Genomic DNA, 57,671 nt, shown 5'->3' with positions numbered 1-57,671 from the left:
AAATTGTAAGGAATTGCATTTAAAAACAGCTGAAAGCCATTTACATCATATTCCTGGGGCACATAGCTGGATACAGCTGCCGCCCAGCTGGATATAGGCGCAATAATACAGACCGGAGCCGCAGTAGAATCAATCAAATACGCCAGTTTTGCCCGGGATACTTTATGTTTATCCGTAACCGGCCGCATAACATTCCCCACAGTCAGACAATTAAAATAATCATCCACAAAAATCAGAACTCCCAGCACCGACGTGGCGATCATAGAGCCCCGCTTTGATTTAATTCGTCTGCTGGCCCATGCACCGTATGCTTTAGACGCTCCGGACCTGGCTAAAAGTACAATAATCATGCCAAGCAGAACATCAAATATAATAATGTTCATATCAATATTGTTCACCGTTGAATCTACAATTGTCGTAAATGTCTCCCACGGATGAAACTTCGCCAGAAACAGTCCGCCTAAAAGGCAGCCCGTAAACAGCGAAATGTACACTTCCTTGGTAATAAAAGCCAGAATAATGGCTACCAGAGGAGGCACAATAGCCCACAAGGTTCCTACAAAATCCATCTCTCATTCTCCTTCGTTTTCCCGAAAAAAGAGACCTTCGCAAATCATTTTTGCAAAAGTCTCTCACTTTCTTTTTCTTCTGCAAAGCACTCCACACTATGTGACAGTCCGCACCGTATTTCAGTACGCCCCAGCACCCGCCGCCACACAGCCCGGCAGATGCTTCGGCAGATACCCCTTTTGGCCCCTTCCGCTGTATCGAAATTTCCGGAGCTTACTTATGATATCCGCGCCTCATTGCATTTATTGTTTTTATATTTGTACATCATATCATGATGGTATACCGTCGTCAATAGATGATATAAAACCTATTCTTTTACACCCCATGGTTCTATCAAACCCCTCCCTTTACATTTTCAATCTGCCAGTCTACCGGTTCAATTCCATGACTTTTTAAAAATTCATTGGTTCTGCTAAAATGCCGGCATCCAAAAAAGCCCCGGTAAGCGGACAGCGGACTTGGATGGGGTGCTTCTAAAATCAGATGCTTTGGATTATTGAGCATACTTTTCTTCATCTGAGCCGGTCTGCCCCAAAGCAGAAATACAATGGGACGATCCTGCTGGTTTACTGCCTCTATCACTGCATCGGTAAACTTTTCCCATCCGATTCCCCGGTGGGAATTGGCCTGGTGAGCCCGCACAGTCAGGACCGTATTAAGCATCAGCACCCCCTGCTTTGCCCATTTCACCAGATAACCATTGTCAGGTATGTAACATCCAAGGTCACTTTGCAGTTCCTGATATATATTTTCCAGGGACGGCGGAATCTCCACCTTGGGTTTTACAGAAAAACACAGCCCGTGTGCCTGACCGTCATTGTGATATGGGTCCTGGCCAAGAATCACAACTTTTACGTCATTTAAAGGTGTCAGATGAAACGCGTTAAAAATATCATCCGGCGCCGGAAATATTTTTCTAGTTTGATATTCCTCTAGTACTTTCTGATACAGTTCTTTATAATATGGTTTACGAAATTCAGCCGCTAACGGCTGCTGCCAGTCATTGGTAATCGGCGGCATACTCCCATCTCCTTTTCTTGTGCAATTGTAAGGAAACCGGGACAGCTTCCCGTTTCCTGCAGCTATTATTATATTCTTACAGAAACACCTCTGTCAGCCAGATAATGCTTTAAATCCATAATTTCCAGTTCCTTATAATGAAACAGTGACGCCGCCAGAGCCGCATCTGCTTTTCCTTCCGTCAAGGCATCATAAAAATGCTCTTTGATGCCGGCACCGCCGGAAGCTATCACCGGAACAGAAACATTTTCGGCAATGAGCTTAGTAAGTGAAAGATCATACCCTGCTTTTGTGCCGTCACAGTCCATACTTGTCAAAAGAATCTCTCCGGCGCCTAAGCTGTCAGCCTTCATGGCCCACTCCACCGCGTCAATTCCCATATCAACCCGGCCGCCGTTTTTATAAATATTCCAGCCCGAACCGTCCTTTCGGCGTCTTGCATCTATTGCCACTACTACGCACTGGCTGCCAAACTTATCCGCAGCCTGGCTGATGAGCCCCGGATTCATAATGGCAGAGGTATTGATGGATATCTTATCTGCTCCTTCCCGCAAAAGGACTTTAAAATCCTCAACTGTCCGGATGCCTCCGCCCACAGTAAAAGGAATAAAAACCTTTTCCGCTACTTTGCGCACCATATCAACCACAGTGGCCCTGGCTTCCGAGGAAGCTGTAATATCAAGAAAAACAAGTTCATCCGCCCCCGCTTTATCATAAGCTGCCGCGATCTCAACCGGATCCCCTGCGTCCTGAAGATTTACAAAATTGACACCTTTTACTACCCGTCCGTTATTCACATCCAGACACGGAATGATTCGCTTGGTAAACATCAGCAGTCTCCTCCTTTCAGTCCGGCAAAATTTTTTAAGATTCTCAGACCTGCCGCACCGCTTTTTTCCGGATGGAACTGGCAGGCAAATACGTTCCCCTGCTCCACAGAAGCATGTATGCAGGTGCTGTAATCAGTTACCGCCTTTACAATCTGTGAATCCTCAGCCTGAAGATAATAGGAATGAACAAAATACACATAAGGATTGTCTTCCATCCCCTGATACAGGCGTCCGTCATTTTGAAGTTCCAGGGAATTCCAGCCAATATGGGGGATTTTTAGCCCTTCCTTATCAGGTATTCTGACAATCTTTCCTTTTAAAACTGAAAGGCCGGATACCCCGGGACTTTCCTGGCTGCTTTCAAATAAAAGCTGCAGGCCCAGACAGATGCCAAGCAGCGGCGTCTTACGCCTTACAATCTCATAGATCACCTGGTCCAGCCTGCGTTCCCGCAGGCAGCTCATTGCATCCCCAAATGCTCCCACCCCCGGAAGGATCACCTTATCTGCCTGAAGAATCTTTTGTGCATCTCCCGTAATCAGGCTCTCTTCACCCAGATAATAAAGAGCCTTTTCCACGCTTCTTAAATTCCCTGCTCCATAATCAATAATCGCAATCATTGTTCCTCCCCTTACAAGCCAAGTTCCAGCCAGAATTCCACGCCATCTTCATGGTTAATCACACCGCATTTCTGATGGAAGGAATCCATAATAGCTTTTACAATGGACAGTCCGATTCCGCTGCCTCCGTATTCCCTTGTTCTTGCTTTATCTACTTTATAAAATTTCACCCAGATATTATCCAGATCCTCATTTGGAATCTGGCTTCCGGTGTTAAACACACTGATACGCAGCCGGTCCTCTTTTTTCTCATAAAAGATCCGGATTTTCTTTTCTCCATCCGCATGATGAATGGCATTGCTCAAAAAGTTGGTTACAACCTCTTCCACTTTAAACTCGTCCGCCCAGACGTATTCCTCCGGCAGATCCATTTCAACTGTAATTTCACTTTGTTCCAGCAGAATGGAAGATGCATTTACAATCCCGCAGATCAGCTCTGTTATATTGAACCGTTCCATGGAAACCTGATCGTTTCCAAACTCCAGCTGATTTAATGTCAGCAGCTTTTTCACCATCTTATTCATTTTATCTGCTTCATCAATAATAACGTCACAGTAAAACTCTCTGCTCTCCTCATCATCATTGATACATGCCTGCAGACCTTCCGCATATCCCTGAATCAATGCCAGAGGAGTCTTTAACTCATGGGAAACATTGGAAAGAAACTCCTTTCGCATCTCATCAATCTGCTCTTTCTTTTCAATATCCTGCATCAGCTCATTATTGGCAGATTTCAGCTCTGAAATGGTCTGTTCCAAGCGTTCAGAGAGCTGATTCATATGGATTCCCAGCTGATCAATCTCGTTTCCCTTTTCCATTTGCTGCATCTGCTTTTTATACCACTCCGCTCCCCGGTACTTATTCCATCCGCCCCGAATATATTTTGCATTAAAATCCAGATCCACCATCCGCTGGGAAATCTCAGACAGCTGCACCACAGGCTTCGTAATCTTCTGAGAAACTATGATACTGATAATAATGCTTCCGGCAATGGCACAGATCCCCACATACAGAAGAAACTGATTGGCAATGCTGGAACTTTCACGGATACCCTCCATTGCAGTCCGCATTAGAATCAGGTTTCCGTCATTTAAAGTCCCCCAGAGAATCAGATATTCCGCATTGTCCATACTGGCATCTTTGATGTGCTCTAGTTTATAATTGCTGGTCTGTTCAAGGACAGTATCACCGGAGCTTCCAAACAAAATATTCAGAAACTGGCGCTGAATGGTCCGGATATCATTTACGGAAGACCGAAGAGGGGTTCCGTCAGAGCTCATAATAATAACTGACATATTCTGATTGGAACACATCTGCTCAAAAGACGCATCAAACTGGCTGGAATACAAAATCCCGTCACTGCTGGCCGTCTGGATACTTTCAAAATTCTCCATTAACAAATGTTTCTTCTGAAAGGTATAGAACATTCCAAGAAACGAGGTGTTAATTATAAAGCAGGCCAGAATGGCTCCGGCCACCAGGCAGATAATGATTGCCATAATCTGTCTTGTCAAAGAACGTTTCATTCACTTATACCTCAAATTTATATCCCATGCCCCAGATTGTTTTTATATATTCACCTTTCCCGCCCATTTTACTGCGCAGTTTTTTCACATGGGTATCAATAGTTCTTGCATCTCCAAAGTAATCATAGTTCCATACATGGTTTAGAATTTTTTCTCTGGAAAGAGCCAGACCTGCATTTTCCACAAAATAAGAAAGCAGCTCAAACTCTTTAAAACTCAAATCAATGTCATTACCGTCAATAGTTACACGATGTGCCGCTTTATCAATTACAATTCCGCCGGTTTCAATGACTTCATTGGGGTTTCGGCCGCTTGTCCTGCGCAAAATCGCCTCCACTCTGGCCACCAGTATCTTGGGACTGAAAGGCTTTGAAATATATTCGTCAACCCCAAGATCAAATCCCTGAAGTTCGTCACTTTCATCTCCTTTTGCCGTCAGCATAATAATAGGCACCTTCGACGTCTGACGGATTTCCCTGCAGACTTCCCAGCCGTTCATTTTCGGCATCATCACATCCAGAATAATCAAAGATATTTTATTATCTTCATAAAAACAATCCAGAGCTTCTTCTCCGTTCTCTGCTTCTATGACTTCAAAATCATTCTTTACTAAAAAGTCTTTCACAAGCTTTCTCATTCTGCTCTCATCATCTACCACAAGAATTTTTAATTTTTCCACTTTAAGCACCTCACAATCTGATCAGATTATAACACAAAATTGTGCCCACAATGTGATAAAAATAAACAGAATTTTAAAGCCGGAAACTGACGTCTCTTTACAGCGCTTGTCAATTCCCGGCCATTTTATTTCCTGACTGTTATTTATTTATATAATTGGTGTCAATACGGTCCATAGGCACTTCCCGCTCTTTGAATACTTCTTCTGTCTCTCCGATTACAACGGAACCTGTTGGCACAAATCCTTCCGGAAGATTTAACCTTTTCACCAGTTCTTCCTTCTGGCTTAATGCAGCTGTCGCACCATAAATGGCGCAGCTTCCAAGTCCAAGATCTGTAGCTGCCAGACACATGTTATGCACGATCATTGCAACATTGGCACAAGGCACATTGTCCTGAGCCGCCACACCGGTCCTCTTTGTAGATACTACAATCAACACAGGGGCATGATACAATGGAGTTTTTGAGAGATCTCCGAAAAACTCTGCTCCCGCACGGTCAATTTCCTGAATCAGTTCCGGATTCTGAATTACGGTCATATGAACCGTCTCGTACTTTGCCATTCCAACCGGTGATGCATTGGCCGCCTTTAAGATCGTCTGCAGTGCTTCAGAAGAAACTGCTGTGTCTTTATAGCTTCTTACTGATTTTCTGCTTAAAATTGTTTTCATTGTTTCCATACTTTTACCTCCTATTTATGAACATCCGGCAGGGAAGCAAACCCCGGTTTCAAATCTTCATCTGACGGTATATAATCACTCATTTCCCCGTCATTAAATCTCTGATATGCTACCATATCAAAGTAGCCGGTTCCTGTTAATCCGAACATAATGGTTTTCTCTTCCCCTGTTTCTTTACATTTTAATGCCTCATCAATGGCTACCCGGATTGCATGGGCACTTTCCGGAGCAGGCAGGATTCCTTCGATTTTAGCAAACTGCTGAGCCGCTTCAAAAACTGCTGTCTGCTCTACAGAACGAGCTTCCATCAGTCCGTCATCGTAAAGCTGAGACAGAGTAGAACTCATCCCATGATAGCGCAGGCCGCCGGCATGGTTTGCAGATGGAATAAATCCGCTTCCAAGGGTATACATTTTTGCAAGGGGGCAGACTTTTCCTGTATCGCAGAAATCATATGCATATTTTCCTCTTGTAAGACTGGGGCAGGAGGCCGGCTCAACTGCAATGAAACGATAATCCTTTTCTCCTCTTAATTTTTCACCCATAAACGGGGAAATCAGTCCTCCCAGATTAGAACCGCCGCCGGCACAGCCGATAATAATATCCGGCGTAATGTTATATTTGTCCATAGCGGCTTTCGCCTCTAAACCGATAATAGACTGATGAAGCAGTACCTGAGACAGCACACTTCCAAGTACATAACGATATCCTTCTGTATTTACGGCAACTTCTACTGCTTCTGAAATCGCACAGCCAAGACTTCCTGTGGTACCCGGATGCTCGGCAAGGATCTTTTTCCCGATCTCTGTTGTTTCCGACGGAGACGGTGTTACACTGGCACCATAAGTACGCATAACTTCCCGGCGGAAGGGTTTTTGTTCATAAGAGACTTTTACCATGTATACTTTACAGTCAAGGTCAAGATATGCGCAGGCCATAGACAGGGCAGTTCCCCACTGACCGGCTCCGGTCTCAGTAGTCACGCCTTTTAATCCCTGCTTTTTCGCATAATATGCCTGAGCAATGGCAGAATTTAATTTATGACTGCCGCTGGTATTATTTCCTTCAAACTTGTAATAAATCTTTGCCGGTGTCTGAAGCTTTTCTTCCAGACAATACGCTCTTACCAAAGGCGCCGGGCGGTACATTTTATAAAACTTCTGAATCTCTTCCGGAATATCAATATAAGCATTGGTATCATCTAACTCCTGTTTTGCCAGCTCTGTACAAAACACCTGGGATAACTCCTCTAAAGTCATAGGCTCTAATGTTCCCGGATTCAAAAGCGGTGCAGGCTTATTTTTCATATCCGCCCGGACGTTATACCATTGTGTAGGCATTTCACTTTCTTCTAGATAAATTTTGTATGGGATCTTTACTTCGCTCATAGCTGCTCTCCTTTCGCACTTTCACATAACATGGTATCCTTCCCTCTGGCTATTGAGGGGCCCGGACACTTTACACAACGCCGCAATACCGTAAAGCAGTAAGAATATTTTTGCATGGTCACACAAAGTGTGTGTTTCTACCATAGGAGAATTCAGAAAACTTTCCTGTAGTACAAAAAAACACTCCTGTCTCAACATTAACTGCTGGGACAAGAGTGTGTAATATCTGCTCCTGCGGTGCCACCCGGCCTTGACTTAAAAAAGTCCGCTCAACGTATACCAACATATACATTCTTTGTTAACGAAGTCTGTTCTCCGTCTCACCTACTGTATTTCAGCTCGCCCTCAAAGTCCATTCCAAACTGTCTTTGCTGCTGCATTCCCACCCTCTGCAGCTCTCTGGAAACCAGTGTCAGTCTGTACTTACACTTTTTCATCGGTTTATTGACATAAAATTTAACACATTATCTTAGATTTGTCAATCATTTTCACAATTTTAAGCTGACGGATTTCAGATCAGATTTCAGATCATACGGTAAGCAGTTCCCTGCTTAAGGTTCTCCTGCAAACTTCTTAATAAGCTTCTTTTAGAATTTTTAATATATCCTCTCCGGATAATTTCCTATATCCGCCGCCTAACACTGTGGATTCTGCAATCAGCGGAAGCATTTCCTCCGTGGCATTAAGCTCCCTCAATGTTGTGGGAAGCCCAAGGAGTTTTATAAACTCAGAAAGTTTCTTAATTCCCTCTAAAGCTGCTTCCTCCTTTGTCATGGAAGCCGTATCTACCTTCCAGACTTTTTTTGCAAAACGTACAAATTTATCCAGTCCATAAGTATATATATATTTATAGTACGGAACTGACACCGCAGCCAGTCCGGCTCCGTGGGCACAGTCTGTATAAGCCCCCAGCTGATGCTCTATCATATGTACTTCCCAGTCCTGTGCCTTTGAAAGCCCTGTCATTGTGTTTAACCCCACTGCGGCGCACCACATAATATTGCTCCTGGCCTCATAATCACAGGGGTCAGACAAGGCTGCCTTGGCACTGTGAATCAGTGATTCTAATATCCCCTCAATAAGATAATCGGTAGTATTATCATCCTCTCCTGAAAAATATTGTTCCATAAGATGAGACATCGTATCAAAAACGCCGCTGGCCATCTGATATTTTGGAACCGTATAGGTGTACTCCGGATTTAAAATAGAAAACTTGGGAAACACATTGGACGGATAAACCCGGCCGGCTTTGATCTTCTCATCTTCATTGGTAATGACAGACCCGCCGTTCATTTCCGAGCCTGTTCCGGCCATAGTAAGCACACAGCCCACAGGAACAACCGGGTGATCTATTTCTTCAAAGTTTATCCAGTAACGCTCCCAGGGATTTCCCTGGCAATATGCAGAAACGGAAATTCCTTTTGCGCAGTCAATGACAGACCCGCCTCCTGCAGCCAGAATCAGGTCCACCTTATGTTCCCGCACAAGCCGCACCCCTTCCATCATCTGTACATAGGAAGGATTTGATTTTATACCGGACAGCTCTACTACCTTTTTGCCTGCCGCCTGCAGAATATCTGTCAGCTTATTATACAGTCCTGATTTTTTTATAGAGTTTTTTCCGTAAATCAGCAGAACATTTCTCCCGTATTCTGACAACTCCTTTTCCAGATTGTCAAGGGCCGTTTTTCCAAAATATATTTTTGTTGGGTTATGGTAATAAAAATCAATATTCACTGTTTTTTGCTCCTTTCATACTTTCATGATTCAAGGCTTCATATTCAGAATCTGATACAGGTTCACACCATTCATTACCGGTATTCTCTCCCGGGACTTCCACAGCAATATGACTGAACCAGGAATCTGCCTTTGCACCATGCCAATGCTTTACCTCTGCCGGAATCGTAATTACACATCCCGGTGTAAGACTAACAGCTGCTTTCCCCTCTTCCTGATACCAGCCCTCTCCTGCCGTACAGATTAAAAGCTGTCCGCCGCCTTTCTCTGCATGATGGATATGCCAGTTGTTGCGGCATCCCGGTTCAAACGTAACATTTGCCAGAAACACCGGGCACTGCTGGGGATTTGTCAGCGGATTCAGATAAGAATTTCCAATAAAATACTGAGCATAGTCTTTATTAAATGAACCGGTTCCAAATACATTCATCTGTTTAAATTCATCTTTATTTTCTGTTTTCATTTTATCAGCGTTCTCCTCTCTGATATAAAATACAGGCACCCGCCTGGAATGCCTGTATTTTATATCTATATTATTGTAATGTCTAATACTTATAAGGAATCCACAGAAATGCCTGATAAGCATCTCTTTAAACTTTGGAATCTGAAACCTTTGTATGCTGCATTCTCATATCTTGAAAATCCAGCCCCGGGGAGCTTGGCTGTTTATATATCTCTATTTATATATCTCTTTACCACATTTTTCAATTTCATCAATCATAATATCTCTCCACCACTGATTCCCAGGCAGAGGCATAGGCATGTAATTTCCCCCTTTGGCATTGACAGCCACATTTTTTTGGATTCTGCTTCTGATAAAGTCTTCCGTCAGAGTTCCTGACAGATCGCGCCTTCAAAATCCTGATACTGTGGTGTAGTATGGTAGGCAAGCTTATTTCCGGTCACTGCCTTTAACGTTGGAATATCATTAATCTCCTGTCCCTGCCAGGAATCCACACCAATTTCTGCAAACTCCGGCACAATCTGTTCCATAAACCCGCAGCTGTGAAGTTCAAAAATCATTCCAAGTTCATGAGTTTTATCCACTGCTTTTTTCAGCTGAGGCTTGAAAAATTCTCTCCACACCTCCGGCGAGAAAAACATATTGGTCTGCGTTCCATAATCGTCATGAAACATAATAACATCCGGGCGATAATCCGGAGCAAGGGCATTAATGTTGTCCTCTCTTTTCCACGGTACTCCAAACCAGTCAATACCATCCTGAACAAAAGGCGGCCTTTCATGAAACGTATTGCCTCTTACTACCAGCAGCGCCTTATCTGGCGGAAGCTCATCTGTCATTTCATGGTGAAAAAACGCAAGTACTCTTTCTTTGTCAGTCATTTCATTTCCCTCACTTTACAGTTTTATAACAGCTTCTCATGTCTTTTGACTAATCATCTCATGTACTGCCTCAGCAAATTTCAACACTTCCGGTTTCTGATTGTCCTTTCTATATTCCATCATTAATATTCCTGTGGATTGTTCTTATGCATACAAACCACCAGCGGAGACTTGGCCACCGGCTCGTGAACCAAAATATCTCCCTGATACTCTGACATATCATATCGAATCCGAAAAACAACGTCCAGCTTGTGGTGGAGAAGACTTTTAGATATATCGTACCCGTGGGCATTTGCCACAACAGTATCATAACCCGGATATTTCTTATGAAAAAATTCTGTTGCCGGAAGCACCATAAGATTGGGATTGTGAGAATCCAAAACGCCGATATTTACCGTTGTGCCAAGGCCGCCTGCCAGCAGTGAGAAGTATGAAGAAACTCTGACGCCCTTGATATACTTTTAAACTCCGCTGCCGCAATAAAATAGCGAATCTGCTGTAATGAAATATTTGACAACATATTTTTCAAACATCCTTTTTCTATTATAGTTTACTTTCAACACCCGTTAGTGAGAAAAATTTCGATAAGTTTATTCCTTTTCTTCCGACATTCGGCTGCACAGCTCCAAAACAGGACGAAACTTTTCATATTTTTCCCGTCTGCACACAGCTACGACTCTCACCGGTTCTTCCTCAGGAAGTGTAATTGCCTTTAAGAGCTTCGGATACTGTTCTGCCAGATAAGGGTCCAGGAAAGCAAAACCATGTCCCATCTTTACCTGATTGATCACACTGAATATGTTTGGATAACCACGCTCTTCACAGTTTCTGATTCCAAGCTTTTTCATGGCATTTTTCTCATACTGATAAATTCCCCGTCCGATTTTTTCATCCAGATGCACCCACACACTTTCAGAAAGCAGCTCCGCATCAAAGGTACCCTTTTTTCCGAGATCAGTCTGTCTTGCGCAGATCACGCATCTCTTAAATTCATCCAAGACGCCCCAGCAGACATCCCCGTACTGAGAAAGTTCATAGGCAAAGGTTACTACAATATCCAGCCTGTCCTGCTCCAGAAATTCATAAAGCTGTTTCAAATCATAATTTTCCACAACCCATTGGCTCTCCGGAAAACAGCTCCGTACCTGCCGTTCTATTTTTTCCCGCACAAACTCAAAATTAAAGGAGTTAAAAAATCCAATCCGAATCGTATCAGTTCCCGCTCCGGCCCGGCGCACATTCTCAAGGGCAGTTTCAATATCCTGAAAAATCACCTGAAATTCTTTCCACATCAGCTCTCCAGCTGCCGTCAGCCTTACTTCCCGCCGGTTTCGTTCAAACAGCCTGACACCGATTTCCTCTTCCAAAAGACTGATCTGTTTACTTAAAGATGGCTGAGCAATATACAACGCTTTTGCCGCCTCTGTAAAGTTCAGGCGCTTTGCCGTTTCCATAAAATATGCTATCTGATTTAAGTTCATAACATTCCCCCGATTTTTTATCTGATATCAGGCTATCATACTCTATAGAAAAACTCAATCGTATAGAAAACTATATACAGCCATAAAAATACCGCCCCCAATGGCCAGATTTCTCAATCTGACTTTTGGGAAGCGGTTCATTTTTAATATTATGATTTCACTTGGACTCAGATACAAATGCCATTCTATGGTTCCACAGACATTCCGTCATGAGCCAGAATCGTTTCGCCTTTATATCCCTGCTCCTTATATGCTTTGGAAACAGCGTCGATATCAACGGCACCTCCAAGGTGAGACAATACCAGCTTGCCAGGCTGCGCTTGTGCCATTAATTCTCCAATTTCTTCGCTGGTAATATGGGATTTTTTAAGACTTGCTTTCATCCCTTCTCTGGCTTCTTCGGGCAGATCTGAAAAATCACTGGTAAGCATACCATCCATAACTACAATATCAGCACCCTTTGCAAATTCCGCAAATTCTTTTTTATACATCATATCTCCGGAAATAACAATACTCTGTCCATCTGCTTCAAAGCGGTAAGCATAAGCTTCAATGGTATGAGGAACCGTCATTGCTTTAATTTTTACACCGTCCAGTTCAAACTCATCCTTTTCTTTTGTCAGATCACGAATCTCCACATTGGTCAGCACACCATCACTGGAAAATCCAACTCCATTACTGCGGTATTCCAGATCTGTCCGGTAGAAATCAACCGTCATATCATACAGATTCTGTACCCCCGGTCCGATTAAATCCAGCTGCCGGCGTCCTTTGGGATCTCCCCAGCCGCCTACAAAATAGGTCCAAAAATCTGCATTGTGATCATTATGCTGATGTGTAAATAATATATTATCAATACTTGTAATAGGCAATCCGGCATTGGCCAGTGTATAAGCAGACATTGCTCCGCAGTCTACCAGAAAATATTTATCCTTATACTGAACCAGTGTAGAATTTCCTCCGGCATTTGTATCAAATTTGGGATTTCCTGTACCAATTGTTACAATGCGGAATCCATCCGGCTGGGTTTCAAAAATATTTTCCTGCGCCTGCTTTTGTTCCGGCTCAGATGACACTTCTGCCTGAGACACAGAGGTCTGAGCAGAGGGTTTTTGCTCTTTCTGGCATCCGGTAAGAACTCCTGCCGCCAGGGTCAGGCAAAGTCCTAATACTAACAATTTTTTCATGTAAGTTTCCTCCTCTTTCTTCTTGGTCTTATAATTGTTTTCGTACCATAAAACCGGCAGGAACATTCAAGTCTTGCTCTCGCAAGACTGTGTGCGCGATTCGGGTCAGCTTAGCTGACAATATTCTATTCCCAAGCGCTGCACATCTGATATATCCCCGCCGCTTCATCTGTTTTATTATAAGTTACTTAGAGGAAACCGTAAAATATATAAAAGCTATCAACTGATAGCTTTTATATATAAGTATTTCTTATTTTCCATATTCTTTTAACACATCCAGCACAATTTCAATAGAAATAGCTGCCGCCTCGTTGGCAAAGGCCGGAAAATCTTCCGGAGCGCTTCCGTCTGCATCATCTGAAATTGCCCGGATAATAACAAACGGTACATGATTAATATAGCAGGTCTGCCCGATACTTCCGCCTTCCATCTCCGCCGCAATAGCCTGAAAATGTCCTGTGATAAATCTTTTCTGTTCCAGTTTATTAATAAACTGGTCACCGGTTGCAATGGTTCCCACCTGATAATTAACGCCCATAGCTTTCACGCAGTGTTCTACAATAGATACCAGTTTTTTATCACAGGGAATATTTACCAGATTAATTCCCCCTAACTCTCCCTGGGCATAGCCTACCGGCGTCAGATCCATATCATGCTGAACAACACTGCTTGCAACAGCCACACTTTTAATTCCCAGTTTCTCTGACAGATTTCCCGCCACACCTGTGGTAATCAGAGCATCTACCTGAAACTTCAAAATCATTGTCTGGGCACAGACTGCAGCAAACACCTTTCCCATTCCGCAGACTGCCAGTACTACATCTGTTCCGTGAATCGTTCCGGTTACAAAATCAATTCCGCTGACGGTCACCGTCTGTGAATTCTCAACCTTTTCCTTTAAACCGTCAATCTCTATCTGCATTGCGCCGATAACACCTATCATAATATGTATCCTCCAAAATTTTATACAAATCCTTATTACCTCTTTACAACGGAACCATGATAGCACAGAGACGCCAAAAAAGTCAATTTCAGAACCAATATCCCCTCCAACTATGCTATAATGTAACTGCTCAGCAAAAAATCAAGCGGCTGTGAAGCAGACATTTGATTTTTCCTGAGCAGTTAACGACAGAATCAAAGAGTGCTGAAAGCACGGCAGATGCAACGCAGATGGATTCTGGCGTCTTTTCTCAATCAGCAAAAAATCAAGCGGCTGTGAAACAGACATTTGATTTTTCCTGAGTAGTTAACGACAGAATCAATTAGTGCTGAAAGCACGGCAGATGCAAAGCAGATGGATTCTGGCGTCTTTTCTCAATCAGCAAAAAATCAAGCGGCTGCAAAGCAGGCATTTGATTTTTCCTGAGCAGTTAACGACAGAATCAATTAGTGCTGAAAGCACGGCAGATGCGCAGCAGATGGATTCTGGAGTTTTCTCAATCAGCAGAACATCAAGCGGCTGCAGTTAACGACAGAATTACAAAATTGGAGAATTATTATGGCATATGATACTTATTTTTTAATGAAAGCAGAAGATGTTCCTGCCTATGTGCAGGAAAAGATCCACTATTTTAATGGAGATACACTGTTGGAAAGTAAAGAAATCGGGGACGGAAATTTAAACTATGTGTTTCGGGTTACAGAGCCGTCCACCGGCAGAAGCATTATTGTAAAACAAGCCGGACCTGAACTTCGGATTGCGAAAAGTCTTCACGCCTCTATTGACAGAGGCCGTATTGAAAGTGAAATACTCCGCATCCAGGATCAGTGCTCTCCCGGAAGCGTTCCCAAAGTCTATTTATATGACAGCATTATGAAAACCATTATTGAAGAAGATATGGTAGGCCATACTATGATGCGTACTGCCCTTTTAAACCATGAAATCTTTCCGCTTTTTGCAGACCAGATCACAACCTTTATGGTTTACAGTCTTCTAAAAACAACCGATGTCTGTATGGAACATAAAGAAAAGAAAGAATCCGTCCGTTCTTTTATTAATCCGGAACTGTGCGAAATTTCTGAAGATCTGGTTTTCTCAGAACCTTTTATGGATTATAACCACAGAAATAATGTATTTGCCCCCAACAAAGACTTTGTGGAAAAGGAGCTTTACCAGGATACTGCCCTGCAGCTAGAAGCCGCAAAACTCAAATTTGAATTTATGAATAATGCCCAAAGTCTGATTCACGGTGATCTTCACACCGGCTCTATTTTTATTAATCAGGAGCATACCTTTGTATTCGATCCGGAATTCGCATGTTACGGACCTATGGGATATGATGTTGGAAATATCATTGCCAACCTATTTTTTGCCTGGTGCAACGGCGATGCCGTCATAGAGTCTCCAGAAGAAAAAGATATCTTCTGCGGATGGTGTCTTTCCTGCATCAGCGATGTTATAGATCTGTTTATTTCTAAATTCTCTGTCTGCTGGGATGAAAATACAACAGATACTATGGCAAAAGTTCCGGGATTTAAAGATTATTACCTGAAAACGGTATTGTCTGATACTGCTGCCATGGCAGGTTTAGAGTCCATCCGCCGGATGGTGGGTCTTGCCAATGTAAAGGATATCACCAGTATTACAGATGAAAGCAAGCGGGCCCGGGCAGAACGCATTGTCATACGGCTGGCAAAAAATTATATTATGAACAGAACACATTTCTTATGCGGAAATGATTATATACAGGCAATCAAAAAAGCCATCGCAGCAGAATCATAACCTGTTATTACAAAATCCTCTCCCTGCCTGAGGCAGTACGTCCAATCTTTAGGTCCCTGCCGTGGCAGGATTCTTTTTTACTCTATAGGAAATACTGTGTTCCGATAAATAAAAGCACCTATTTTCCAATATCAATTTCTATTATTTATCAATCTAATAATTACAAGTGATTGGACGCTTCCCCTCTTCCATTCTAAGATAAAGATAACAAAAACAATTATTCATCCAAACTATAAAGGAGGTATCACAACATGCCATTTGGAAAATATGATGTCGATTATGAACAGCGTCTGGATATGGATCGTCTGCGTGCTTATCGTGTCATGCGTACACATCAGGCAATGGAATCTTTTGAAATGGACGGTTTTTTAACCTTTAATGCAGACAGTATCCGTTATGTCACATCTGCCTATGTCACTACTCCCATGAGGCCAATCGAACTTCAGGGAGCTTTTATCAGCCGCACCGGCGACCCGTATTTCTTTGGAGGCGGCACGCCTGCAGAAGAACGGAAACGTATGCCGTGGATGAAAGGAAATGTATTTCCGTCCCGGGGTACAGCTATGCCGGGTACCGGTTCCCACGACCCTGTCGTAGAGGCATGGGTTGATACAGTACTTAAAATTCTTGCCGAAGAGGGGCTCCCTGCAAAAACCATCGGTATTGAATCCAGCTGCATGTCATACTTTACGGACGCTTTTGCACGCAAAGGGGTAAAATGCGTATTTGCACGGCCAATGATTATGCAGGCGCGTTCTATTAAAAATATAGATGAAATCAACATTATGAAACTCACCTGCGCCAATGCGGAAAAAGCCTTTGCCCGTATTCAGGAGTTTATTAAACCCGGCGTAAGGGAATGCGATATTGTCGGCGTCGGAATTAATGCGCTTTACGAAGAGGGATGCGACCATACCGAAGATTTAGTATGTATGTCCGGACCGCATACTTACCCTTACAACTGGACTTTTACAGACCGCATGGTACGCCCCGGAGACCTTATCTATATTGATGTGGACGGAGCTTCTTATCTCGGTTACAAATCCTGTTATTACCGTACATTCAGCTGCGGAAAAACAACTCCGGAGCAGGATGAATGTTTTAACCAGTGTATCGAAATGATGGATAACGCCTTAAAGGTTGTAAAGCCAGGAAATACCATTTACCAGATGTTAGACCAGTTCCCGGAACCGTCTTTCTGGGGTCGGGAATCCTGGAATGAAGTGGACGCCCTGGCAATGGCGCACGGTCTTGGCCTTGGGCTTCATGAACTGCCCCATGCAACCAGAACTGTCCAAAAAATCTCTCAGGCGCCGGATATTGAATTCCAGCCCGGACATGTTATGGCGATTGAAACTTATGCCGGCTCAGAAAAAGGCAATTTCGGGGTGCGTCATGAGGATATGTTTGTCGTAACAGAAGACGGATATGAATTAATTTCAAAATGGCCCCGCAATCATATTACAGAATGTTTTGTGTAAGATCCGCACAGCGGCTAAATATACGATCTCTTCTCGTTTACAAAAATTTATCGTTCAGAAAGGAATGAAACAACATGAAAAATGCATTTGATTTAACAGGGAAAAAAGCGGTTGTCGTGGGCGGCGGAGGCGGAATCGGAAGCGCCATTGCAAAGGGACTCGCATTTTATGGCGCCGAAGTAGTCATTACCGGTCGAAATCTGGAAACACTGGAAAATGCTGCCGCGGCTATTAAAATAGAAACAGGGAAAAACGTTATGTGTATCAGCGCAGACGTTACTTCTGAAGAAGCAGTAAAGGAACTGTATGCAACAGCAGCTTCTATGCTGGGACAGGTAGATATTCTTGTTAATTCTCAGGGATATAACCAAAAATTTCCCATTAACGAAATGCCGCTGAATGTATGGAACGGCATGCTGAATACAAATATAACCAGCGTTATGCTTACCTGCAGAACATTTGCCCAGGGCATGATAGAACGTGGCTGGGGACGTATTATCAATGTTTCTTCTATCCGCGCCGTACGCGCCGTTAATCAGGGTATGGGAAATACCTGCTACAGCGTAACCAAGGCTGCCGTCTCTATGCTGACTGCATCTTTGGCAGCGGAATGGTCCAAAAAAGGCGTTACCGTAAATGCTGTCGGACCCGCTATTACAATGACAAAAACGATGGAAAATGTATTCGCTCAGAATCCTGGCGTTAAGGACAGTCTTCTTGCCAACATTCCGATGGGACGTCTCGGTGAAGCAGACGATAACATCACGCCTGTCATTTTCCTTGCATCGGAGGAATCCGATTTTGTAACCGGACAGTGTATATACACCGACGGCGGTTCCAGCGTAATCGTTTAACTAAAATTATCAGAAAGGAACTTCATTATGGCAAATATTAAAATCACGAAAAAAAACGAAGGATATACTTACGAGGCTCCCGGACATTTTGACTGTGTTCTGACCCGCCTCCATGATGCAGCTGATATTTCAGAAGGCAATATTACGGTGGGGCTTTCACGTTTTATGCCGGGAGGCGGCACAAACTATGGTCCGGTTCCTCTGGAGTCTGTCTATTATATAGCAGAGGGACAGATACTTTTTAAAGATGATACCGGCACGGAAACCCTCCTTACCAAAGGCGACAGCGTGCATGTGGGCGCAAATGTTCAAAAGAGCGTTGTAAATAACGGAACAGAAGATACCCTTATGCTGGTAATTCTTAAAATGAAATAAATACTTATTTTTCTTTATTTTTTACTACTTTCTACCTGTATATAACAGGCTATGCAATCAGAAAACAGCTGTCCGTTTTTTCGCGGCGGCTGTTTTTTGGGTTCTGGGAAAATTCTGCGAAATATGCTAATATCAATAGTAAGAAGCCCCGTATTTTTATACCATGATAAAGGATGTGAACGAAATGCAATTACGCCAGCTTCAATATTTTGTGGCAGTAGCTGAACAACTGAATTTCCGCAAGGCTGCCGAAATTTTATATGTAACCCAGCCTTTATTAAGCAAACAAATTGCAGATTTAGAAGCCGAGGTTGGATACCCTCTATTCACCCGCAATACCCGTTCGGTTTCTTTAACGCCGGCAGGTGAAATCATGCTGAAAGAAGCGAACAAGTTAATCCGCCAGTCGGATTCCCTGCTCTATTCGGTAAAGCGTGCCGCCAAATATGGAAACGCATACGGCTCCCTGCGCATTGGCTATGAAGAAGCCTTTGCCCAGGAAACATTGAGTCTTATTCTGAATCAGCTTCGGGAGCAATATCCGGCTATTGATGTAAATATCCAGCGTTTTTCCTCTAACGAGATAAAAAACGCGCTGCAAAACAATATTATTGATATTGGCTTTATTCTGCTTCCGGATAAATATCTTGGCACCCATATGGACTGCAGGATCCTTTCCTGCGACACCCTTAGTCTGGCAGCCTCCAGCAGACTTTTCAAGGACGACTGTACGCTGGAAAACTTTTTGCTGCTGGCGGAGCAGGCGCCTATCTGTCTCCTGGAAAAAAACGCAAAAGGACTGAATCTTATCAGCAATCTCTGCCGGCAAATGAATGTATATACAAATTTCATATTTGCGGAAACTATCCAGGACATGCTTGTATACGCAGAGTCCGGATATGGCATTTCTGTTATGCCGCACTCCTTTTTAAAATATCACAGCCATTCTCTGCTCTCGTACTGTGAAATCAAAAATCCAGACGCAGAACTCTGTATGGCCGCTATTTGGAATAAGGACAGTTCCTGTCCGCCGCGCAGCAGTCTGCTGGAAGTTTCCGAGTCTATGCATGTAGACTGTAATCTCTGTTCTAAAACCTGGTGCTGCATGAACAGACAAAAAACCCCCTAAATATTCTTTCTCTCTGCATTGATTATTAAGAATAATAATTGTGAGTAGAAAGAGTGATTTCTCCCGGAAAACAGCCTGCGCTATACTTATAATGAAAGCATTACCTTATAAAAAATATTTAACAGAATGGAGAAATCACTATGAATCAAAACGAGGCTGTCATTGTTGCCATTGGAAGAAGTCCTGTTACCCGGGGAAAAAAGGGTGGTCTTGCCCAAACTCATCCTATTGATTTTGGAGCACAGACATTAAAGGGCGTACTGCAAAAAATTCCGGAACTGAATGTGTCTGAAATCGACGACGTTATTGTTGGATGCGCTATGCCTTTTGAAACACAGGGATATAATATTGCACGTCTGATTGTTGAACGCGCCGGTCTGCCGGATTCCATTCCGGGAATGACAATTAATCGTTTCTGTTCCTCCGGACTTCAGGCAATCGCACTGTGTGCCCAGGCCATTATGTCCGGTCAGGAAACGATTATGATTGCCGGCGGTATTGAAAGCATGAGCACCGTATCTATGGCATTGGATTCCAATACGTTTGAACCATGGCTTGCAGAACACAAAAAAGGCGCTTACATGTCCATGGGATTAACCGCGGAAAATGTTGCATCAAAAAAGGGCGTCACCAGAGAGATGATGGAAATGGCTGCCGCTGCAAGCCACGAAAAAGCCTATGCGGCGCAAAAAGCCGGACTTTTAAATGAATATATCATACCGATTGATACGGTTTTTGACGGCGAAAGAAAAACGATTACGCAAGATGACGGAATTCGTCCGGACACTTCCCTGGAAAAACTTGCGGCATTAACTCCCTGTTTTCTGGAAAACGGATTGGTTACCGCGGCAACATCTTCCCAGGTCAGCGACGGTGCCGGCTTTGCTGTCATAATGTCGGCACAAAAAGCTGCCCGGCTTCATCTGAAACCGTTATTAAAATTTGTTGCATTTTCGACTGCAGGCGTTGACCCTGCCTATATGGGACTTGGTCCAATCGAAGCGGTTCCAAAAGTATTAAAAAAAGCAGGACTGACAATAAATGATATGGATACGGTAGAACTAAATGAAGCATTTGCCGCTCAAATGCTTCCCTGTATGAAAGAGCTGGAAATTCCATTTGAAAAAGCAAATCCATACGGCGGTGCAATGGCGCTGGGACATCCCATGGGAGCAACCGGAATTTTCCTGACGACCAAAGCGCTGACTTATTTGAATCACAATCATGGTAAATATGCACTGATAACCATGTGCATAGGCGGAGGCATGGGCGCCGCCTGCATTATGGAACGTCCATAAAAATAAGGTTATCCCTTATCTTTTCAAGATTCGGGATAACCTGTTTTTTGTATATTTATATTTTACCTTACAACATAATCTCCTACCTGATATTTAGGCGGAATAAATGGTATCTGCAAATATGCGTTATGCTTTCCTCCGGTATGAATTACCGCAGTTCCGTTTCCATTATCCGTATCATAATGCTGACGCGCATCTTCATACCACTCTGACTGAACAAAATGACCGGAAATTTCTATACGAATTCTTTCTCCCTTGTGCCAGATACGGGAATGGGGCCAGATTTCGATGTCTACAGGGTAAACCTCTCCCTCTTCCATAGGTTCTTCCCTGCGGTGTGCCTGTACCGGCTGGAAATCACTGCTCCATTTCGGATCCAACTCACGGTGCGTGCCTCTGAAATATCCCCAGGCTCCGCGATAATTTTCACCTGTACACCATTCCGGTACATATTCTCCATCCATGCTGTATTTCTTAACCCAGATAAACATATCCGTATTGTCATATCCTCTTACTTCCAGACCAAGGTGCAGCTTCATGTAACCAATAATAACCGTATCTTCCGGCACCTGGAAATCAAAAGATATAATATCTTTTTCCGGATCGTACGCGATTTCTGCTTCCTGTTCAAACGGCTCGTAACTGCCGGTTCCTGTTTTTGCATCCAGATAAATTTTCCGGTAATCCGTGCGGGCAATGGGGAACTCTCTTTCTTCATGATTTCTTTCAAAATCAAAATCATATGCGTCCATAATATCTGTACGAATCTTCGGCGTAAACTCCCAGCCATTGTGAATACCTTTGAGATAGCGGTCATAAAACCGGCGCAAATCTTCCAGATTTTCATAGTGATATGTATCCGGCCACTCCATTTCCCGGTGAATCCGCAGCCATTTTTTTGTAGAGCGAATACGGCGGAATCCCTCGACGGAGCCATGAAGATGGAAATGACATAATCCTGCGGTTACATATGCCGGAACGCGGATATTTTCCCATCTTGGGATTTTGCTTTCCCAGTAGTCGTCCATAAACGGATGCAGTACAGACATATTGCCCATGTCTTCTGCCCAGTTATTGCAGGCAATTCCCTCTACAATACCCTCATTAAATTTTGCGGCGGGAATGCCTCCCACGCATACGGATTCACGATACATATCTCCGGTTCCCTCCCACGGCGCAATACAAGCCAGATGAGGCGGCTGTTCCGCGGCAATTCTCCAGATAACCATAGCCACGCCGGAATTTCCTGTAAAGGATACTTTACCGCTGCACCATTCCTGCGCTGCTACCCATTCTGTAAAATCATATCCGTCCTGTCCGTCCTGTAATCCGAATGTGCTTACATCACCCTCGGAGTTTCCTACGCCCCGCGGGTCTACATTTGCCACCGCATATCCATGATGGCACCAGTAGCCGGGATCTGCAGATTCAAACTTTGCCCACTGGGATACCGTATGCGGCGGAACTCCCATTAATTTCCATGTACCCATGCCCTCTGACTGGCGTTTTCCAAACGGGCTCCAGGATACAATGACCGGCACTTTTTCTGTGGTATTGCCTGGACGGAAAATATCTGCATATATTTTGGTTCCGTCACGAAGTACAATACATACGTCCCTTTCACATAATATTCCCGGCTCCGCTTCAAAAGTATGCGGTTCAAGCTTCGGGCAAAAATTAGAAAATGTCATTTCACCCCGTTCACGCGCCGCGATTAATTTTTCCATTGTATAACCCGGATTTCCTTTTCGATACAAAACGTCAACTTCTTCTCCATTTACAAGCGTTTCTTTTTTAAATTTAAAACGTTCATTATTTGATTCCGGATTATATACCGGAATCCCTTCATATTTCTGCTCTTTCAGTCCCATTACATTTCCTCCTGTTTTTGATGGTAATATTTAGGAACGATTTCAACCGTCCTTTGTACATTTATGGTAGCATTCTATTCGCTGCCCAACAATGTTGCCAGCTCTCAAAATCTCCCTTTGTACCGCTCTATTTTTGTGTCTGATAACAAACAGATAAAATAATTATTTTTTAACATCAATGTTATAATCAACGCTAATTGGAATATTATAAACACGAATAGTATACTCACTATATGATAGTTCTGTTTTGCAGACACAACGTGAAAGGGGGATTTACATATGAATGTAAAGAAAAATATAACACAGGAAGAAGCCGGAAAAGCCCTTGCTTCAATGGGACCGCTTCCACTAAGTCAGAAAGTAGGTTACACATTTGACGGACTGGCTAACGTCTGGATGATGACAATTCCAATGTTTTTAATGACGTTTGCCACGGAAAATTTGAAAATTGCCGTGGGGCTGGTGGGCATGATTATGATGCTGGTTAAAATTTTGGATGGTTTTTCTGACATCCTTGCTGGTATTATCATTGATAATACAAAATCAAAAAAAGGCAAAGCAAGACCCTGGATTCTCTGGGTATCCGTTCCATATGCAGTTACTCTGGCGGCTGTGTTCTACATCCCCGAAACTGCAGGAATGGCAGTAAAAGTTGTTCTTTTAGCTGTTCTCTATGCATTAAGTATTTCTGTATTTGGAACAATCATTTCCGTTGCACGGACCGTTTTAATGACCCGTATGACTAACAATCCAAAAGAACGCGGACAGCTGGGCGTATTAAATGACGGCATATCCGCTATTCTCTGCGGCCTTTTAATGTCACTGACAAATATCTGGGCTATGAAAATAGGCTATGCAAAAATTTTTACCATATATGCCTGCGTAGCATTTCTGGCATGTCTGATTACCTATGCCCTCTGCCGGGAAAATGTTGGTGACCTGAATGATATTATGCTGGGAGAAAGGCGCTCTGTTAAAGTAAAAGATTTGTTTATTACACTTGGCAAAAATAAATATGCATTTATTTTATTAATCTATATCCTGATTCTCAATATAGCGAATACCATCATTCAGACCGGCGGCATTTATTACGCCGCAAATGTGCTTGGCAATCAGATACTTTATTCTAAATTTATGATATTTATGGTTATTGGAAATATCACAGGTTTTCTTATTGCCGCTCCTCTGGTACGCAGAATCGGTTCCAGAAAAATTTTTATCATCGGCTCTGTACTGGGCGCTATCGCTGCCGGAACCATGTTCTTTTCCGGCGGGAAAAGCTTTACAGTAATTTGTGCTTGTGTTTTAATCATTGCCGTTGCAGGTATTACATTTACTACAACACAGATCATGGCAATGACCGGCGAATGCGTGGATTATGGCGAATATAAAAATAATGTACGGGCAGAGGGAGTAACAAGCGCCATTGTTTCTATCGGAGTAAAAATCGGCGGTGCTCTCGGTTCCGCGTTATTAAGCGGAGCCATGTATGCCGGCGGCTATCAATCCGGCGCTGCCGTCCAGAGCACAGACGTTGCCGGCGCCATAAACTTTGCTTTTGCAGGTATTCCTATGATTTTCTATGCGGCACTCGCAATTATCTATATATTTACCTGGAAACTGGAAGGAAAACATGCCGAAATGATGGAACATATTATGAAAAACCGTCTGGCAGACATTTAAAAAAATTACTCTCCCAACCATATTTAAAATATCTGTGGTTCTGAAGCGGCCACAGATATTTTTGTGCGCAAAACCAAGGTTTTCCCCTTTCTTGCAGTGTTTTTTTGAATCTGTTCCAATGACACTTTTTCCTTCCGATAGTATGATTAAACCAACAAATAGAGATATGGCATATTTCATTTGAAAGGAGACTTTTTATTATGGGAACAAAAATTTCTGCCGACATCGGCATTATCGCTGCAGGACCAGCCGGTTTGTGTGCTGCTGCAGCAGCCGCTGAATCCGGCTGCAGCGTAGTTGTATTTGAAAAGGCCGCCGGTCCGGGCGGCGCCGCCAACATGGGAATGGGGCCATTTGCCGTAGAAAGCCGCATTCAGCAAAAATCCATGGTAAATCTTACAAAGGAAAAAGCGTTCCGACAGTTTATGGACTATGTACACTGGCAGGCAGACGCCCAGCTTGTACATGATTATATCTGGAAATCCGGCGATACCATTAACTGGCTCGAAGATATGGGCGTCCGTTTTGCCGCAGTCATGAAAAATTTTCCGGAGTCTGAGCAGACCTGGCATGTAGTTATGCCGGAGGGCGGCGGAATACCGGGACCACGCTCCGCTTCTGCTATGAATAAAGTAATTCACGAATACTGTGTGGATAACGGCGTTAAATTTTACTTTAATACACCGGCAAAAAAATTAATAAAAAGCGGCGATTCTGTTACCGGCTTTTATGCTTCCGGGACAGACGGGGAAGAATATGAAGTAACAGCCAAGTCAGTCATTATTGCCACCGGTGGTTTTGGAACAAATCCGGATATGATTCAGGAACATTGCGGATATACGCTGAACAAAGATTTATTTGATTTTATGATTCCCGGTATTATGGGAGACGGCATCCGCATGGCATGGGAGGCGGGAGCTGGTCACGGCCGCATGGAAATGGAACGTATCGGCGTTCCAAATCTCCCCGGAGCATCTCTCGGCGAATGGCCGCAGACTACTTTATTTATGCAGGCAGGTCCTTTGGCAGTCAATAAATCCGGTTATCGGTGCTGTGATGAAAGCGTTCTGCAAAACGGCTCCATTTGCGAAAACATTATTGATTACCAGCAGGATAAGGTAATGTACAAAATCCTGAGCGATGATATGGTAAAATATTACCGCAGAAACGGCATGGATTTCCCAAGCGAAGTATTCCACGGTAATCCTGCCGAAAATTTCGACGACAACATGCAAAGAGCCCAGGAGCAGTATCCGAATCTTGCCTTTGTAGCAGATTCCCTGGAGGATTTAGCGGAAAAAATGGGCATTAATGCCGACAATCTCCTTAATACGGTTGAACGCTATAATGATATGTGCGACGAAAACTATGACGACGATTTCGGGAAAAACCGAAACTATCTTCATCCTGTTACCGGTAAAAAATTCTATGCCCTGGAATTTCGTTGTAACGCCTATGGCTCCTTGGGCGGCATTAAAATAAATCATAATTATGAAGTTATTACCGATGATTACCAGGTAATTCCGGGATTGTATGCGGCAGGTACTGATGTCTGCGAAATCTACAACGGAACTTACTATTATTACTTCCCCGGCAATACAATGGGATTTGCATTAAATTCCGGTCGTATGGCAGGTGAAAATGCCGCAGACTTCGTTCAGGACTGATTTTTCAGATCATCATTAAAACTGTTTCCGGTGCAGCAAAAGAGCTTCTGTATCGGAAACAGTTCACTTATTTAGGAAAGGAAAAAGGATGTTAAAAGGAAACGAATATAAAGAAACCGTTAATCTGGACAATAAATTCCAACTGGATATGCTTCTTCATTATAATGAAACGGAATGGGAAATTAATTATTTTTTTGAACCCATGAAACAGGATGTGGTTGTTGCCGGCACCATTACAGACGGAAAGCTGGCAATCACGACAGACAGCTGCGGTTATTGTGAATCTATGCTGCCTGTTTTTCAAACACTCTATGAAAATGCACGAAAAGCATAGCTGAAAACGCTCCTTCCATATGATGCAAACCTGTAAGTATCAGGACAGAGTGACTTTTATAGGAGGATATGATAATCAGTTCGTTTTTGACCATCCCAGGGTAACAAAGGAGGAAATTCAGGCGGAAGTATACCGTACTATGGAACTGCTGGCACCTGGAGGTAGCTTTATTGTTTTTCCTCTGTCAATGAATTTTGAAATTGTTCCCGCTTTTATCGAAGAACATATGAAACACGCGATTTGTCTTTGGAGGAACAGGCAACTAAACCGTAGATATCAGAATTGTAATTCGGATAAAAAATGAATAAGGAGAATGGATATGAAAAAAAAATATATATTGTTCTGTGGAATTCTTACCCTAACCTTCTGTATGGGAATTCTGGCAGGATGCGGAAACACGGAAAACAACGGAAACGCACAGACAAGTAGTTCATTGTCGGAGTCGATATCAAAAACAAGAAACACGACAGAAGAGAATGAGATCGAAACCAAACAGAAGACGGTTGATTTTTCCGTTATTCCAGACGGCTTCCGAGTGGTAACCATCGGCTCCGGATCACCGGGAACAGATTTGGAACGTGGGAATGCATCCACGCTGGTACAGTATCAAGACAAGTATTTTCTGGTGGATTGCGGATACGGAACTTGTCAGACACTAACAGAACTGGGACTTGGGGTGGAACAGATTCATAATGTGCTATTTACACATCAACATGAAGATCACAACGCTGATTTTAATCATTTTCTTTTATCGGGATGGTATCACACGCCGGAAGGCAGAACTTCTATTACAGTTGTCGGTCCTCAGACACAGCTTCTGTATGACAGCGTGTATATGATAAATAAAGATGATATTGACGGAAGGATTGCTGTAGGGTCAATGCAAGAGGCAGGAATATCCGAGGCAGGAATCAGTGAAAATGTTCAGATTTATGATGTTACTGATACAGATTATAGTATGGAGCTGGACGGTGTCCAGATTGATATGCACAAAGTAACCCATGGAAATATGCAGGCTTATTCCATCCGATTCAGCGCCGGAAACCAGTCAGTTGTGGTAACCGGGGATTTGGGATATACGGATGATTTGTCCTCTTTCTATAAAGATACGGATATTCTGGTGGTGGATTCCATGACTCTGACCGGCTATTTCTCTCAAATGCCAGAGAAACAGGTGGAAAACATAATGACAGGAAACCATATGACAAAGGGACAAATGGCAAAAATTTTTGCGGATTCGGCAGCAAAAAATGTAATTCTCAGCCATGCAAACGGCGAGTATGATGATCTGCAAGCTACTATGCAGTATTTCAAGGAAAATGGATGCCAGGGAGAAATCTATGCAGCTTATGACGGGTTCACCCTGGAGCCATAAAACTGAAACAGAAATCATGAGAAAATCTCATCACAATAAATGAAAACTGGATGCTGGCTATATTCTAAATAGTGGTATACTAAAGGTGTAGAAAAAGATCGGAAGGGAATTATTGCTTCCCGGCCCGTGCGACGGGCTGATTTTCAGTTCCTTAAGTGTACCACTATTTGTTTCCATTAAGTTTTGATGAAGACGCAGTACAGCCGATAATTAAACAAACAGCTCAAGACTCTGCTGGTCGTCTGATACCTAAAAATGCTGCAAATCCAACAACTACAACACTTATCATCATTATTATCGTACTAAAATAGGAACCGCTGGTATCATAAAGCTTTCCCGCAATCGCGGACGCAAAAGAAGCAAATAACAGATTTGTATTAATCATCGGCAAATTCACAGCATAATGTGTTCTCCCAAAAAAATCACTGATAATAGCAGAATTTACAGGAGTCACCGCCCCATAGGCCAGTCCGCCTACAACAAATCCCATGATGATAAGTTTAAAATTATCATTTGCCAATGCCGCCAGCAAAATCAATGCTGCTAAAACAAATATTATCATATCCAGAAGCATTGTCATTCTATAACCCACTTTGTCAAAAAGAGTTCCGAAAATCACACGTCCTATACCATTGAAAACAGAAATTAATCCTACAGTTGTTGCAATAACCGCGGCGCTTACCTTTGGTCCAGCCTGCTGTGCAATTCCGCTTGCCTGTGCTATTAAAGCCAGACCCGCCGCACTTACCATAATTGCCCAGATATAATACATCCAAAACGCCTTTTTTTTAATCATTACGCCTGTCGCTACATCTGATGCCGGTTCCCGCACCTTTTCCCCATTTTCTCTGAGTGTCGGAGGAACAAAATCTTTTCCTGGCTTCACAAGAAAAATTCCTCCTATCATTACAATCACAAATATCAGTATTGCAAGAATACGAAAAGAATTCCTCCATGCACCTGTCTCTGTCGAAGTAAAGGCAGTATAAATTTTTCCAATAATAAAACTGCTCAGGCCAAAACCCATTAACAAAATACCAGAAATCATTCCCTGTTTATCAGGAAACCATACAGATACTGTACTCATAACGGTATTGTATGCTACTCCGCCCGCAAGTCCGCTTAAAATCCCAAACCCCAAATATAGCATGGATAACGTCTGCATATTGGAAGTAATAAGAAATCCGCACAACAACAATATTGCTGAAATCCAAAGTAAATATCTGCCTTTTATTTTTCTATTTAAAAAACCGGCGATTAATCCCCCTGCGCAAAACATCATCATTGTAATTGTAAAGGTCATAGACAACTGTGCTTTTGTCCATTCTGTAAATTCCTGCGCAATGGGAACAGACAATACACTCCAGGCATAATTAACGCCTACAAGCAATAATACTATCACACCTATTACTGCATAAAACCACCTGTTTCTATTTTTCATCTTCCCGTTCCTCCGTTTACAGCAGTCCGTGTAATTTCAATAGTTCCGCAAACATATAGTCCCGAAACCCGCAGACACTTTCCACCGTATTTCCCTGTTCCGGCAGACGATTTAAAATTTCCTGTTCTACGCCGGCTGCATAGAGTTTATCCTCCGCACTGGGCTCTTTTCCGTATTTCTCTGCCAAAGCCAAAAATCCTCCCTCGCAGCCAAGACTGATGGTTAGAAGCTGCCCTGTAACAGCCATACGCATACCGGGGCCAAACATAATTGCCTTGTCTATATCTTCCACGCTGCAAAGTCCGTTTTTTACCGCTTCCTGCGCTGCAGACATACATGCCCAGGACAACTTGTTTACCAGAAATCCCTCTACTTCTTTTTGGCAGATAATCGGCACTTTTCCAATCTCACAGAAAATCTCTTTTGCCTTTTCGATATTTTTCCGCGAAGTTTTCTTTCCGCCGCAAAGTTCAATTAAAGGCAGCAAATAAGACGGATTATACGGATGCGCCGCCATAATTGCCTCCGGATACAAAGCCCCCTCCTGCAATTTTGACGGAAGCAGTCCGGATGTGGAGCTGGCAATTAAAGTTCCTGCTCCTGTGATTTCCTGGATTCTGCCATAAACCGACTGTTTTAATTCCAGCCGTTCCGGCAGGCACTCTTCCACAAGCAGGGCTCCCTCCACAGCTTCTTTCATATCGCCCGTATAAGAGACAAGCTCCATTGCCTGTGCCGCCTGCTCTTTTGCGGCCGCTCCACATTTTACCATGATATCCATAATGTCTTCCATTCTCTTTTTTACAATTTCAAGATCACACACATCGTATAGTATGGTTCTGTATCCGTGCAGCGCGCTGTTGACGGCTAAACCCGCTCCTATCATACCGGCTCCAATAATTGTAATTTTTTTCTCTGCATTCATACTTATCCTCCTATGGAGCAGGAAAAGGACAGTATTTTGACTGCCCTTTCCTGTTTTGGGTCTCTTAGATTATTCTATAGCTTCATTTAAAGGAATGATTGGCAAAAGTAAGTGAGATGAGTATTTCGCATTCCTGTATATTTTGTGAACTGTGGTCTTGCTGCTGCATATATGATATGGTATATATTCTGCGTTAAACAATCCGCCTGTTCCTGTTGCCATATCCATGCTGGTAATTTCCAGGCATATCCTGTGTCCTTTTTTAAAACAGTTTGCCGTTGCCAGTATCTCTACATTATATTCATTGATTTCTCCCGGCACGATTTTCTGCTGTGCCTCTCTTGTATACAGATGCCATGGCTCCCATGCTTTTGAACGCTGGGCGTCAATCGCTCTGTGGGACGCCTTTAACCATCCTCTTGTCACTTCCCGTTCCGGCAAATCTTTTGGAATCTCTTTTTCACCCTCCCGTCCGGTTCGTACGGATTCATCCGGGCCGACATCTTTCAAAATTACAATCCAGTTTGTGTCTTCCTGGTCAATAGACGCATAGAAATTCAGGGAAATCGGGCCTGCCACAAGGGTATCTTCCGCCAGTGGTTCTGTCATATAACGCAGCTTGCTGATTTCATTTGTCTGTGTCGGAGGCATCTGCAAAAAGGCGTCCGGCTGCTCATACGCATCGCTGCCATAAGGATTAAATTCTTTTGTCCGCAGACGTTCCCAGCTGTCCAGATAATATTTTGTCCACTGTGTTTCAGGCAGCGGCCAGTCTTCTCCAGTACGCCACTGGTTACTTCCCATAACCCAGTATTTTACAGCCGCCTCTTCCATAATGCCGGTTTTAATCCCTTTCAGCCAGTAATCGTACCAGCGCAGCATTTCTTCTCTCAGGGAGTGGAACGGTCTTTCCATATGGGCCGGTCCTGTAAATACCAGTTTTTTCGGAACATCAATTCCATGATACCAGTGCTGCGCACCCTGAATGTGCGCCTTATAGGTATAGGCATACCAGCCGGAACCGGTGTATGCCGGGATCTGAATCCGTTTAAAATTTTCTTCCCCTGCTTTTGTAGATTCCGGATTGTCATAGGGATTTATCAGGCTCTGGAAAAGATGCGGATTTTTCTGCCCTTTCATTGTTAAAATATTATATACATGTCCATACATCCGATAATCCGGGTTTTCCATTGCCTCTTCCCACCACTGCTTCATTGGTTCTGACAGTTCGCCCGGATTTTTCTGCTGACTGTGGCCTACGTCCAGCAAATCCATCACATAATCCATCATCGGCAAAACGCCGCCCGGCTTTACATCGCGAAAAGACATTGGCCCGCCATATGCGCCCGCCGGGTCAAACGGAAAAATTGCTTTCAGGTGAGGCGGCTGCGTCGCGGCAGCCATAAACTGATTGGCGGCAAAATTTGAAATGCCTATCATTCCCACATTTCCATCACACCATGGCTGCTTCGCAATCCATTCAATGGTGTCATACTGGTCTGTCATTGCAAAGGGCCCGTCTTCTGATTTCCCGACATTGCGGGGATTCACTACAACGTGCGCATATCCCCGCGTTACAAAATACGTTGTGTCTCCTCCCTCAATGTTTCCAATCCACAATGTTGACCATGCCGGCTGTGTGGGCACGTTATGAAACATATCCGGTCCCAGCAGTTCTTTGTTATGAATACCGAACGACAGCAATGCGGGTACCGGTTCATTCATATCCGGGCGATAAATATCCCCGCACACGGAAATCCCGTCTCTCATGGGAATCATAACATCTTTTTCCCGGAGAATATTTTCACAAACCGGAATCCTGTCATAGGATGCAGACGGGGAATCCGATGGATCATATTTGTTAAAATAGTTGTTCATAAGCTCCTCCATTCTCATTACATTATCATCCTCTTATTGTTCCGCCGGTTTGATACTCCTGTTTGATTTTTTAATGCGAGTCGGTTTTACTTTCGCTTTCTCACCATTTTTACGCCGCACATTATATGGAGTATCCCATCCAACTTCTTCAACCGGAACCAGTCTTCTGAATTTTCCCTCAGCCTCTTCCTGATTCAGCGTCGCTTCAAAGAAATCATGATGTTCTTTCAAAAAGTTCAGGCCGTATTCAATATCGTCATCCGTAATATAGATGGCTCCGGTTGGACAGATAAGTTCGCAGTAGCAGCATTCATTTGTTTTGCAAATATCACAATGGCTTCCAAACTGCCTTGGTTCTTTGGAAAAATCAATAAAGCCCTCCGGACAGTTGTCCATGCATAAATGACATTTTGGATAAAGGCATTTGGACGGGTCATAACGCCGATCGCCGTGGATTCCTCTTGCCTGGGTATCATCCTTTCCCGTATGGGGCAGACTATATGGCTTTGGCGGTTCAAGAGGCGGCACCTCAGGAATTAAATCCGTCTCTCCGTTTGCAATTCTCTCTGCCCGCGCTGCCATATCTTTTCCAAACTGTCTGGCGTCTGCAATATCCTGTTCATCCGGATGTCCATCTGTATAATAAGGGCTTGGGAAACACTGAATATGTACAGACGCATAAAAGCCCTGCCAGCCGATTACATTAAATTCACGGTCTTTCATTCTGCGTATTGCTTCCGGAAAATAACGCCGCGGCAAAGAGCCGTGCGTGTTAAACAGGAAACACATCTGCCCTCCGGTCAGCGGGATGCTGTAGACAAAGCGTTTTACAATATCCGCTTCCGCTCCAATGGCAGGTCCCCCTACTCCAATCAAATCATAGGTTCGAATCATCCGCACATCCACATCCCGGATATCCATCAAATCGCATTCTGCCACTTCTGAAATTCCGGCTGCAATATGCTCTGCAATTAATTTCGTATTTCCTGACTGTGAAAAATAAGCTACCAATATTTTCATCATTTTACCTCCAATATTTTTCGTTTTTATATGCTGCCTGCTTACGAATATTTATAAAAGTTATAATGTGTTTTCTGTTCTTGCAATCAGCTCGTCCTGAATACTTTCATTTAATTCACACCACAGCGCGCTGTATCCTGCAATACGGACGATTAAATCTCTGTGGTTTTCCGGATGCGCCTTGGCGTCAATCAGGACGTCTCTGTCCACAACATTAAACTGAATATGTTTTCCGCCGTAGGTTCCGAAATATGTCTTTATCAAAGCCAGCAGTTTTTTTCTGTCTTCTGTCGTCGCCAGGGCTGCCGGCATAAATTTCATATTAAACAGGGTTCCGAAAATTCTGGTATGATCAATACGCCCCGCAGAATTTACCACTGCGCTGGGACCATTAACATCGCTTCCCTGATTCGGTGATACCGCCCCGTCTGCAAGGGATAACGCAGCTTTTCTGCCGCTGGGGAGCGCTCCTACTTTCAGTCCCATGTTTGCATGGAACGCAATACTGTGAGGCGCCACTTCATACTGTACGCCGTACCCGCCTTTAAACTTGGGAATCTCGTCGCACATCCATTCATACAGTTCCGCTGCAATTTCATCCACTTCCGGAACATCATTGCCAAAATCCGGGCATTCATCTACTTTCATCCACAAATCGTCATATCCCTCGAAGTTTGCTGCCAGCGCATCCATCAATTCCTGTTTACCAATGGATTTGTCGCCGCCAAATACTTTGTTTTTCAGAACAATCAGCGAATTCGCCACATCTACCACACCCACGGGGATTACGTAATAGCAGTTAATGAGATATTTTGCGCCGCCCTGGTTAATACTTTTTTTCTTTTTAATACAATCATCGAAAAACAGGGAAACAAATGTTTCCGGAAACATCTCGCCGCGATAAATGCTGACTTTATTTAAGTATTCTGTGGTCTTTTCCATAAAAAACAGAATCTGTTTCTTATACGCCTCTACCACATCTTCATAGGTTTCAAAGTCTGTAAATTTCCCGGTATGCAGCCCGAACTGTTTGCCCGTCCGCGGATCCATACCGTCATTCAAAGCCAGTTCAAACAGCTTTGCAAAGTTCATAACATCTGGCCAGGTAGTGGGGGTTTTCCCAACCACATTGTGAAGTACGCATCCGCCAATCGCATAGTCGCGGGCTTCTTTCAGCGTTACGCCTCGTTCCAGCAAATATTCTATGGTAGGCGTATCATTAAAGAATGCCGGGAATCCCATTCCAAGTTTTACAATTTCCAGACACCGCAGGGCAAACTTCTGATTTATTTTTTCATGCCACCTTACAGAGATTGTAGGATGAGGCGTTCGAACCCGCTCTGCCGCATCCAGCCATAAGAATGAAAGTTCATTTACGGCGTCCTGCCCATCTGTCGTCTGTCCGCCTATTGTACAGTTATGGAAATGAGAATCATTTGACAGGGCGGCGCGAATCGTCACATTAAATACATTTCTTTTAGAAGAAAGTTTGACTCTTAAGCATTCCAGAATCTGAGTTGCATATTCCCTGTCAATTCTGCCCTCTTCTATATCTTTTTTATAATACGGATATAAATACTGATCCACACGGCCAAAACCAAGTCCTATTGTGCGGCTGTCCCAATAAATCATGATATGGCAAAACCACATGCTCTGTACGGCTTCCTGAAAAGTTCTTGCAGGATTTTCCGGTACCCAGTCGCAGATTTCCGCCATCTGCAGCAATTCCTGCTTTCTCTCTCCTTTTGCTTCTTTTGCCAGTTCCCGGCACAAATCCGCATACCGGTGCGCATAATGCACGGCAGATTTTAACATGCTCTTTAACGCTTCCAGAAATGTCCGTTCTTTCAGGGATTCATCCGATACAATCGGCGTCTCTGCCAGGGTGTTTTCCACTTCTTCCAGCAATCCTTTCAGGCCTTTTTTCAACACTCTGGAGTAATCCGGAATATTCCAGCCTTTTTCCGTCTGCGCTTCAGTGGAGGCTGCGTATATCCATGCACCCGCCTCGTTTTCTTCATAGAGGCGCTGCACTTCTTCCTCTCCCAAATACCGGTAAAAACTTTCCCTTGCCGCATTTTTAGTCCAATAATCACAGATTTCATTAATCTGTTCTTTTCGGTTATGTTCAAAGGTATACCATCCCTCATCCGGCTGATTGTCATAATCTCCATTTTCCATATACTCTTTGATCCACGCCACTGTCATCTCCGGAAAAATCTCCGCGCACATTGGGCGCGACGCGAAATCACCAGCCAGCAGCTGCCCCTCGTCCAGGTAAATCGGAATATTTTTCATGACATTCTCATATGCGGCGGCGCGGCGTAAAAAGACAGGCATTCCCTCGGTTTCCTTATAGGATTGTGTTACCAGCCATGCGCGCTCAAAGGATACCGGTTCCGTATCCCGCAGCGGTCTGAGTCTTTCCCAAAGTATCTGTCCCCTTGTTTTTGTATTCTGTTGTTTTTCAGTATTTTTCGTTCCCATATAAATTCCTCCCATTTTAGTCGTATAATAAAGATTTCAAATATTCAAACTTCTCGTCGGACTGCGTTTCCATAGATTTTTGCTCATCCAACCTGTCCAGCTGACCGAATTTATCTTCTGCCAGTTTATTGTATTTCAACAGCTCCACATGTTGTTTTACCGGCAGTTCCAGTACATCCTCCACATATTGCTTCAATGCGGTTATACTTTTTTCATCATCATTAAATCCCGGAATCAGCGGCATGCGGAAATGAATATCTTTTCCCATCTTTACAATCCGTGCGGCATTTTCAAGAATCAGCTCGTTGGGGACTCCGGTTCCTGCCTTATGCTTTTGAGAATCCATACACTTCATATCAAAAAAAATATAATCGGATTCTTCTGCCAGTCCCCGCAGCACATCCCATCTGACATATCCTGCCGTTTCAATGGCGGTATGAAGCAGTTCCTCATGGCTTCTTTTTAAAACGGCAAGGGCAAATTCATGCTGAAAAACCGGATCTCCGCCGGAAAGCGTAACCCCGCCGCCGGAATTTTCGTATGTATATACGTCTTTTAATACTTCTTTCATTAACGCGTCTACCGTAATACTTCTGCCGGCCAATGTTCTTGCTTTCTGCGGACAGCTTCTGACACAATTCCCACATCTGCTGCAAAGCTCCCGATTCATTTCAATGTATACTCTATCCCGTGAAAGCGCTTTTTGCGGACATGCATCAATACATTTTCCACAGCCGATACAAAGCTTTTTGCTGTAGAGCAGTTCCGGACGGATAGATTGAGATTCAGGATTCTGGCACCAGAAACATTTTAAAGGGCATCCTTTCAGAAAAACCGTTGTCCGGATGCCTGGTCCGTCATGTGTGGAATATCGTTGAATATTAAATATTTCTCCATAAAGTTCTTTTATCTGTTTCATAATTTAACTCTTTTCTGCCAATAACTTTTTCTAATCAGTCCAATAGTAATTACTAATTTCCCCTAAACCATTCCAGATTCTATAATGTTCTCAAAAAATGAAAGAAGGAATTGGAATATGGAATTACATAATTTTACTGAACTTACGAACCTTGCATCCAATGCCAGCCGGCAGCGTACGGTTGCGATTGTTTCTGCCGCTGACAGGCATATTCTGGAAACGGCGCTGAAAGCAGCAAAAAAACAGATTGCCCGCCCTCTGCTTATCGGAAGTAAAAGCAAAATCTCCGCTCTGTTAAATGAGCTCCAGGCAGACCCGAAAGATTTCCAAATAGAAGAACCCTCCGCTCATATGACCGACGCCGAATTGGCTGTACAGCTCATTCATAGTAAAGACGCCGATTTGCTTATGAAAGGAATGCTGGAAACTTCTGATTTTCTCCGTCCTGTTGTAAATCGCCAGACAGGGCTTGGAACGGGACGCATCATGTCTCACATAGCGCTGCAGTCCATTCCCGGTTATCACAAATTAGTTATTAATACCGATGCCGCTATGTGCGCGCATCCGGATTTAAACCAGAAAAAGGAGATTCTCCTGAATGCCGTTCACGCGCTTCATAAGCTGGGTTATACATCTCCAAATGTTGCATGTCTCTGCTGTAAGGAATCCGTGGATGCTAAAATTATCGAAACCGTCCATGCGCGTACACTTCAGGAGATGTGTGAAAAAAATGAGCTGGGCAGCTGCCATGTAGCAGGTCCCATTTCCTACGACATTGCCATCAGTAAGGAAATCGCCCGGTTGAAACATTTTGATTCCCCTTACTGCGGAGACTTCGATGTATTGCTTCAGCCTAATATTCATGCCGGCAACATCCTGGGCAAATGCCTGGAAGTAACCTGCAGGGCATCTATGGCCGGAATTGTAGTCGGCGCCAAAGCTCCTGTTATTCTGACCTCCAGAGGCGCTAAAGCAGATGAAAAACTGAATTCTATCGCATTCGCTTCCGCCGTTGCTTAAAGATACGCCTGCGCCCGCACAACAGAGATTGCTACATTTCCTACAATCTCTGATACCGGGGCGTTTCTGGAGCAGTCGCATACAATTTTTTTAAATCCCTGAAGACAGGGGCCGTATGCGTCCGCCTTGCCAAACTGCTGCATCAGCTTTACGCCAATATTGCCGACATTTAAGTCCGGCCAGATAACAATATTGGCTTTGCCTGCCACTTCACTTGCACGCTTTACTTTTTTTGCAGCAGTTTCCGGTACAACCGCGGCGTCAAACTGAAACTCTCCGTCAATTTTCAAATCCGGCCTCTGCTCATTGGCGATTCTTTTTGCTTCCAATACTTTATCCACCAGTTCTCCCTGTGCACTTCCGTCTGTTGAAAAAGAAAGAAGCGCACATCTCGGTTCCCATCCAAGCAGATTTTTTGCCGTCTCACAGGTTGAGATAGCAATGCTTGCCAGATCTTCTGACGATGGATTCTGGCACACGGCGCTGTCTCCAAAAATTAGCAGATTTCCCTCCGACGTGGTATAATCCGGAAAGTCTCCGATACCGATACTGGACGGCGTTGTGATTCCCTCCTGCATACCGATAAAGGTCTGGGCGCCCAGAACCACATCGCCGGTTGTGTGCGCCATTCCTGCAAAGGTTACGTCTACCATTCCAAGCGCCTGCAGCATCAACGCCACATTCATAGCGTCTTTTGATTTTCGTTTCATAGATTTTGCACTGAAAATACTGTTTATTTTGACATATTCTGCGATTACGCCATCCAGCCATGCCTCATCCGAACTGTCTGCAATTTCCATATCGCTTATATTTATTCCGAAACCTGCGGCATGTTCCAGCACTTCTTCTTTTTTTCCTACCAGCACCGGAATACAATAACCTTTCTGCTCGCATTCTGCTGCCGCCAGCAGAATTTTTTCTTCTTCCGTTTCGGGAAACGCTACCCGCAGAGGTTTTTCCTTTGCTTTTTTATATATTTTGTCCATGAGATTCATTCGTCTTTCCTCCCGTCTGTTCTGACTGATAATTTTTCATAATACAATTCTAGCCCCGGATTTTTAAAAAAGCACTGGACGGCTCTCCAAATTACTTTTACAATAAATACATGTTTTTGGTTCTGCTCACAAAGATGGGAGGTATTTATGATACACGGTACAGGTACAGATATTTTGCACATCAAACGAATACAAACGCTTTACGAAAATAACCCCGACGATCCATTTTTCCAGAAAGTTTTTACGCAAAAGGAGCGTCAGTTTATCTTAAGACAGCCGGCTCCATATTGGGCGTATGCCACCCGCTTTGCAGGAAAAGAAGCGGTTTTTAAAGCTCTGCAGATTCATCCGGACTCCATCCAGATGAATGATATTGAAATTCTGACAGATGAAAAGGGCATTCCCTCTGTCACTTTACACGGGAACGCCCTCCAGTTGGCAAATCAGTTTCAGATTCACCGTATCCATATTTCTTTGTCTTACGACACAGATTATGCCATCGCCTATGCCCTCTGCGAGACTGTCTAATGCCTTTTTAACCTGCCGCATTTTGTAAGCCGGGCGGGCAGTTTTGGCAGTCTCCCCTCAACGGTTTTAACAGCCTGTTCCTCGCATGCTTCCATGCAGTTTCCGCATTTTGTACATTCAAACTCATCAATCATATGAATATATCCCGCCTTTCCCTCAATGGCGTCTGCCTCGCACACATCCATACACTCCATACATCCGGTACATTTATATGGGTCAATATAAATCTGCAAAAAGGCGCTGCACTTCTGTGCACGGCACTTTTTCTTCACAATATGCGATTCATAGTCGTCTGCAAATTTTTCCATTGTTCCAACCACAAATTCTGCTCCGCACTGACCCACGGAACACTGATTGGAAAAACTCATTGCCTGTGCAATTTCCCGTATAATATCCAGTTTTTCCAACTCGCCTTTTCCCTGTAAAATTCCTTTGACAATACTGTGTATCTGAATCAGACCCTCTCTGCAAAACGTACATTTCCCGCAGCTTTCCGTCCGCAGCTTCAACAGCACTTTTTCCGCCTCCTGAATCACACAGCAGTTTTTGGACCAGCAGGTAATGACACCGTTTTCAACAGGTACTTCTTCTGTAAGCTCCATATCTGCTTCCTCCGGTTTATAAATACGCTGTCCTATACTGAAAAACTCTATATTTTCCGTATCTTTCAGGATTTGACGCACGGTGGTGCCATAGGGTACTTTTTCTGAAATTTCGCATATACCGTCTCTGCAAAGACTCAGATACGTTCCTACTTTATAATTTCCCGCAAAAACCTGTGCTATATCCAGGGCTGCCGCTATATGCACCACCATCTGCCCGCGGCACTGCCGCATATCCGTCATTCCATACTGTACACAAATCCCCCGGCTTTCTGCCCATGCTTTTACTTCTGCCGTCGTCTGCCGCCATCTTTGAGGTAATTGCAAAATCATTGCTTCCGCCTGGATTCCCCATGCCAAAATCGCCATCCCGTCCAAAATTTCCTGTGTGTTCTGCAAAAGCAGCCGTAAATATGCATCTGTAAAATCATTATTATGAACAGCAGTAATGACTGTCAGTGGACTGCTGCATCTTTTTTTCCTTTTTTCAGCAGCCAGTATTTTATCTTTCAACCGCTTCGGATATACGCCAAAATCGCACAGATTCGCTGCTTCAATCGTTTTTATAATTTCCTTTGGCGGGATATTCTGAATGTCTTTCGGTAATTTCATCGCCTACTCTCCCTGCCTTTCTGCAAACTGATTCCATAACTGCGCATCCTCTATCTGCAGCCGCAAATCACACTGAAGACACCGCTGCGTTTCTCTGCAGATATCTCCGTCGCAAATACCATAATCTATCTGTCCAAAATTATCTGCACGCTGTTTTGGGGCTATTATTTTGGATGTTACCCTGGGGATCTGAGGGAAGTCCTCTATTTTCCCAATCCATGGGTTTGGAGATTGTTCCGGTGCAAAGCGCTCCGAAATGTCACCGTCTCCTCCAAGATATTTATCAATTTCCACTGCTGCATTTCTGCCGGCGGCAATCGCCTGTACCACAGATTTTGTCCCGTATACTGCATCTCCCGCCGCAAAAACGCCCTCTGTATCTTCTGGAACTTCCATTGCATTTCGCTGTCCCACGGCAAAGATAACCGTGTCCGCCTCGATATGATGTTCCGAATGCTCTTCTTTTTCAATTACGGCTTTGTGATCTTTATCAAAGGTAAAAGTTTTCACTTTCATAAAATCCACGCCGGTTACATTTTCTGTTCCCGTAATTTTTTCAAAAGTCCGCGCCGGATATATGTTTATTCCCTCTTCTTTTGCCTGCTGGATTTCTTCTTTATCGGCCGGCATATTGTCCAGGGATTCCAGACAGGCAAGAGATATTTCTGTTGCTCCCAGACATCTGGCTGTTCTGGCACAGTCAAAAGCCACATTCCCGCCGCCAAGAACAATTACTTTTTCGCCGATATCCGCCTTTTCACCCATAGAAACTTTTCTTAAAAAGTCAATATTCAGCAGAACGCCCGGCAGTTTACTTCCCTCTATCGGAAGTCTTATTCCCTGATGTGTTCCTACTGCCAGCAGTACCGCATCATACTCTTTTTTCAAAGTTAAAGGCTGCTCAATTCGTCTGTTTGTTTCAAGGATTACTCCCTGGTTCAAAATAACCTGTATTTCTTCCGCTATTATATTTCGTGGAAGCCGATACTCCGGGATTCCATAACGCATCATTCCTCCCGCTTCCGGAAGTGCTTCTGCTACTTTTACCGTATGTCCCTGCTTGCGCAGATAATAAGCTGCCGTAAGACCTGCAGGTCCGGCGCCTGCCACGCAAATACTTTTCCCGGTATCCGGCAGCTGTTTCCCCTTTCCTTTCCAGTATTTTCCGGTATCTTTTTCCGCCGCATAGCGTTTTATATTGCGGATGGAAACCGGCTCGTTTACCTCGCCCCGTCTGCATTCACTTTCGCAGACATGACTGCATATATATCCCAATACTTTTGGGAAAGGCGCTTTTTCACGGATTACGGCTGCTGCCGCATCATAATTTTTTTCTTTTACAAAACGAATATATTTAGGAATTTCTGTATGTATCGGACATGTGTAACGGCATGGTACATACGCGTCTTCTTTTTTAAGGCCCGTGTTCATCAGCTGTACCTTGTCCCGTATCGTCCCTGTAGGACAGACCTGCGCGCAGGCTGTACAAAAACGGCAGTTTTCTTCTTTCAATAATTTGCCGTGAAGTGTATCCACACACAGTTCCAGCTCCTTTTTTGTATATTGCAATACTCCCACGCCCCGCAAATCATTACACGCTCTCACACACCGTCCGCATAAAACGCAGCGATTCATGTCATGAATCAGCAGCGGATTTTCTTCGTTTATTTTCATACCTCTGGAACGTGACTGCAGCCGGCTGTTACTTGCGCCAATATATAAAATTAATGTCTGCAATTCACAGTTTCCATATTTGGGACAGCTGGAACAATCTTCCGGATGTCCGGAAAGAAGCAGTTCCATCGCCAGCGTCCGCAAATGTGTCAGTCTTTCACTTCTGGTGATAATCTCCATCCCATCTTCTGCCTCAAGCAGACAGGCTGCCACAGGCTGCGCTTCCCCTTTTACTTCCACTACGCACATCCTGCAGGAGCCGTTTTCCGGCAGCGCCGGATGGTGACACAAATGCGGTATATATATCCCATTTTCCAGAGCGCAGGTCAAAATATGTTTTCCCTCTTCTACTTCCAGCCTGCGCCCGTCAATCGTAATTGATACCATTTTCTCCTCTCCTTGTAATCCTGCGCATACAGCATGTTATACTATTTTTAATGCCGCTATATGCCCTGCGCTTACTGCGTCCCCGACTTTTCCTACATGCTCGCAGTCCCCGATTTTCATATACGGAATCTGCCCGCACATTTTTTCAATATCTTCGGTTGCATTTGCGCTCATTCCGCATGCATTTATTACCGTATCCGCCGGATAAAATAATTCCTGATTGTCTCTGCCAACTGCTTTTACACCTGCGTCGGTTATTTCCGTACATCGAACTTCGGTTGCATACTTTACTCCCCGCTTATCCATTTCATCAATCATTGCCGCCCGGTAACATCCCATACAGGATGGAGACAGTCGATTCGCCATCTCCAATACAGTCACATCTTTCTTCATTTCAGCCAGCAAAATTCCTGTTTCGCAACCGGAATTACCGCCGCCTATAATGACTACTTTTTCACCAATCACAGGATTTTCTGTAAATACGTCCAGTACATCCATCATTTTTTCACTTCCTGCGATCTGCAGCGGAAAGCAATGGGAACCGATTGCAATCATTACATAATCGGGACTTATATTGTCAATAGCTTCCTTTGTGACCGCCTGATTCAGGTACAGCTCATCTGCCGCTTCTTCTGCCTCTTTGATTAACAGCTCCTTAAAATTATGCAGGTCTGCTTTGCAGCTGTCATAATCCGTAAAATTCAAAATACCCCCAAGCCTGTCGCTGCGCTCAAATATTATTACCTTATGCCCTCTTGCCTTTGCGGTTATCGCCGCCTGCATACCGCCTGCCCCGCCGCCGATAATCAATACTTTTCTGGAGCGCTCCGGCGCTGGATATTCATCTTCGTATAACGCCAGATTGCTGTGCGGATTAATCGCACACTTTCCCATTGACGCCGGAGAGGATGCTTTCGCCGCTTCTTCCGGTGATAAATCATGGAAAATATCTACATCCGTTTCATGTTCCGGGGCTCCCGGATAACACTGGAAACATCTGACACATCTGCGGATCGTATCCGCTTTTCCGGCAGCCGCCTTATTTGCAAATTCAGGATCCGCAAACGCCTGTCGCCCCAGAACCACTAAATCTGCCGCGCCGGCGGCAATGATTTCTTCACACTGCTGCGGGTCGTTTAATCCGCCAATAACGGAAACCTTTGTCTTTTTCATGACAGCCTTAATTTGTCTGGCATACTCTACATTCACGCCATGAATGTCATACATATCAGAAAATGTATTGGTTCGATTGCCCATCAGCTTGATTCCGCAAGATACCTGGAATACGTCTACTTTTCCGTCAATCAGTTTTGCAAATTCTACAACGTCTTTTATTGTCATTCCTCCCGGAAGCTTATCTTCCGCACTAAGCCGGAGTTCCAAAATCATATCTTCTCCAAGCCCTTTGCGCATAGCTTCAAAAATACGGATTGGAAATTTGGCGCGGTTTTCTATACTGCCGCCATATTCATCTTCACGCTTATTAAAAAGGGGGGATATAAACTGCTGAATCAAAAATCCATGTCCCCCGTGCAAAAGAACTCCGTCAAACCCGGCTGCTTTCATAAAAGAACAGCAATGTTCCATGTCCCGGCACAAAGCCTCCATGCTTTCTTCATCAAATGCTTTTACCACGCCGCCGTCCGGTCTCACCAAATCTACCGGTCCGTATGCCACATGACCGGAAGAATTGTCTGTTCCTCCCCAGATAGCATTAAACGCCAACTGATTCGCATCCTGTCCCTCATGACTGAATTCTGCAAACGCCAAAGCGCCATGCTTTTTTATTCGCCGCGCATACTGTGCCGCAGCATCAAAAAATTTTCCGCTATGTTCTTTATAATCTACCGGCACCAGATTAAAACAGGAACCCTCTTTGCTGTTAACCCCTACTTCTCCAACACAGACCGCCGCGGCTCCGCCAGCCGCGCGGCATTCTATCATGCGCATAACATTTTCTGCTATATCCGGCATAAAACATGCCTGGGCAAACATCGTAGGCGCTGTCTGGATACGATTTCTGTATGTATGATTTCTTATTGTCAATGAGCGAAATAAATTTGGATAATTCTGATTCATAATATTCCTCCTATTAAAAACGGGACCGCCAAATGCGGTCCCTGATAAATTATGTTTATGCTTTCTGTCTGGACGGCGCCGTTGTTATACACGCATTATAATCTTTATATGGCTGCCACTTTTCCGGAATTTTTTCTTTATTCGGCTCATAAATTTCCCTTTTTATCCGGAAAATCTCCTGTCCATGTGTCAGTTTTCCCGCCGGAGCCAGTCTGTCATTGATATCGGTGTCTTCAAAAACAAAAGACAGCTTATTATCAGTCATGGAAACCGTGCCAAATTTCCCGCATACCGCACACTCACATTGATTAGTGCCCGGATGCATAATTAACAGATTCTGATGGCAGTTCGGACATGCTGTGGGCGTGTCGTCTCCCATCCATTTTGCAGGTTCTTCGTCCATATGGAGCACTGCATATGCCAGATGCTCTCCCAGATTTTTGGCACGCTCTATTAAATCATCACGAAGTACCGCAGCTCCCATATCTGCAACTTCCGTTACATTCATATGGTCTACCACATTTGTCTGAGGCGTAAATGTTGTTGTATATAATGTTGGAAGTCCCAGACTCGTCCAGTTTTCAGTTCCCGCGCCACCTACAGAAATCAGCGCGCCGGGACGTTCTTTTACTCTTCCTTTTACCCATTCCGGAACTCTTCCAAACATTTTAAATCCCTGCGGGTCCAATTTCGGACCAATGACACGATCCCGAAACACAGATACAATTCCCGCCGGTGATAGGCACCATACCGGCGCTGCCATCAGGTATCCGTCACAGTCCAGAAGTTTTTCCACCAGCCAGGCTCCGTCGTCATGATGGGGACAGCAATCAGGTCCTTTTACCAGACAAGGTGCTGTGGGGCATCCCAAACATGGTTTCAAATCACATTCATTCAAACGGATTAATTCTACCTCCACTCCCGCCTGCTCTGCGGCCATCAACGCCGCCTTGGTAAAGGTTTCACTGTTTCCGTTTCTGCGTCCAGCGCAAAATGCCGTAATTTTTTTCATTTTTATCTTCCTTTTTCCTTTCCATTCTGCCGCCGATTATTTACATTCTGCTTTTAGTTTTGCGTCCAGATCCCTCACAATCTGCGGATTATATTTAGCGCCAAAAATAATAATTGTCACAATCAAAAGAACAATATATATCGCATATACCGGCATATAATTATGTACTTTTCCGCCTATCAGCAGATACATTTCATTCACTCCCATTGTAATCAAATGCATAACCGGCTGAATAATGGAAAATGCCCTGCCTGACGAATCTCTTGGAAATGCATCGGAAGCCAGACTTACCACCACATTGGAAGCGCCTCCCATTACAATACCAAAGAAAATCATACCTATCATAATCGAAGTATAGGTTCCTGGAAGCTGCAAAACAGTACATACCAACGCTAAAATACAGATAAAGACAGCCGATACCTTAGTGCCGAATTTAGAATCAATCACTCCGCACAACGGAGAACCGAAAATTGCCACCACGCTGGCGATTGTCATCAGTACCATTGCTTCCGGCATTTCAAGCGGTCCATATACAACCAGTCGGTTCATGGACTGCATCATAAAGATTCCGTTGGAATTAAAAGTAACAAAGCCCAGCAGAACAATCAGCCATACCTGCGGCGTACTTAAAATTCTTTTCAAATTCCACGGATTCCTCTTCTGCATTTCCTGCATTTTGGCAAACTCTTTTTTCATTGCCTCCCTGTCCAGTGTCTTATCATTATCCGGATACGCGCCTACCTGTTCCGGATAAGAACGGATAAAGAATATGCCAAGCGCACAAATGACCAATCCTGCCAGTGCATAAATAAAGTATACATTTTGCGGACCTGCTATTTTGGCAAATGCCATGTAGAAACCATTTCCAAAGGCGCTTCCCACAGGTACCCCCACCGTCGTAAGGCCGATTACCATTCCACGGCGTCTTGGCCACCAGTTTCCTACCAGAACACCGTTTACCATCATACTTTGTCCGTTTGTCGTAATATAACAAATAACGAACATCAGGTTAAAAATCACGACATCTGTAATTGCCAGCCGCATAATCAGACAGGCAATTACATAAATGGCAAACATAATAATACCAACTCTGGCAATATTCACCTTTGCTTTTATAAGCATTCGGCTAAGCCACATCTCAAATAAGCACATGATAATACCGGCCACATTTGTCAGAGAAAATAATGCTGTTGTATTCCAACCCAATGTCTGCGCATTTTCTGTGATGGTGATCTGCCAAACTCCAAGAAACGCTCCCCCGATTACAAAAGATAAAAAACAGTATATAATAACCAGCCAACCACGGATTCCAAAATTTAGACTAACAGAACCTTTTGATGTATTCATTTTTATCCCCCAATTCTTTTATATTAATAATACCTTACACTACTTTTATCTCCATGAAACACAGGTGCACAAGAAAATCCTGACCATACAGGAATACCTGTATAGACCTTTATCTCCTCAACTCCTTCCATAGCACGTATGGCTCCTGACGCAAGACCTTCCATTTCTAATTCTCCCGGGGAATCCTCAACCGGAGCAATCCAGCTGATATATTCTTTTAAATGACCTGTCAGATATGTGTCATAAGCAATACCCCCCGTCAAAATAATTGCGTCAACTTCTCCTTTCATTGCAGCCGCACAGCCGCCAACTGCTTTGGCAATCTGCCAGATAAATGCATTATAAATTAACTCCGCATACTTGTCTCCCTCTTTTATTCTGGAGACAATTTCTCTAGCATCCGCCGTTCCTAAATGGTCTATTAATCCTCCTTTCTTTGTAATGCGGTCCATAATTTCCTTCTCTGCATAATCTCCCGAAAAACACATTTTAACCAATGATGTCGCCGGAAGCCATCCTGCTCTGGTAGGCGCCATCGGACCGTCGCCGTTAATGCCATCGTTTACGCAGAACATCTTCCCCTTTTGGTGTGCCCCTACAGTAACCCCACCGCCAAGATGGCACACAATCAAATTCATTTCCTCATAGGTTTTTCCCTGTGTCTGTGCATACCGAATACAGTTTTCTTTATGATTCAACGGGTGCCCTCTGCTGACACGGGCAAATTCATGAAAACCGCAGACCCTTTCGTAATCACATAATTCATCTACATCCGGAGGATTTACGCAGAATATTTCTCCTCCGTATTCTTCCTGCAGTTTTTTCGCAATCGTAGGTCCCAGTGAATTCGGATGTTTTACATATTTATTTGTAAAACTGTCCTCCAACAGCTTCTCATTAACAGAATATACGCCGCCCTCCAGGCCCGCAAGACTGCCGGAACGCGTTGCAATGGCGTCAATTCCATCCAGGCTTACGCCGGCATCCGTCAACGCGTTTTTTATCGTCCCCAGCCGAAGGGGCAGCTGATCAGGTATTTCCTGGCATTTATCCAATTCACTGACAGGATGGTCTACATTCGTCTGAAAAATTTTCTTCTCATTCTCAAACATCGCAACTTTTGTTGATGTGGAACCCGGATTGATTACGAATACCTTATAGTCTTTCTTCATTGCTGTTTTCTCCTCTTCGGTATCCTAATCAAATAAACTGTTAATATATTCTCCTGCTTCTGCAAAAGTTTTCTTTCTGTGAAATTCCATATATGGAACTTCCAGGTCGTACATGTCTTCCAGCATCGCGCTCAGCTGCACGTAGTTTGTTGATTTTGCTCCCAAGTCCTCCACAAATCTGGTTTCCGGCCCCAAATCCGCTTCATTCACATTAAAAATTTCCGCGCATTTTTTTGCCAGCGCCTGGCATACTTCTTCCTGGATTGTCATATCACTTACCCTTTCCTTTCATTTTTTCAATGTATAAATTTACATTTTTGTTTTTGTTATTCAAAATATAACATTGAACATTAGTTACAACAATGTAACTACATCTTAAAAACTCAAGGCATTACCGCTTATTTTTGTGCAGAAAAACAATGTCTGCCGTTCATTTCATACAAATACAATTCAAGTCTCGCAAAACAAAAAAAGCCCCGACAGCATTTCTTACAGTATTCACTGTTTCCTGCTGCCGGGGCATTTTTTATTTTTTCTGATTATTCATCAGGCTGAAACAATTTTAAATATTTTAAAATCTCAAATGATAACATTAATTTCATTACAGAAATTCCATTATTCAAATCAAAATTCATTCTTTGATGAAGTTTATCTACACGATAGAGTACCGTATTGCGGTGCATATGAGTTTTAGCTGCAACTTCATTTGTGTTTCCTCCATACTTCAAATACCAATACAGAGTATTAAAAGATTCATGCACATTTTCCTTCCCTTCATTCAACAGCTGCATCAGCCCTGGATCAACATACACCATGGGATCCATGTTTTTTTGAATCAGCTGAAACATTGAAAAATGAGATACTTCTTCAAACTTAGTCAATCGCTTTCCTAAAAGTTCATGTCCAAACTCTGCGGCCTGCTTTGCCTGCCAGTATAATTGTCCTGCTCCTGCCAGGGAATAAAACTCGTAACTCATACCTGCTGAAATATTATTATCCTTTGTCAATTTATATAAAAAATTATAATCTGCATCGGAAATATCTGCATTCTTTTCAATATTAAATAACAGTACCAGTTCATTATTATGTATAATCCATAATACATGAGGCATTCTGGCAGCAACCTGTGAACTTATAATATCCAGCATATCATTGATATAAATTAATTCATCATTGTCATTAACAATATGAAGCACACAGATTCTGCATTTTCCTTTAAAGGAAATTCCCAGCTCATCCATAGAACTTTGAATAGCCTGCATATTTGGATATTTTCCCTCCAAAATCATCCACATAAAATTTATATATCTCTGCCGCCTTCCGATATGATAATTGTTATGTCTTTGCAATTCATCCCCAATCACCAAAGACAGTCTATACAAAAGTTCACATTCTAAACCTGGAAATTCTCCAGGTTCAAAAAAACCAAAAAGCTTTCCAACCTCAATTTTACTGATCCGAATTGGAAGTACAATCACCATTATATTTCCATCAAATAATTGAAAAACACGAGCTCCCGGAATTCTTTTCGAAGATAAATATTCGGTATCTTCTTCACAATTATCTGCCAGAGATATTAATCCATCTGCCGTATTCTCTGTCCAAAAGCGCTTAAATTGCCCGCATATATTCTCTGGTACGATCCCAATATTTTTTTCAATAATTTCACCAGAGCTTTTTACCAGCATCAAAGGACATTTAATCTGCTCAGCTCCAACCTCTATCATTTTTTTCAGCCCGGATGCAAACAAAGCTTCTGTAATACGTCTCATAGCAGACTCTATTCTGCGCTCATCAAATAATATATGTTCTACTTTAGACAAAGCTTCATCCTTTTTCTGCAGTGTAAATAATATATTGCACCTGGATTTGATCATATTAGAAAGATCAAGGTTTTTACTTAGATCATTTACACATATTAAAAAGTTATAATATCCTGTTCCCTGCAGCTTTTTAGGAAGTTTCTCAGTATCTGTAACATAAATTACATTTTCCATTAATTCCCCAATGTTCTCCGCTTCATACTTCAATGTCCCAAAGATGTTTACTTCCTGGTTTGCCAGGGAATACTTTTGGCAAAACTGATCTATTTTACTGCTTCTATCTAAAATTTCTTTTATTGTCACTTTCTGCACCTCATAATTTTACCAATTCCCGATAAACTGCTTAAATACCACAAACCAACTGGTACTATATACTTTTCTTTTTACTTTAATTATTTTATCAGAAACAAATCTTTTCTTTAAATCCCTATTGCTTATCACACTAATAACAGAAAATCATAACAGCTTTTATCCGGCAGCACTTTTTATCGTTTTGCTTTTCGATATCCGGCGTCTTTCGCCTCCTGTTCCGAGGAAAACACCACCAGATTTTTAGAGTCTTCCATCTCTTCATAAGCTGCCTGGCCTTTACAGTGATAAATTTTGGAATTTTTATTTCCTCTGATTTCCACCTTTTCCTGGGACTGACCGGAAGTATCCTTTTTTTCTTCTATTTGCTTTTTATCCTGACCGGACTGCTGATTTTCATTTTTTTCACTGCTTACACTGCTGTCCCCATCAGAATAGTCTATGGTAATTCCCGGCTGTACATTATACACATATACATTGAAACTGATATCTTCTCCCTGATCTTCCACAGACATCGCTTCCATATGTACGCCGCTGGCAACCAGATCATCCCCCTGATATATGGGTGTCACACGGTACATCACGTGATTCCCGGTTTCCTTTACATAGTCTGCCACCATATTTTCAAAAGGAAGCATTCCATCTACATTCATATATCTGGTACCGGTTATCAGATTTTCTTCATTGGCATTTTCCGCTGTCAGCTGATAGCCGATAAGGTGGCACCGATTATAAAGATATTTGCCATCTACAATATCATATTTCACCGTATGCCATCCAGAAGGCTTTACCTGGCCGATACTTCCCCGTTTTTCAGTTGGCATCAGATCTTTCCCGATACTTGCATTTGCTTCACCGCATCTTCCAAGTTCATCCAGATCGCTGTAGTCTTCAAAAGATTGCGTTGTTAGTTCATCCTCTGTAAAATCCGGCTCATTGCTGTTAATCTCAATATAAGGTTCTCCGTCATATTCCGGGATCTCAGATAAAGAAACTGCTTCTTTCTCTATGTCTTGGGATGCTTCCCACTGGTTCTTATTTCCGCCTGTATTAGCGGCATTTTTTGTATGTTCCAAAGAACCACAGCCGGCCAAAAGCCCGAAACTGACAATTACAGCTGCAAGTCCCATCCATTTCATCCTGCGTATTTTCATATCCTACCTCTTTTTTATATATCTTTTTTGTGTAATCTTTTCATGGGAAAAACCCGGAAAGTCTTCCTGCTCTGCCAGCTTCCATTCAGACAAATTCAGATTCAGTCTCAGGTCTGCAGGATAAGTCCGGTTCCACTCAAACAATATCAGTTCCTCTATTTTTTCCACTGCTTCATTGGGAGAAATTCTCTCCGTAAAACAAACTTCTCCGTCACCTGCTTGCTTTAGAAACCCTTCACTGCTCTGCCACACCTCTGGCAGCTCCTCTGCAAACAGTTTTTCACTGTACGGCTCCATCCACAGCTTTTTCTTTCCACAGATCTGAAGAATTCGCTTTGTCACTTCACGATCGCGGCTCTGGCGGCGGTTATGAAATGCCATACCAAGATTTTCATCCACACATGCGATAATAATTATATGGAATCACCTCTTTCACTCATCAATCTGTCAATATCTTCATATGCATTCTCAATCCGTTCAATATGTTCCAGTAAAAAAATCCATCTCTTTTGGCATTTCAGTCTCTCCTAATATATAAAAAACACCGCCAAATTCAGCGATGCCATATATGCAGGATTTCCTCCTGATATTATTTTCAGCGGGCATATGTCCGGTACCCTATATGATACCCCAATGATACCAAAATTTCAGAAACCCCCGAAAAATCAGGGGTTTTCAATGGAGGTGAGGGGAATCGAACCCCTGTCCGAAATTCTATCTACTGTCCTTCTACGAGCGTAGTTTCTGTTTTAACATTCCCTTGGCCAAACACCCAGAAACAGGTTTTTGGTTTCAGTAGCTTCATAATACGCCCTTATGCGCAAAGCTTTGCATAAGTCGTTTCCCACATGGTCGATACCTGATTCTTAAAGTGCGGGTGCTCTAAGGCAGGCAAGCTGCAATTAAGCTGCAGCTAATGCTAATTTTTCGTTTTTAGCGTTTATATTTAGGTTTGAGATTTGACGCATCTCCTGCGGCTCGCTTCTAAAGCTTCTAAAACCCCGTCGAAACCAGTACACCCCCGGAAAGATAAACAAAATTTAATATAAATTCTGTACTTTAAAACTGCGTTCTGCCTCCCGGCGCTGATCTTTTTTGGCAATATCCTGTCTCTTGTCATACAGCTTCTTGCCTTTCGCCAGCCCGATCTCAACTTTGATAAGACTCCCTTTAAAATATACTTTTAAAGGAACCAGAGTATAACCCTTTTCGGAAATTTTCCCGGATATCTTGTTAATCTCTGATTTGTGCAGCAGCAGTTTTTTGGGCCGAAGAGGATCCCGGTTAAAAATATTTCCCTTTTCATAGGGACTGATATGAAGCCCATATGCGACTACTTCACCGTTTTCAATTCGGATAAAAGACTCTTTCACACTGCACTTTCCCATCCTGACAGATTTGACTTCTGTTCCGTGAAGGCTGATGCCGGCTTCATAAGTCTCTTCAATGAAATAATCATGATATGCTTTTTTATTATTTGCTATTAATTTTACGCTGTCTTTTCCCATATCAATTCCCTTACATTCCTCTGTTTGGCTATTCAAAACTAACACGATTTACAAAATTTTGCAATGGTTTTTATTATATTTTCATATTTTGATGATTCTTTTAAAACCAGGCTGCTGCGCTGTCCACAAAATGTTCATACAATACAGCTGTCTTGCTTCTTTTGTATTTATTCTATTCATCCGCCAGCTCAAAATCTATAGTACGCAGCAGATCATCAGTGCCCGTTACGCGGATTTTTACCCGCTGGCCCAATTTATAACAGATTCCGGTATTCTCTCCTATCATTTCACTGGTCTCCTCCCGAAATTCAAAATAGTCATCCTCCAGCGCAGTAATATGAATCATTCCCTCTACCGTATTAGGAAGCTCTACATACAGCCCGTATGCCGTTACCCCGGAGATTACTCCTTCAAATTCCTCACCGATGCGTTCTGACATATACTGAACCTTTTTCAGTTTTATAGTCTCCCGCTCCGCCTCGTCGGCTCTCCGTTCCAGACTGCTGCACTGCTTTGCTACTTCCGGCAGCACTGCCTGATAATGCTCCATCCGATTTTCTTTCATTCTTCCCCGGAGTGTCTCCTTAATAATCCGATGAATCTGAAGATCCGGATACCTGCGGATGGGAGATGTAAAGTGACAGTAATACTGGGCTGCCAGGCCAAAATGTCCCACACAATCTACTGAATACTGCGCACGTTTCATGGAGCGCAGTGTCAGTCTGGAAATCAGGTCCTCCTCCGGTGTATCTTCAATCTTTGTAAGAAGTTTCTGCAGCTCTTTTGGATGAACATCATCCCCCCCGGTATGAATATGATATCCAAAATTATTAATAAATGTGCTAAGCCGGTGGATTTTCTCGGGATCGGGATTTTCATGGGTCCGGTACACAAAAGGAATCTCTCTCCAGAAAAAGTCCTGAGCTACCGTTTCATTGGCGATTAACATAAAATCCTCAATAATCTTAGTGGCCGCATTTCTCTCATATGGCTTAATTTCTACAGGTCTGCCCTGTTCATCCAATATCACTTTGGACTCAGGAAAATCAAAGTCAATGGAGCCCCGCCCTTTACGCTTTGCCCGAAGGACATCCGCCAGCTCCTTCATCAGCTCAAACATAGGAACAAAATCTTCATATTCTCTGCAAAGCTCTGGGTCATGCTCTGAAACAATCTTATTTACAACTGTATAGCTCATTCTGCGGTCTACATTGATAACACTTTCCGCAAGTTTATAATCTACCACCGTACCCTTTGCATCAATTTTCATTATGCAGCTTAAAGTCAGCCGGTCCTCTCCCTGATTTAAGGAACAAATCCCGTTGGAGAGCTGATGAGGCAGCATGGGAATCACACGGTCCACCAGATAAACACTGGTTCCCCGCTTTAATGCCTCCACGTCCAGAGCGCTGTGCTCCTGAACATAATTGGCCACATCTGCGATATGAACTCCCAGCTGATAGAAGCCATCTTCTTTGGAAACGGTTACCGCATCATCCAGATCTTTGGCATCCTCACCGTCTATGGTTACCGTAAGCAGATCTCTGAAATCAGCCCTTCCGCTTCGGTCCGCCGCAGACACATCTTTGGCCACGTTTTCCACCTGATGGTAGATTTTATCTGAAAACGCCATGGGCAGATCAAATTCTTTTACAATAGATAAAATGTCAACCCCAGGATCATTTCTATGACCAAGGATCTCCACAATCTTTCCCTCGGGTTTCTTACCCGGTTTTCCATAAGAAGTAAACTCAACCATTACTTTGTGCCCATCTACCGCTCCCTTAGACCTTTCTAACGGTACAAAAATATCCATGGCAATCTTTTGATTATCCGGGCGCACAAAACCAAAATTCCCACATTTCTCAAAGGTTCCTACCACACTGGTCAGTCCATGGGAAATGATATGAACAATCTCACCTTCCCGGCGTCTGCCCCTGGAGGGGCGCAGAGCCACCTGCACGGTATCATGATAAAGCGCTCCGTGGACTTTGCTCTCCGGAATAAAGATATCCTCATCTTCCCCCTCCACTGTCACAAAACCAAAGCCTCTGGAGTGGGACTCAAACACTCCGGTAAGCAGTGCATTCTGAGCCTTCTTGTATTTCCCCTTAACCGAAACTTCAATCTTACCTTCCGCTTCCAGCGCATCTAGTACCTCCTGCAGCTCATACCGCTGTTTCTTTGGAATGTTCAGCAGTACCGCCATCTCTTTTATTTTCATAGGTACATACAATTCATCGCAGATAAAATCGTAAATAACCTTTTTTCTCTCTTTTAATAACTCCTGATTCATTTATTTCCCCCTGTCAAAAAAAGACTGCCGCATCCACGACAGTCTCATCTATTCTCTATGCAAATCTTGCGATACATAAAAATGCAGCGATCAAAAGAAATAATACTACAAACACTCTGGTAAGCTTCACAAGAACACCTTCCATGGAACGTCCTTTGTTTTTCCCCCAGTAGGAATCTGCTGCTCCGGCAATGGCGCCAAGTCCCCCGGACTTTCCTTCCTGCATCAGAATGATAACTGTTATTGCGATACTCAAAATAATAAATATAATCATAATAATCGTTCTTGCGATTTCCATTATTTTTACCTCCGGTAGATATCTTCTACATATAACTGTTATAGTCTAACACAAAAGGGAAAAATATACAAGTCCTATTGCTCTAAAAGTCTTTGCAATTATAACTGTAACAATCTTTCACAAAAATTCTGCCGAATTAAAAGTCTTTCATAATACTTCCAACTTCTTCTTCAATTCTCAGCAGCTGATTATATTTGGCGGTGCGCTCACCCCGGCAGGGCGCTCCGGTTTTAATCTGCCCACAGTTTAACGCCACTGCCAGATCTGCTATCAGCGTATCCTCTGTTTCTCCGGAGCGATGAGAAACTACTGCATGATATCCCGCCTGCTTTGCTCTGACAATGGTTTCCATAGCCTCCGAAAGCGTACCGATCTGGTTTACCTTAATAAGAACTGCATTGGCCGCTTTCCTCTCGATTCCATACAACACTCTTTTTACGTCCGTTACAAACAGATCATCTCCCACAAGCTGCACTCTGTCTCCCAGCCGGGCCGTCAGCTCATGCCAGCCGTCCCAGTCATTTTCATCCAGACCATCTTCAATAGAAATCAACGGATACTTATCCACCAGTTTTTCATAATATTCGATAAGTTCCACTGTACTTCTCATAACAGAGCCTGATACAGTATCCGGAAGCTCTTCCTTTCCTTTTTGCAGCTCTTTTACTTTACACTGGCTCTCCCCCGGAAAATGATACATCCCGGATTCTGAATGATACAGCTCACTGGCCGCGGCATCCATGGCAAATGCAATCTCCCTTCCCGGTTCATATCCGGCGGCTCTGACCGCTCTCATAAGATAGGAAAACACCTCATCAGCATCTTTAATATCCGGGGCAAAACCGCCTTCATCACCCACCGCAGTGGAAAGCCCCTCCTGTTCCAGAATTTTTTTCAGTTCCTGATAAACTTCCACACACCAGCGCAGCCCCTCCCGGAAAACAAAAGTTCCGTGCTCATCTACAGCGCCAACAGGCATAATCATAAATTCCTGGAAATCCACTGTATTGGCGGCATGTCTGCCTCCGTTTAAAATATTCATCATAGGTACCGGCATACGAACCCCGAATACTCCCCCAAGATAACGAAACAAGGGCAGGTTCAGCGCTTTCGCAGATACGTCTGCACAGGCCATAGAAACCGCCAGAATTGCATTGGCTCCCAGACGGTTTTTGTTATCGGTTCCATCCGTAGTTCTTAAAATATAGTCAATCTTTAACTGATTACAGGCATTCTCCCCTAAAAGTACTTTTTTGATTTCTGTATTGACATGGGTCACCGCCCTGCGCACACCCTTTCCATGATACCGGTCTGCCTCGCCGTCTCTGAGTTCTGCGGCCTCATGAGAACCGGTGCTGGCCCCGGAGGGAACAGCTGCTCTGCCGGTAACAATATGCTCTCCGTCCCTGACCTTCACCTCTGCTTCTACTGTAGGATTTCCTCTGGAATCCAAAATTTCTCTGGCATATACATCCATAATCTGCAAATTTACTGACATAAAAAATCTCCTTCATCTGATATACAAAAATAAGTTCTGAGCCTATGTAAGCTCCGTTATTTTTAGTATAAACAGACAAAGGAGGTTTTATGTGTCAGGTTTTATGTGCCCGATTTTACATACCGGATTTTATACATTAATTTCAGCTTTCATTCCAAGCTGCTCCCGATTTGCTTCCAGAACAGGATTCACTACATTTTTTATAAACGCATCCACCTGAACTTCTGCACGGCCCGTATATCTTGAGGGTTCCATAGCGGCTTTCAGTTCTTCCAGGGACAGATTGAAATCCGAATCATTGGCAATCAGTTCCAGCAGATTGTTGTCAAGGCCATTCTGTTTTACATTGGCTCCTGCCTCCATAGACAGCTGACGGATTTTCTCATGGAGTTCCTGGCGGTCTCCGCCTTTTTTCACTGCATCCATCATAATATTCTCTGTTGCCATAAACGGAAGTTCGCTCATAAGACGCTTTGTAATTACTTTATCATAAACAACCAGGCCATCCACTACATTCAGACACAGATCTAAAATTCCATCAATAGCAAGGAAACCTTCTGCAATGCTGAGCCGTTTATTGGCAGAATCATCCAGCGTTCTCTCAAACCACTGTGTCGCAGATGTGATTGCCGGATTTAACGCATCAATCATCACATATCTGGACAGGGAAGCAATTCTCTCACTGCGCATAGGATTCCGTTTATAGGCCATAGCGGATGAACCGATCTGATTCTTTTCAAATGGCTCCTCCACTTCTTTTAAATGCTGCAGCAGACGGATATCGTTTGACATTTTATGAGCGCTGGCTGCAATCCCGGCCACTACATTCATCAC

At 43.5% G+C, this 57,671-nt stretch carries 50 protein-coding genes, 1 other RNA gene and 1 riboswitch (2 of these 52 running past the window's edge); of the genes, 12 read left to right on the top strand and 39 right to left on the bottom strand.

All coding sequences use genetic code 11. From position 1 onward, the window contains the following. The 15 genes from OCV88_RS00860 to OCV88_RS00790 form a co-directional block, all read right to left on the bottom strand. Positions 1 to 569, bottom strand: partial view of a Na+/H+ antiporter NhaC family protein gene (locus tag OCV88_RS00860; protein ID WP_158423762.1) — the 5' end (the start) only. The gene continues 952 nt to the left of window position 1, outside the view; only the first 569 of its 1,521 coding nucleotides appear in the window; its start codon is at positions 567 to 569; its stop codon lies off the left edge, out of view. Positions 570 to 645: 76 nt separating this feature from the next. Beyond that, a riboswitch (Lysine riboswitch) is annotated at positions 646 to 815 on the bottom strand. Between the two features lie 88 nt (positions 816 to 903). Then, on the bottom strand, positions 904 to 1,590 hold the full coding sequence (ung, locus tag OCV88_RS00855; RefSeq protein WP_158423761.1) for a uracil-DNA glycosylase: 687 nt from the start codon (positions 1,588 to 1,590) through the stop codon (positions 904 to 906). 68 nt (positions 1,591 to 1,658) lie between these two features. Continuing rightward, a complete protein-coding gene (gene hisF, locus OCV88_RS00850; RefSeq protein WP_158423760.1) occupies positions 1,659 to 2,420 on the bottom strand; it encodes an imidazole glycerol phosphate synthase subunit HisF in 762 nt (253 codons plus the stop codon). Continuing rightward, positions 2,420 to 3,040, bottom strand: coding sequence for an imidazole glycerol phosphate synthase subunit HisH (gene hisH / locus OCV88_RS00845; RefSeq protein WP_158423759.1), 621 nt, complete (start codon positions 3,038 to 3,040; stop codon positions 2,420 to 2,422). The genes hisF and hisH overlap by 1 nt, the downstream gene beginning before the upstream one ends. 11 nt (positions 3,041 to 3,051) lie before the next feature. After that, positions 3,052 to 4,566, bottom strand: a complete 1,515-nt coding sequence (locus OCV88_RS00840) for a sensor histidine kinase (RefSeq protein ID WP_158423758.1) — start codon at positions 4,564 to 4,566, stop codon at positions 3,052 to 3,054. A 4-nt stretch (positions 4,567 to 4,570) separates the two neighbouring features. Beyond that, entirely contained in the window at positions 4,571 to 5,245 is a 675-nt protein-coding gene (locus OCV88_RS00835; RefSeq protein ID WP_158423757.1) for a response regulator transcription factor, read from the bottom strand. 139 nt (positions 5,246 to 5,384) lie between these two features. Next, a complete protein-coding gene (locus OCV88_RS00830; RefSeq protein WP_158423756.1) occupies positions 5,385 to 5,924 on the bottom strand; it encodes a nitroreductase family protein in 540 nt (179 codons plus the stop codon). A gap of 11 nt (positions 5,925 to 5,935) precedes the next feature. Further along, positions 5,936 to 7,312: a TrpB-like pyridoxal phosphate-dependent enzyme gene (locus OCV88_RS00825; protein ID WP_158423755.1), complete on the bottom strand. Its 1,377-nt coding sequence runs from the start codon at positions 7,310 to 7,312 to the stop codon at positions 5,936 to 5,938. Between the two features lie 573 nt (positions 7,313 to 7,885). Next, complete coding sequence (locus tag OCV88_RS00820) at positions 7,886 to 9,049, bottom strand: iron-containing alcohol dehydrogenase (protein ID WP_158423754.1); 1,164 nt, start codon at positions 9,047 to 9,049, stop codon at positions 7,886 to 7,888. Beyond that, positions 9,039 to 9,512, bottom strand: a complete 474-nt coding sequence (locus tag OCV88_RS00815; protein ID WP_158423753.1) for a cupin domain-containing protein — start codon at positions 9,510 to 9,512, stop codon at positions 9,039 to 9,041. The genes OCV88_RS00820 and OCV88_RS00815 overlap by 11 nt, the downstream gene beginning before the upstream one ends. Before the next feature lie 365 nt (positions 9,513 to 9,877). After that, positions 9,878 to 10,393, bottom strand: a complete 516-nt coding sequence (locus OCV88_RS00810) for a uroporphyrinogen decarboxylase family protein (RefSeq protein WP_158423752.1) — start codon at positions 10,391 to 10,393, stop codon at positions 9,878 to 9,880. A gap of 122 nt (positions 10,394 to 10,515) precedes the next feature. After that, positions 10,516 to 10,773, bottom strand: a complete 258-nt coding sequence (locus OCV88_RS00805) for a type 2 periplasmic-binding domain-containing protein (RefSeq protein ID WP_158423751.1) — start codon at positions 10,771 to 10,773, stop codon at positions 10,516 to 10,518. Positions 10,774 to 10,983: 210 nt separating this feature from the next. Continuing rightward, positions 10,984 to 11,874 carry a LysR family transcriptional regulator gene (locus OCV88_RS00800; RefSeq protein WP_158423750.1) on the bottom strand — a complete coding sequence of 297 codons (891 nt, stop codon included), beginning with the start codon at positions 11,872 to 11,874 and terminating at the stop codon, positions 10,984 to 10,986. Between the two features lie 185 nt (positions 11,875 to 12,059). After that, positions 12,060 to 13,061: an MBL fold metallo-hydrolase gene (locus tag OCV88_RS00795; RefSeq protein WP_262590563.1), complete on the bottom strand. Its 1,002-nt coding sequence runs from the start codon at positions 13,059 to 13,061 to the stop codon at positions 12,060 to 12,062. A gap of 250 nt (positions 13,062 to 13,311) precedes the next feature. Beyond that, a complete protein-coding gene (locus tag OCV88_RS00790; protein WP_262590562.1) occupies positions 13,312 to 14,004 on the bottom strand; it encodes a 5'-methylthioadenosine/adenosylhomocysteine nucleosidase in 693 nt (230 codons plus the stop codon). 558 nt (positions 14,005 to 14,562) lie between these two features. Here OCV88_RS00790 and mtnK point away from each other — a divergent pair. From mtnK to OCV88_RS00760, 6 genes are all read left to right on the top strand, one after another. Beyond that, a complete protein-coding gene (gene mtnK, locus OCV88_RS00785; RefSeq protein WP_158423748.1) occupies positions 14,563 to 15,786 on the top strand; it encodes an S-methyl-5-thioribose kinase in 1,224 nt (407 codons plus the stop codon). A gap of 251 nt (positions 15,787 to 16,037) precedes the next feature. Beyond that, the gene (locus OCV88_RS00780; RefSeq protein WP_158423747.1) at positions 16,038 to 17,267 is read left to right on the top strand and encodes a M24 family metallopeptidase; all 1,230 of its coding nucleotides are present in this window, start codon (positions 16,038 to 16,040) and stop codon (positions 17,265 to 17,267) included. Between the two features lie 74 nt (positions 17,268 to 17,341). Beyond that, positions 17,342 to 18,121, top strand: a complete 780-nt coding sequence (locus OCV88_RS00775; RefSeq protein WP_158423746.1) for an SDR family NAD(P)-dependent oxidoreductase — start codon at positions 17,342 to 17,344, stop codon at positions 18,119 to 18,121. Between the two features lie 27 nt (positions 18,122 to 18,148). After that, on the top strand, positions 18,149 to 18,496 hold the full coding sequence (locus OCV88_RS00770) for a cupin domain-containing protein (RefSeq protein WP_158423745.1): 348 nt from the start codon (positions 18,149 to 18,151) through the stop codon (positions 18,494 to 18,496). Positions 18,497 to 18,680: 184 nt separating this feature from the next. Next, a complete protein-coding gene (locus OCV88_RS00765) occupies positions 18,681 to 19,625 on the top strand; it encodes a LysR family transcriptional regulator (protein ID WP_262590561.1) in 945 nt (314 codons plus the stop codon). Between the two features lie 140 nt (positions 19,626 to 19,765). Continuing rightward, complete coding sequence (locus OCV88_RS00760) at positions 19,766 to 20,923, top strand: thiolase family protein (RefSeq protein WP_158423743.1); 1,158 nt, start codon at positions 19,766 to 19,768, stop codon at positions 20,921 to 20,923. A 62-nt stretch (positions 20,924 to 20,985) separates the two neighbouring features. On the opposite strand, the gene OCV88_RS00755 is transcribed toward OCV88_RS00760, so the two are convergent. After that, entirely contained in the window at positions 20,986 to 22,794 is a 1,809-nt protein-coding gene (locus OCV88_RS00755; RefSeq protein WP_158423742.1) for a CocE/NonD family hydrolase, read from the bottom strand. A 279-nt stretch (positions 22,795 to 23,073) separates the two neighbouring features. Here OCV88_RS00755 and OCV88_RS00750 point away from each other — a divergent pair, with 279 nt between their 5' ends. The 4 genes from OCV88_RS00750 to OCV88_RS00735 all read left to right on the top strand — a co-directional run bounded on the left by OCV88_RS00750 (position 23,074) and on the right by OCV88_RS00735 (position 27,853). Continuing rightward, positions 23,074 to 24,477 carry an MFS transporter gene (locus tag OCV88_RS00750; protein ID WP_158423741.1) on the top strand — a complete coding sequence of 468 codons (1,404 nt, stop codon included), beginning with the start codon at positions 23,074 to 23,076 and terminating at the stop codon, positions 24,475 to 24,477. 200 nt (positions 24,478 to 24,677) lie between these two features. Continuing rightward, positions 24,678 to 26,144 carry an FAD-dependent oxidoreductase gene (locus OCV88_RS00745; protein ID WP_158423740.1) on the top strand — a complete coding sequence of 489 codons (1,467 nt, stop codon included), beginning with the start codon at positions 24,678 to 24,680 and terminating at the stop codon, positions 26,142 to 26,144. An 88-nt stretch (positions 26,145 to 26,232) separates the two neighbouring features. Beyond that, positions 26,233 to 26,478 (top strand): hypothetical protein, encoded by a 246-nt coding sequence (locus OCV88_RS00740; RefSeq protein ID WP_158423739.1) that lies wholly within the window; start codon positions 26,233 to 26,235, stop codon positions 26,476 to 26,478. A 319-nt stretch (positions 26,479 to 26,797) separates the two neighbouring features. Continuing rightward, entirely contained in the window at positions 26,798 to 27,853 is a 1,056-nt protein-coding gene (locus OCV88_RS00735) for an MBL fold metallo-hydrolase (protein ID WP_262590560.1), read from the top strand. A 223-nt stretch (positions 27,854 to 28,076) separates the two neighbouring features. On the opposite strand, the gene OCV88_RS00730 is transcribed toward OCV88_RS00735, so the two are convergent. The 6 genes from OCV88_RS00730 to OCV88_RS00705 form a co-directional block, all read right to left on the bottom strand. Next, entirely contained in the window at positions 28,077 to 29,294 is a 1,218-nt protein-coding gene (locus OCV88_RS00730) for an MFS transporter (protein ID WP_158423737.1), read from the bottom strand. A 16-nt stretch (positions 29,295 to 29,310) separates the two neighbouring features. After that, positions 29,311 to 30,219: a 3-hydroxyacyl-CoA dehydrogenase gene (locus OCV88_RS00725; protein WP_158423736.1), complete on the bottom strand. Its 909-nt coding sequence runs from the start codon at positions 30,217 to 30,219 to the stop codon at positions 29,311 to 29,313. Positions 30,220 to 30,288: 69 nt separating this feature from the next. Beyond that, entirely contained in the window at positions 30,289 to 32,097 is a 1,809-nt protein-coding gene (locus OCV88_RS00720; RefSeq protein ID WP_262590559.1) for a CocE/NonD family hydrolase, read from the bottom strand. 33 nt (positions 32,098 to 32,130) lie between these two features. Then, a complete protein-coding gene (locus OCV88_RS00715; RefSeq protein ID WP_158423734.1) occupies positions 32,131 to 33,120 on the bottom strand; it encodes a flavodoxin domain-containing protein in 990 nt (329 codons plus the stop codon). 57 nt (positions 33,121 to 33,177) lie between these two features. Beyond that, on the bottom strand, positions 33,178 to 35,604 hold the full coding sequence (locus OCV88_RS00710; protein WP_262590558.1) for a glycyl radical protein: 2,427 nt from the start codon (positions 35,602 to 35,604) through the stop codon (positions 33,178 to 33,180). 16 nt (positions 35,605 to 35,620) lie between these two features. Continuing rightward, positions 35,621 to 36,523: a glycyl-radical enzyme activating protein gene (locus OCV88_RS00705; RefSeq protein ID WP_158423732.1), complete on the bottom strand. Its 903-nt coding sequence runs from the start codon at positions 36,521 to 36,523 to the stop codon at positions 35,621 to 35,623. A 117-nt stretch (positions 36,524 to 36,640) separates the two neighbouring features. On the opposite strand from OCV88_RS00705, the gene OCV88_RS00700 reads away from it, so the two are divergent. Beyond that, entirely contained in the window at positions 36,641 to 37,543 is a 903-nt protein-coding gene (locus OCV88_RS00700; RefSeq protein WP_262590557.1) for a phosphate acyltransferase, read from the top strand. Here OCV88_RS00700 and OCV88_RS00695 read toward each other — a convergent pair. After that, positions 37,540 to 38,538 carry a phosphate acyltransferase gene (locus OCV88_RS00695; RefSeq protein WP_158423730.1) on the bottom strand — a complete coding sequence of 333 codons (999 nt, stop codon included), beginning with the start codon at positions 38,536 to 38,538 and terminating at the stop codon, positions 37,540 to 37,542. The two genes, OCV88_RS00700 and OCV88_RS00695, sit on opposite strands and share 4 nt — an antisense overlap. A 147-nt stretch (positions 38,539 to 38,685) precedes the next feature. On the opposite strand from OCV88_RS00695, the gene acpS reads away from it, so the two are divergent. After that, positions 38,686 to 39,066 carry a holo-ACP synthase gene (acpS, locus tag OCV88_RS00690; RefSeq protein WP_158423729.1) on the top strand — a complete coding sequence of 127 codons (381 nt, stop codon included), beginning with the start codon at positions 38,686 to 38,688 and terminating at the stop codon, positions 39,064 to 39,066. Here the strand turns inward: acpS and OCV88_RS00685 are convergent. The 16 genes from OCV88_RS00685 to purB form a co-directional block, all read right to left on the bottom strand. Next, positions 39,063 to 40,280 carry an NADH-ubiquinone oxidoreductase-F iron-sulfur binding region domain-containing protein gene (locus tag OCV88_RS00685; RefSeq protein ID WP_158423728.1) on the bottom strand — a complete coding sequence of 406 codons (1,218 nt, stop codon included), beginning with the start codon at positions 40,278 to 40,280 and terminating at the stop codon, positions 39,063 to 39,065. The two genes, acpS and OCV88_RS00685, sit on opposite strands and share 4 nt — an antisense overlap. 3 nt (positions 40,281 to 40,283) lie before the next feature. Next, positions 40,284 to 42,341, bottom strand: a complete 2,058-nt coding sequence (locus OCV88_RS00680) for an FAD-dependent oxidoreductase (protein ID WP_158423727.1) — start codon at positions 42,339 to 42,341, stop codon at positions 40,284 to 40,286. 36 nt (positions 42,342 to 42,377) lie between these two features. After that, positions 42,378 to 44,420, bottom strand: coding sequence for an oxidoreductase (locus tag OCV88_RS00675; protein ID WP_158423726.1), 2,043 nt, complete (start codon positions 44,418 to 44,420; stop codon positions 42,378 to 42,380). A gap of 55 nt (positions 44,421 to 44,475) precedes the next feature. Next, positions 44,476 to 45,432, bottom strand: coding sequence for a flavodoxin family protein (locus tag OCV88_RS00670; RefSeq protein ID WP_158423725.1), 957 nt, complete (start codon positions 45,430 to 45,432; stop codon positions 44,476 to 44,478). A gap of 36 nt (positions 45,433 to 45,468) precedes the next feature. Further along, positions 45,469 to 46,779 (bottom strand): MFS transporter, encoded by a 1,311-nt coding sequence (locus tag OCV88_RS00665; RefSeq protein WP_158423724.1) that lies wholly within the window; start codon positions 46,777 to 46,779, stop codon positions 45,469 to 45,471. Positions 46,780 to 46,802: 23 nt separating this feature from the next. After that, positions 46,803 to 47,951: a butyrate kinase gene (gene buk / locus OCV88_RS00660; RefSeq protein ID WP_158423723.1), complete on the bottom strand. Its 1,149-nt coding sequence runs from the start codon at positions 47,949 to 47,951 to the stop codon at positions 46,803 to 46,805. A 24-nt stretch (positions 47,952 to 47,975) separates the two neighbouring features. Next, the gene (locus OCV88_RS00655; RefSeq protein ID WP_158423722.1) at positions 47,976 to 48,221 is read right to left on the bottom strand and encodes an acyl carrier protein; all 246 of its coding nucleotides are present in this window, start codon (positions 48,219 to 48,221) and stop codon (positions 47,976 to 47,978) included. A gap of 269 nt (positions 48,222 to 48,490) precedes the next feature. Continuing rightward, positions 48,491 to 50,077 (bottom strand): PucR family transcriptional regulator, encoded by a 1,587-nt coding sequence (locus tag OCV88_RS00650; protein WP_158423721.1) that lies wholly within the window; start codon positions 50,075 to 50,077, stop codon positions 48,491 to 48,493. A gap of 182 nt (positions 50,078 to 50,259) precedes the next feature. Next, positions 50,260 to 51,237, bottom strand: coding sequence for a DNA/RNA non-specific endonuclease (locus OCV88_RS00645; RefSeq protein ID WP_158423720.1), 978 nt, complete (start codon positions 51,235 to 51,237; stop codon positions 50,260 to 50,262). 3 nt (positions 51,238 to 51,240) lie between these two features. Continuing rightward, positions 51,241 to 51,618, bottom strand: coding sequence for a ribonuclease Z (locus OCV88_RS00640; protein ID WP_262590556.1), 378 nt, complete (start codon positions 51,616 to 51,618; stop codon positions 51,241 to 51,243). Positions 51,619 to 51,913: 295 nt separating this feature from the next. After that, positions 51,914 to 52,260, bottom strand: a transfer-messenger RNA (tmRNA) gene (gene ssrA / locus OCV88_RS00635). 17 nt (positions 52,261 to 52,277) lie between these two features. After that, entirely contained in the window at positions 52,278 to 52,745 is a 468-nt protein-coding gene (gene smpB, locus OCV88_RS00630) for an SsrA-binding protein SmpB (RefSeq protein ID WP_158423718.1), read from the bottom strand. A gap of 172 nt (positions 52,746 to 52,917) precedes the next feature. Continuing rightward, complete coding sequence (gene rnr, locus OCV88_RS00625) at positions 52,918 to 55,041, bottom strand: ribonuclease R (protein WP_158423717.1); 2,124 nt, start codon at positions 55,039 to 55,041, stop codon at positions 52,918 to 52,920. 55 nt (positions 55,042 to 55,096) lie between these two features. After that, entirely contained in the window at positions 55,097 to 55,339 is a 243-nt protein-coding gene (secG, locus tag OCV88_RS00620; RefSeq protein WP_158423716.1) for a preprotein translocase subunit SecG, read from the bottom strand. Positions 55,340 to 55,475: 136 nt separating this feature from the next. Further along, positions 55,476 to 56,837: a phosphopyruvate hydratase gene (eno, locus tag OCV88_RS00615; protein WP_158423715.1), complete on the bottom strand. Its 1,362-nt coding sequence runs from the start codon at positions 56,835 to 56,837 to the stop codon at positions 55,476 to 55,478. A gap of 129 nt (positions 56,838 to 56,966) precedes the next feature. Beyond that, positions 56,967 to 57,671: the end of an adenylosuccinate lyase gene (gene purB, locus OCV88_RS00610; RefSeq protein ID WP_158423714.1), read on the bottom strand. It continues 729 nt past the right edge of the window; only the last 705 of its 1,434 coding nucleotides appear in the window; the start codon falls outside the window, past its right edge — the gene reads right to left on this strand; its stop codon occupies positions 56,967 to 56,969.

Origin of the sequence: Brotonthovivens ammoniilytica, from assembly GCF_025566885.1 — a bacterium.
In the GTDB taxonomy this organism is placed as follows: domain Bacteria; phylum Bacillota; class Clostridia; order Lachnospirales; family Lachnospiraceae; genus Brotonthovivens; species Brotonthovivens ammoniilytica.
The sequence above is the reverse complement of the archived record's forward strand: the minus strand, read 5'-3'. Positions and strand labels throughout refer to the sequence as shown.

Bases quoted from the DNA above. Each gene is read 5' to 3' on its own strand.
- OCV88_RS00750 (WP_158423741.1), top strand. From the start codon at position 23,074: ATGAATGTAAAGAAAAATATAACACAGGAAGAAGCCGGAAAAGCCCTT.
- OCV88_RS00730 (WP_158423737.1), bottom strand. From the start codon at position 29,294: ATGAAAAATAGAAACAGGTGGTTTTATGCAGTAATAGGTGTGATAGTA.
- eno (WP_158423715.1), bottom strand. From the start codon at position 56,837: ATGTCAGTAAATTTGCAGATTATGGATGTATATGCCAGAGAAATTTTG.
- acpS (WP_158423729.1), top strand. From the start codon at position 38,686: ATGATACACGGTACAGGTACAGATATTTTGCACATCAAACGAATACAA.
- OCV88_RS00755 (WP_158423742.1), bottom strand. From the start codon at position 22,794: ATGGGACTGAAAGAGCAGAAATATGAAGGGATTCCGGTATATAATCCG.
- OCV88_RS00825 (WP_158423755.1), bottom strand. From the start codon at position 7,312: ATGAGCGAAGTAAAGATCCCATACAAAATTTATCTAGAAGAAAGTGAA.
- OCV88_RS00765 (WP_262590561.1), top strand. From the start codon at position 18,681: ATGCAATTACGCCAGCTTCAATATTTTGTGGCAGTAGCTGAACAACTG.
- OCV88_RS00655 (WP_158423722.1), bottom strand. From the start codon at position 48,221: ATGACAATCCAGGAAGAAGTATGCCAGGCGCTGGCAAAAAAATGCGCG.
- OCV88_RS00710 (WP_262590558.1), bottom strand. From the start codon at position 35,604: ATGGGAACGAAAAATACTGAAAAACAACAGAATACAAAAACAAGGGGA.
- rnr (WP_158423717.1), bottom strand. From the start codon at position 55,041: ATGAATCAGGAGTTATTAAAAGAGAGAAAAAAGGTTATTTACGATTTT.
- OCV88_RS00815 (WP_158423753.1), bottom strand. From the start codon at position 9,512: ATGAAAACAGAAAATAAAGATGAATTTAAACAGATGAATGTATTTGGA.
- hisF (WP_158423760.1), bottom strand. From the start codon at position 2,420: ATGTTTACCAAGCGAATCATTCCGTGTCTGGATGTGAATAACGGACGG.
- OCV88_RS00735 (WP_262590560.1), top strand. From the start codon at position 26,798: ATGAAAAAAAAATATATATTGTTCTGTGGAATTCTTACCCTAACCTTC.
- secG (WP_158423716.1), bottom strand. From the start codon at position 55,339: ATGGAAATCGCAAGAACGATTATTATGATTATATTTATTATTTTGAGT.
- mtnK (WP_158423748.1), top strand. From the start codon at position 14,563: ATGGCATATGATACTTATTTTTTAATGAAAGCAGAAGATGTTCCTGCC.
- buk (WP_158423723.1), bottom strand. From the start codon at position 47,951: ATGAAGAAAGACTATAAGGTATTCGTAATCAATCCGGGTTCCACATCA.
- OCV88_RS00745 (WP_158423740.1), top strand. From the start codon at position 24,678: ATGGGAACAAAAATTTCTGCCGACATCGGCATTATCGCTGCAGGACCA.
- OCV88_RS00640 (WP_262590556.1), bottom strand. From the start codon at position 51,618: ATGGCATTTCATAACCGCCGCCAGAGCCGCGATCGTGAAGTGACAAAG.
- OCV88_RS00770 (WP_158423745.1), top strand. From the start codon at position 18,149: ATGGCAAATATTAAAATCACGAAAAAAAACGAAGGATATACTTACGAG.
- smpB (WP_158423718.1), bottom strand. From the start codon at position 52,745: ATGGGAAAAGACAGCGTAAAATTAATAGCAAATAATAAAAAAGCATAT.
- OCV88_RS00840 (WP_158423758.1), bottom strand. From the start codon at position 4,566: ATGAAACGTTCTTTGACAAGACAGATTATGGCAATCATTATCTGCCTG.
- OCV88_RS00725 (WP_158423736.1), bottom strand. From the start codon at position 30,219: ATGAATGCAGAGAAAAAAATTACAATTATTGGAGCCGGTATGATAGGA.
- ung (WP_158423761.1), bottom strand. From the start codon at position 1,590: ATGCCGCCGATTACCAATGACTGGCAGCAGCCGTTAGCGGCTGAATTT.
- OCV88_RS00790 (WP_262590562.1), bottom strand. From the start codon at position 14,004: ATGATAGGTGTTATCGGCGCAATGCAGATAGAGATTGACGGTTTAAAG.
- OCV88_RS00740 (WP_158423739.1), top strand. From the start codon at position 26,233: ATGTTAAAAGGAAACGAATATAAAGAAACCGTTAATCTGGACAATAAA.
- OCV88_RS00800 (WP_158423750.1), bottom strand. From the start codon at position 11,874: ATGAACTTAAATCAGATAGCATATTTTATGGAAACGGCAAAGCGCCTG.
- OCV88_RS00775 (WP_158423746.1), top strand. From the start codon at position 17,342: ATGAAAAATGCATTTGATTTAACAGGGAAAAAAGCGGTTGTCGTGGGC.
- OCV88_RS00700 (WP_262590557.1), top strand. From the start codon at position 36,641: ATGGAATTACATAATTTTACTGAACTTACGAACCTTGCATCCAATGCC.
- OCV88_RS00680 (WP_158423727.1), bottom strand. From the start codon at position 42,341: ATGGTATCAATTACGATTGACGGGCGCAGGCTGGAAGTAGAAGAGGGA.
- hisH (WP_158423759.1), bottom strand. From the start codon at position 3,040: ATGATTGCGATTATTGATTATGGAGCAGGGAATTTAAGAAGCGTGGAA.
- OCV88_RS00675 (WP_158423726.1), bottom strand. From the start codon at position 44,420: ATGAATCAGAATTATCCAAATTTATTTCGCTCATTGACAATAAGAAAT.
- OCV88_RS00810 (WP_158423752.1), bottom strand. From the start codon at position 10,393: ATGACTGACAAAGAAAGAGTACTTGCGTTTTTTCACCATGAAATGACA.
- OCV88_RS00830 (WP_158423756.1), bottom strand. From the start codon at position 5,924: ATGGAAACAATGAAAACAATTTTAAGCAGAAAATCAGTAAGAAGCTAT.
- OCV88_RS00780 (WP_158423747.1), top strand. From the start codon at position 16,038: ATGCCATTTGGAAAATATGATGTCGATTATGAACAGCGTCTGGATATG.
- OCV88_RS00705 (WP_158423732.1), bottom strand. From the start codon at position 36,523: ATGAAACAGATAAAAGAACTTTATGGAGAAATATTTAATATTCAACGA.
- OCV88_RS00670 (WP_158423725.1), bottom strand. From the start codon at position 45,432: ATGAAAAAAATTACGGCATTTTGCGCTGGACGCAGAAACGGAAACAGT.
- OCV88_RS00645 (WP_158423720.1), bottom strand. From the start codon at position 51,237: ATGAAAATACGCAGGATGAAATGGATGGGACTTGCAGCTGTAATTGTC.
- OCV88_RS00695 (WP_158423730.1), bottom strand. From the start codon at position 38,538: ATGAATCTCATGGACAAAATATATAAAAAAGCAAAGGAAAAACCTCTG.
- OCV88_RS00795 (WP_262590563.1), bottom strand. From the start codon at position 13,061: ATGAAAAAATTGTTAGTATTAGGACTTTGCCTGACCCTGGCGGCAGGA.
- OCV88_RS00720 (WP_262590559.1), bottom strand. From the start codon at position 32,097: ATGAACAACTATTTTAACAAATATGATCCATCGGATTCCCCGTCTGCA.
- OCV88_RS00665 (WP_158423724.1), bottom strand. From the start codon at position 46,779: ATGAATACATCAAAAGGTTCTGTTAGTCTAAATTTTGGAATCCGTGGT.
- OCV88_RS00760 (WP_158423743.1), top strand. From the start codon at position 19,766: ATGAATCAAAACGAGGCTGTCATTGTTGCCATTGGAAGAAGTCCTGTT.
- OCV88_RS00685 (WP_158423728.1), bottom strand. From the start codon at position 40,280: ATGAAATTACCGAAAGACATTCAGAATATCCCGCCAAAGGAAATTATA.
- OCV88_RS00715 (WP_158423734.1), bottom strand. From the start codon at position 33,120: ATGATGAAAATATTGGTAGCTTATTTTTCACAGTCAGGAAATACGAAA.